Source organism: Actinopolymorpha sp. B9G3 (genome assembly GCF_040120725.1).
Lineage (GTDB): Bacteria > Actinomycetota > Actinomycetes > Propionibacteriales > Actinopolymorphaceae > Thermasporomyces.
Window position 1 is genome coordinate 173,015 of the sequence record NZ_JBEEAB010000012.1, and the last position, 45,464, is coordinate 218,478.

Here is a 45,464-nt window from a genome sequence, read left to right on the forward strand (position 1 = left end):
CGGTCTCGAGAAACTCTGCCGATTGCTCCATCACGGCATATCGTGCCGGACCCCGCGGTCTGTCGGGTGCGTTGTCAGCAGTTGTTCGTGCTCTTGATGATCGGCTCGTCGCCAGCGCTGAGGGAGTAACGAACCTCCTGGATGATCGGATTCACGATCTCTGCCGGGCTGCTGCCCCAGTCGTCGTTGTCGGCGTCGTAGATCTGCTCGTAGTGGAGGTGGGGAACACCGGTGTCCACCGAACCGGCCTTGCCGACCAGCTCACCCTGGGCGAGCTTCTGGCCGACCTCCACGAGGATCGGGTCCATGTGGTTGTACATCGTGTACCAGCGGTCGCCGTGATAGATCTTGATCGCGCCGATCTCGGGGAGGATCCGGTTCACCACTCCTGGTGCGGACGCCCGCACGTCACGGCCGCGCGTCTCTCCGTCCTGGTAGAAGAAGTCGATCTTCTTGTCCTCCGGATTGTGGTTGGCGTACGTCGTCCCTCTCCACCGCTCGCCACAGGTGAACGGCGACTGGAAGTTGGGACGTCCGTCGGCGAGCTTGACCGGTGACGGCTGCCCGGCGGGTTTCTCGGCCACCGCCTTCTTCGGTGCGGGCGCGGCTGCCGGCTTGGGGCTGGCCTTGGTCGGGCTCGGCTTGGGCTTCGTACTCGTCGCCTTGGCCGTGGGCTTGGCCCTCGTCGCCGACCTGTCGGCGAGTTTGGACCTGTCCGCCCGCGCGGTCTCCACACTCGACGTCGGGTCGACGGATGAGTGCAGGCCGCCGAGGTCCAGGTACCGCGAGTTGAGCGATCTCGGCTGGGCGTCCGGACTGGCCGACGCGCCGTTGGAGGTGATCATCGCCGCGAGTCGACCTGGGTACTCGAGAGTGAACCACAGCGCCGCCACACCCACCGTCGCCACGGTCACCCCGAGGACGGCGGCGACCACCGAGAGGGCTCGGGCCGATCTTCGAGATCGGTGGAAGAGAGAGCGGCGGGTTCCTCGATGCCTAGGTCCTGCTGACCCTACGTAGTGGGACTGTGAGTGCGGCCTCACGAGGTCTCCTTCGGTCGGGGGTGCGCGAGAAGGCACGGCCCGCCGATGACTGCCTCGACCAGGAAGACCCACGTGACGTGAGGTGACGATCGGTGCGATGGTTCGACGTGCGGCAAACAGGTTGCATACGCGAAATGCTCTCCGGGAGCCGTGCTGTGCAGGTGGTGCCGGTACGGCCCCCGTGGCCGACTTGAGGGATTCTGCGCTACATAGGGTGATCAGATCTGCCAAGAGTCCACAATGCGGAAAGTTCGGACCCGCCCCTCGGCTGGCGGAGGCCGCAATCGGCCATGGAGTCGAGGTTTCTTCGAGGCGTCGCCGACAACGAAAGCAGGTTGTCCGTTCGGCGGAGAACCTTCAGTATCCGCGCCTTCGCGGTCACTGGCCGAATCTGCGTGTGCGGAGTCCCAGGCCGGTACGGCTGCATCTCGGTCTTTTGCGTACCAGGCCTGCTCCGTTCGTTGCGTACCACGTGATACCGCGTATGACCACTGCAGAACTGTGCATACCACGTGATACCGTTCGGCGGTGACGCGGGCAGCTGCCTCGAAGGCCTCCCACCTCGCCGAGCCGATCAGCCGTGACGGCCCGGAACCTGCGTACGAGAAGGTTCGCCGACTCCTCGCCACCGAGATCACGACCGGCCGGATCCGCGCCGGCAGCAGGCTGGTCCCCGAACGCATCCTCTGCGAGCAACTCGGCGTCAGCCGGGTGACGTTGCGGCGAGCACTCCAGAACCTCGTCCAGCAAGGGCTTCTCACGCCGTCGGCCGGCCGTGGGTGGTACGCGACGCCGGGCCAGCTCAGCGAATCGCCTGGGGCGTTGCGAAGTTTCACCGCCCTGGCAACCAAGCAGGGCGTCAAGCCACGTGCACGCGTACTCAGCCGCCGCGTCCGGCGGTCGACCGCTGGCGAGGCCGAGCAACTCTCCGTCGACCGCGGCGAGCGCGTGCTCGCACTCGAACGCCTGCGCCTGTTCGACGATGCCCCGGTGGCGATCCAGCGCAGCGTCGTACCCCTCAGCCGGCTCGCGGCCGACATCGCCAAGGTCGACTTCGGCACCGCTTCGCTCTATGCCGCACTAGAGGAACGCGGCGCGACGCCCACCCATGCGGCGTACGCGATCGAGGCCGACGCCGCCGACCACCGGGTGGCGAACCTTCTCGACATCGCGGTCGGGGCACCGGTTCTCATCACCTCCCAGACGACCTACGACCAACTCGGCCGGCCGGTCGAATGCGGGCGGATCACCTACCGGGCCGACCGCTACCGGTTCCACGCGACCCTGGCCGCCGGCACCGGCTGAGTCGACTCAACCGCCGACAAGGAGTTCCCATGACCGAGACCACCTCGACGCCGCTGGCACCCCTCACTCCGGATGAGGTGGCGGCATTCCACCGCGACGGGTTCCTCGTCGTGACTGCCCTGACCTCGGCCGAGGAGATCATCCGCCTGCAGGCGATCTACGACCAGCTCTTCGCCGCCAGGAAGGACTTCGCCGCCGGAGACCGGCTCGAGCTCGCCGGCATCGACGACGACGGCCACGAGACCCTGCCGCAGGTCCTCAGCCCGGAGAAGTACGCACCGGAACTCCAGCACATCCAGGCGCGCGAGCGGGCGCTCGCCATCGCCCGGCAGCTGCTCGGACCCGACACCGAACGCATGGGCGACCACGCGATCCTCAAGCCTGGCCGGCACGGTGCCGCGACGCCGTGGCACCAGGACGAGGCGTACTGGGACCCGGCACTCGAATACGACGCCCTCAGCTTCTGGATGCCCCTGCAGGAGGCGACGGTCGAGAACGGCTGCATGCAGTTCGTCCCCGGGAGCCACCGAGACGACGTCCTGCCACACCGGCACATCAGCGACGACCCGAGTGTCGAGGCGCTGGAGTACGACGGCGACATCGCTGACCTGCCAGTGACCGCCTGCCCGTTGGCATTCGGTGGGGCGACGGTCCACGGGTCGCGGACGCTGCACTACACGGGGCCGAACCGGTCGGACTCGCCGCGTCGTGCGTACATCATGGGTTTCGGCCGCCCGGCAAGGCGCCGCGCCGAACCGCGCGACTTCTACTGGCAACGCCCTGGACCCCACGGGTCCTGACTCGCCGTCCGGGCGGGCGCTCCGCCCTCCGGCCAACGAGGGCGGCGTACACCTCCAGGCCGCCACGATCAGGGTCCACTTCCACCAGCCCGCTGGAATGACGGATGGTCACTCTGGATGTGTTGGGGCTGGTGCGGGCGGGGCGAGAATCGACTGCACGGACGTGGTGACGATGTGGGTGACGTCGGGGTTCTCGAGGCGTCCGGCCCGCTGTTCGACCGCCGCGCCGTGCAGCAGGTAGTGCACGACGCTGACCAGCCAGGCGATTGGGAGGTCGGTGCGGAATACGCCGTCTTCCTGGCCGCGGCGGATGAGTTGCTGGACCCGCTCGGCAGGCGCGTCGTGCAACTGGCGGAGCCGCCCGGCGGGCAGGACGTCTTGAGCCGCCTGGAGCAGTGCGGCTGATTCGGCGACGAGCGACCAGCTGGATTCGAGCAGGCGGGTCAGCGCGTCCCGCGGGTCGCCACCGAGGTCGATGGCGGCCAGCGTCTCCTCACCGGCCCGGAGTGCGTCGGCGAGTGCCGCCTCGACCAGCTGCGCCCGGGTGCGGAAGTGGCCGTAGAGCGTCATCCGCCCCACGCCCGCGGCCTTCGCGATGTCGTCGATGGTCGCGGACGGGTCCCGGCCGAGGCAGGTTCGGGCCGCCGCGACGACGGCGGCGATGCTGCGTTCGGCGTCGGCGCGCCTGCGCGGCCGTGCGGCAGCAGGAGCCATGCCACCACCCTATCTCGTACGGGAATATACGAGTTAAGCTCCCGGTTCAGAATTCGTACGCGAACGTACGACTTACGGCGGGAGGCCGGTCATGACACTCGACGAGACAGGCGTGGAACGTACGCTGCACCCACTGCGCTGGCGAATCCTGGGCTTCCTCGGAGTGGCCCAGCTGATGTTGATCCTCGACATCACGGTGGTGGCCATCGCGCTGCCGCACATCGAGACCGACCTGGGGGCGAGCCGCGAGGCCCTCGCCTGGACCATCAGCGCGTACGCGTTGACGTTCGGCGGGCTGATGCTGCTGGGCGGCCGGCTCGCGGACCTGCTCGGGGCGAAGCGGATCGTGCTCGCCGGTCTGCTGATCTTCACGGTGGCGTCGCTGGTGACCGGGCTTGCTGAGGCCTCGGGCATGTTGATCGGCGGGCGCGTCGCCCAGGGCGTCGGGGCGGCGCTGCTGTCGCCGTCGGCGCTGTCGCTGGTCGTCACGCTGTTCGATGGCAACGAGCGGAACAAGGCGCTCGGCGTGTGGTCCGCGCTCGGCGGCGGCGGCGCGGCGCTCGGGGTGCTGCTAGGAGGGGTCCTCACCGCCGGGCCAGGCTGGCCATGGGTGTTCTTCGTCAACGTTCCGATCGGCCTGGTGATCATCGTCGCGCTGGGCCGGATGCTGCCGCCGCAGACCCCGGCCGCGACCGGAGCCCGACTCGACGTCTTCGGGGCCTTCCTGGTCACCGCGTCATCCGGGGCGCTGATCTACGCGTTCATCAGCGCCGGTGATCGCGGCTGGCTTACTGTCACCACCGCCGTGCTCGTCCTGATCGCCGCGGTCGGCTACCTGGCGTTCGTGACCTGGCAGAAGCGGGCCCGCTCGCCGTTGATGGACGTCCGGCTGCTCGCTCGCCGCCCAGTGGCCGCCGGCACCTTCCTGATCCTGCTGGCGACGGCGTTGATGATCGCCGTGTTCTTCCTGGGCACGTTCTACTTCCAGCACGGGCAGGGATACGGCGCGATGCAGACGGGCCTGCTGTTCCTCCCGGTGGCACTGGCAACGATGGCCGGCGCCCACCTCACCGGCCGCTCCATCGGCCGGCTGGGAGCGCGGCCCCTCGCCGTCGCCGGCCTGATCGTCGCCGCAGCGGGGATGACCATCCCCGCCCTGTCGATGCGGCCGGCCACCGTTGTCATCGGCGTCGCGATCGCGGCCGCCGGGTCCGGCGCCCTCTTCGTCGTCGCGTCGGCCACCGCGCTCGGCCAGGTGGCCCCCCACGAGGCCGGCATCGCCTCGGGCATCGTCAGCACCTTCCATGAGTTCGGTGCTGCCAGCGGGGCGGCCGTTGTCTCGAGCGTGGCGGCAGCCAGCCTCGTCGGCGACACTCTCGCCGGCTTCACGGATGGTTTCGTCGTCGCAGCCGCGGCCGCCGGCGTCGCCGCCCTTGTCGCCGCAGCGCTGACACCGCCGAAGCCCGCCCCACAGACAGCACCCAGCAGCGCCTCGACCTGACGTCCCCACCGCAGAACGGAAGGGGGCGGCCCCAGGGCCGACCTGGAGCTGCCCCCTTCTCGGCAGCGAACGCGAGAGCCGTCAGCCGGAGTTGGCGAGTAGCTTCCGCATCTGGGCGATCTCGGCGGTCTGGGCCTTCTCGATGGTCGCGGCGAGCTTCTTGGCGGCGGTGTTCTCGCCGTCGCGTTGCTCGGTCTCGGCCATCTCGATCGCACCTTCGTGATGGTCGATCATCAGCTCCATGAACATCCGGTCGAAGGCGGCACCCTTCGCCGCCTCGAGGTCGGCCATCTGCTCGCCGGACATCATGCCGGGCATGTCCTCGCCCATGTCCATGCCGCCGTGGTCCATGCCGGTGTCACCGGTGTCCTCAGGCACCTCTTCGCCCCAGGACCTCAGCCAGCCGGACATGGTCTTGATCTCCGGATCTTGTGCCCGTTTGATCTGCGCGGCCAGCTCCTTGACCTGCGGGCTCTGCGCCCTGGTCGGTGCAAGCTCGGCCATCTCCACCGCCTGGCGGTGGTGCGGGATCATGCCCTGGGCGAATTCCACGTCAGCGTCGTCGAACGCCGCCTTGGCGGACGTGGTGTCGCCGGGCTTGTTCTTGGCGTCGTCGTTCTGTGTCGTACCGCTACCGCCGCAGCTGACGATCAGCACGGCTGCAGCGAACGACGCGAGCAGGAAAGCAACAGGTTTACGCACGAATCCTCCGTGTTCTGCTTGTCGGTTGATCTGTCCCGTACGCCGACCGGCCAAACGACCGTCGGCACGAGGCGGATCAGGTCCGCGACACGCAGAGCACGGAGAGGGTTCGTGCGAGGGAGCGGGGTCGTCGTCGCCTGGATCGTAGGTACGACAAGACAACTGCGGACACGGACATGGCGGAGGCCGAGCACACAGCCCAGCCCCGACCTACCCGGAACAGCAGGCCGAACAGAAACACACCCCCGCCGAGCACGGCGATGCACAACCCCATCACCGGTCCGACGTCTGTGGGCAGAGGCCTCGGCTCCGACCCGCGGGTGTGAACGCGCTTTGCTGGTCCGACTGTGGCCGTCACCGCGGAGCGGCCATGGACGGTGTCGGCCGCTGTATCAGGAGCTACCTGGCGCGGCGCCGTGACATCGGTTTTGGCGTGCGGACCAGATGCCGCGGCCTGTGTGTCGCGAGCCGACGGCACGGCTTCGCCGGGGGTGTGCCCTCCCATGTGACCGCACACGATCTGAACCCCGTGCATGGCGAAAATGCCAGCCAGGAGCATGAGGGCGAGCATCAACCGTCGCGGCTCGCGCGCACGCTGTACCGCGCCCTGTCGTGGCGTGCGCATCGCCGGCGCGGGAGCCGTCCAGGTCATCGACACGCCACCACCTTACGCAGTCAGTACTCCCCCGGCATGTACGCGAACCAGAAAAGATCAAGCCCGCGCCACATCAAGCGGACACCAGAAAAGGTCAACGGCCCTGCGGTTCATGCCCATGTCCCTGTCTCGTTGATCGCTTCTTTCTTCCGGAACGCTCTGGGCATCTCGCAGTACCGCCTAGCCCAGGCGATCGGAGTCTCACCGCGCCGGATCAACGAGATCGTGCACGGCAAGCGCCGGATCTCTCCCGAGACCGCAGTACGCATGTCCAAGGCACTTGGGCTCAGCGAGCGGTACTGGCTGAACGTCCAGGCCGACTACGACATCGAGATTGAGAAAGATCGGCATCGGGCCGAGATCGACGCCATCACGCCGCTCACTGCGTGAAGCGTGAGCGCCTCCGGTCACACGTTGAACTTGAACTCCACCCGATTGCGTGATCGTGCAACACTATCCTGATGGACGATGCACGCGGTACACGGTGCGCGATCTACCTCCGACAGTCGCTCGACGCTACCGGCGACCAACTCGCAGTGCGGCGCCAGCAGGAAGACTGCCATCGCCTGGCGGCGCAACGCGGTTGGTCCATCGTGGCCGAGTATGTCGATAACTCGATCTCGGCGTCGGACAAACGCCGGGAGCGCCCGGGGTACGACAAGCTCGTCGCCGCATACGATGCCGGCGAGTTCGATGCCCTGATCTGTTGGGACCTCGACCGCCTGACCCGGCAGCCACGCCAGCTCGAGGACTGGATCGACCGTGCGACCGATCGCGGTCTACTGCTTGTCACCGCCAACGGAGAGGCCGACCTCTCCACCGACGCTGGCCGACTGTTCGCGCGAATCAAGGCAAGTGTGGGTCGAAACGAGGTCGAGCGAAAGTCCGCCCGCCAGCGGCGCGCGGCGTTGCAACGGGCGGAAACTGGTCGCCCCGCTTGGTGTGCGACTGACCGGGTACGCCGTCGACGGCTCGCTGATCGACCATGAGGCGGCAATCGTCCGGCAGATGTTCGAGCGTTTTGCTGTCGGCGACTCGCTGCGCTCTATCGCCGCTTGGCTCACGGAGATGGGCGTACCGACCCGGCACGGCTCGCCAAGGTGGCATCCGTCGACCGTCCGAGGTGCATTGATGAACCCTCGTTATGCAGGCCGGGCGGTCTATCAAGGCAAGGAGAACGGCAAGCTCGGAGGTTGGGAAGCGATCGTCGACGACGAACTATACGTTGCCGTCCAGGCACGGCTGAACGATCCGCGCCGCAAGACGAACAGGTACGGACACGATCGCAAACACCTCGGCTCCGGCTTGTACGAGTGCGGTGTGTGCGGTCGTCGCATATACGCGTGGTCGGGCAACCGGTACAGGTGTCGTGAGGGATGCCTGACGCGCGCTCAGGCAGGCATCGACGATTTCGTACTGCGGGTTGTTCGCGAGAGGCTTGGCCGACCAGATCTGGCAAACCTAATTACGCCGGAAGCATCCGACGAACTTCGACGCGTCGGGGACGATGTGAATCGGCTTCGGAGTCGGCTCTCCCAGATCGGGGACGATTACGACGCAGGCCACATCGACGGACGCCGGTACGCCGTCGCGAGCGAGAAGGTCCACGCCGAGCTATCAAGCGCCGAGGCGGCGCAAGCCAGACTCGCGGTCGGTTCGGCCGCCGCGTCGACTCTGTTTGCTCCGAACCCCATCGCCGCATTCGACGCCGCGCCCCTGATGATTCGACGGAACGTCATCGACGCGCTCTGTACGGTCAAGCTCTACCCGACAGCCCGAGGACGGAAGACCTTCGATCCGACATCGGTAAGGATCACCCCGAAGAGCTGGCACGTACATAACGCGCTCCCGTTCGCCGCCGGAGCACTCGGGGCGGTCCCTCTTGGCCGGCGATGGCAGTGACCTCCGACCCCCAGCATGTGTGGTCGTGCCGACGGTTTTACAGAGTGCTCACCGGATAGCTTTGACTTGGGGGTTTCCTTGAAATCGCTGGTTGGGCCGCGGGTGGGCCGCCGGCTGGCCGATTTCTTCATGCAGCCTCGCTCCGACCATGTGTCGACGACAACTACATTCCAGTCCTGACGATCGTTGGTGACGCCATAGGTACGACGTATCGATACCCGGCTGAGGACGCTGTCCATAATCACCCGTAAGCACACCTGGCGGATCTGCCCTCAGGGCACTTCTCGCGATGCCCACTGCGTCGCTCACTTGGTCGTCAATGGTGCGGAAGCTGTGTAGCCCGTAGTCGCCGACAGGTTCGATTGGGCCCGGTAGTTCGTTGCCGTGCTCGTCAAAGTATCGCCCTTTGGCCGCGCCCAAGAAGCAGTGCCGCGGCAGGGGTTCTCCGGGTTCCATGGATAGTTGTCCAAGGGTCTCGTGGTACCGCGGAGACCACGGCAGCCGGTTGGTCATGATCGGGGATACCAGTAGGTGATCTGGTCGCAGCACCCGGCGCGGTCAGGCTTCGCCTTCCGCGACGACCGTCGTTGGTGGTTTTGGAAGTGGTTCGGTCGAGCGGGTCGTAGGTAGTCCTCGGGGCCGCGGATGTCGTATCCCAGGCGGCGTTGGAGCCCGTGATCATCCTGGGCGAGCTCGGGCTCGACGGCCGCGTCAAGCCGGTCCGGGGCACGCTGCCGTCCGTGATCGCCGCGTCGGCCGCGGGGTGGCGGCGGTTCGTCGTTCCGGAGCCCAACGTGGGCGAGGCGAAGCTCGTTGAAGGCGCGGAGGGCTTCGGCGTCCGGTCGCTCCGTCAGGTCGTCGCCCTGCTTCGAGGCGATGACATCCCCGGACGAGCCTGCGTACGTCTCGGCGGACGAGCCGGCGACGGCCGAGGACCAGGGCGGTCTTCGCCGTCCGGATCGCCTGGACGGGCAGGATCTCGCCGAGGTGCTCGGGCAGGCAGCCGCCCGACGCGCAGCCGAGGTAGCGGCGGCCGGCGGCCACCATCTGTTCATGTCGGGCCCGCGTGGTGCCGGCAAGACCATGCTCGCCGAACGCATGCCCGGCCTGCTGCCGGATCTGCCACCTGTCGCGGCGCTCGAGGTCAGGCGATCAACTCCGTAGCGGGCCTGCTACCGGCTGACGCGCCGCTCATCGTCCGACCGCCGTTCTGCGATCCGCACCACTGCGCGTCGCTGCCGGCGATCGTGGGCGAAGGCTCGCGGGTCGCGCGTCCGGGAGCCGTCTCGCTCGCTCATCGCGGAATCCTGTTCCTCGACAAGGCGCCAGAGTTCCGGGCCCAGCGTACTCGACGCGCTCCGACAGCCCTTGGAGCACAACGGTGAAGTGGTGATCGCCCGTTCGGCGGGGACGGCTCGGCTGCCGGCCCGGTTCCAGCTGGTGCTGGCGGCGAACCCGTGCCCCTGCGGCCGGGCGTACGGGAAGGGCGTCTACTGCACGAGCAGCTCGTCGAGTCGACTGAGGTCGTCGCGGCGCGAGTCGGCGCGGCGAGGGAGCGTCAGGCACATCGCTATGCCGGACTGCCCTGGTCACTCAACGCCCACGTGGCTGGCTACGAGCTCCGCCGGCGTTGGCCGCCTGAGCCGTCGGCCCTGCCCGTACTGGAGAGCCATCTGTCGAGCGGCTGGCTGACCGCTCGGGGAGCGGACCGCGTCCTTCGAATCGACTGGGCGTCTACCTTGCTGATGTTGCACTGACCACGACACAGCGCGCCAGAAGTTGTGCGATGATCCGGCCATCCCGACAGCAGGCTCTCCGGGGAGCCCGAGGCCTTCAGGCCGAACCGGTGGGAGTAAGAGGCGGTAGGCGGGAGGGCCGTACGCGTGCCGCGCGATCGGCGCCCTGTGCAGTCCCCACCGGACCCGTCGCGACGCCAGTTGTGGCGCCAACCGATCCGGCAAGCTACAGCCGTCACCCGCCCGAGCCTGACGCTCCTCACGCGCGGAGCCAGATGATCTCAGCCGAAGACATCGGCCGCCGTGATCCGACCTTCGGCGCGGAGTTCGTCGAAAGCCTCCATCCATGGCTCGAGCCAGCGTCTGAAGTGGGAGCAGACGGTCGGCGCAGCCTGTCGGTCCTCGGCCGACCTTGAGATTGCGCGGACTACCTGCGGCGGGCTTCGTCGTTTCCCCAAGCTTGACTCGCGCCGAGCGCGGCAATGCCGCGCATTGGTCACACTGTGGCGGGGATGGGCGGCGACATCGACGTCCTCGGAGCCGATGAAGTTCCTCTGGTCAGCCATCGCCGGCCCAGCTGTCGGCCCGAATCAGCAACGCCTACGCTCGGATATGCCTTACCCGCAGCCATAGTCTCGGAACAGAACGACACCGCGATCTTCTGCCGCATACATCCTAGCATCGCTAGTCGGGAATGCGGCCCAAGCTGTGCTGTATGAGCCCAAGATGCGCGACCACGGACACAGGTTCGCCTGCCATCGTGCGGCCGATCCAGATTGGATAGACACCATCGCCCAAGGGGCATTTGAAAACCACCGCGTTCACCCCTATTTCTGCGTCGAGAAGGACATTGATCCAGTCCCTTTGTGCGATGTCTTCGATTGCCCTTTTATGCCTTCTGGATCCCAGGCTGTCATTAGATGCGGCCAGCGCCGGACACGCGCCCGAGTCGACGAGGCATCCCTTCCCGCTGTCGACCTCGAGCCGAGCGAAAGATGCGGCAGCATGCGGTTGATCCTCAAGACGTGCCAGTTCCCACGTGGCCACAGGCAGCTCGCGGAAGGCGATCTTGACCGCCGCAATTTCTCGAGAAGGTCCAGGTGGGTCCTTGCAAGTTACCGCCAATCTCACTGGATAGGCTCCAGGCTCGACCACCAGCATGAGTGGTCTAACTCGTTCCGCGATACCTGAGCCCCATGTTGGATCGCAGGCCAATATACGGCCACTTGGAAGGTGCAGATAGCCCGCATTTTCAACTTGCTGCACGGACACTCGCGGATCGCCGCTCCACCGATAGCGGGCACCGGACCGGAACACACCTTCAAGATCAGGCTGGATTGGCGCCATAACCCTCTATCTCTAACCTCTACTTTCCATAGACAGGTGCTTCATCGGCTCTGGACTACGGACTGACGGCTATGAAGCGTGGCGAGCCAGACCAGGGCTTACGCGATCGGAAGAAGACCTTCTCGCCACCGGCGTACTTAGCAAGGAAGGCACTAAAGGACAAGTCCGGGTGATATCTTAGTCGGTTCTTCAGCGATACGATTACACCCCACCGATTCGGGTCTGGTTCAAGTGGAAGCCAGCAGCAGGTGACCCCATCCCAGGTTTCACCCCACGGCACCATGCCGCCAGGCTCGGGATACACCGGCGCCGACGGAGACCCTGGATGACGTTCGCTTATCAGGCGACGGTACGACCGGTCCAGAAAGCCAGACAGGTCGGTCTCACCACCAGCGTACGGGGCCGCGACTGTGATATCGCAGAAGGTGCCTGCGCCATAGGTATCGGCAAACTCTTTGTAGTCATCTGGCAATCTGCACTGCAGTTGGCGCTCGGCCAGAGGCCAATCGACCGGTGCTACGACGGACTGGGCCGGTCCTAGCATCTCGGAAAGCACGAGAAACTGGCTTGTCGGGCGTCCGCCTTTGGCATTCATGACCCTCTGCCAGAACCAAGGTCCCGGCAGAGGTTCCGTAACTTCTGATTTGGGCGGGCGTGGCTGAAGCGACACAAATTCTGCTTGAAGGGACGGTCGTCCGAGCAGACTCACGTCAAATCTACCTTGAACAACCTCCAGTAGGAACTCACTTGCCCCTCCATGAAAGCTCCGCCAGTTTGTGAACTCCCCGTCAGCAAGGACGACCGGCCACCTGTTTGGATCATCGTGATTCGTTACCCAAAAGAGGTACCCGCTCAACCGCGCAGCCCGTGCCCATGGCAACACCCCGCCGCGCTCCGGAAAGATCGGATACGGAAAGTTACCACTTCCCGTCTCACGCCATGAACGCATGTCGCCCAGCGGACTGTAGGCGTAGAAACCCAGGAATTCATTCGGAGGATAATCTTGATCCCCTGGCCGGTTCAATTGAATCAAGCCTTGGAACAATCCGTCCGGAAATGTTTCCACCATGTCCTTGTAGTCATCAGGTAACCGCAGTCCGACAGACCGTTCCACCGCCTCCCAGTCGGGGAAACTGCCTAGCCGATCCTCTATCCCGAGTAGTTGGCTCAACTGCTGTACGGAGTTCACTAGGTACAACTCCAAGGAGTACGAACGTCATGTGGAGAAACGCAACTATACTACCCCCCGCCATGCATGGCACATCGGAGCGAGGAGGGGGTCGGCGCCCGGCTTGTTCGACGAGGCACGCCGCTCCCGGAGCCGTCGCAGTCGGCGGTGATGCTTTGCAGCAGTGAGGCCGGTGGACAGGCAAGACCGGTCCTTCGCTATGTCCTCACGCACTTCGGCTTGACCTCCAGCGTGGGACGACAACAGTATTGCCAAAAAGACATGATCTCCGTGGAGCCACCGCTGCCGTGGCCTGGACTTGGTCAGCATTCGCCACAACTATGGCATGTTCGGCATGAATTCATTAACAATGTCATCACGCCCACTGCTTGCTATATAGATTTGTAGCCCGGCAGGTGGATCTGTCGGATAGTATCCCATACCTGCCGGCCGGCTATAGATCGGCACAGTTGAATAGTAGACGCGCTCCCCACTATTCAGCCGCTCTCTCACTTCATCTTCGTATTCCACCATCGCCTCCTGGTTCACGTTGGGCCAAAGTGGCACAACGTTGAGTCGGTCGCTCGTGCCGCCAAATTGACGGGCAATGAGATGACTTCTATCCATGCCTGGCTTCCAACCGACCGGAGTCTGCGGCTGTCTACCGTCTACCTTCCGAGCCCAGGGGGGCAAGCAGGCTAATGCGCCAGACGCCCGGCCGCCGCCGTCAGGGTTGAAGTATTGAATGTATCCGGCACTGGCTGATTGCTCTGAAAGGCAGTCGTCTCGGTTCGCGTCGTCGTCGATGTTTCGCCGACCATCACCGAGTTCCCAGGAGTCGAGGACGTCCTCAATAAGTATCGGTGCAGCAACTCCGATAACTCCTGGTCCAGCCCTTCCGGCGGTCGGTCCAGTACCCGAGCGGCCCGTGGTGATTCGCGGCGAAGTCGCAGGTCCCACTCTGCCGATAGGAGTGGTGACCCCGGCAATGACGGCGCCGTCCCGAGGGTCAGCGGTCGCAGTGCCTGTTTGGTCCTTTATTGTGCGGGCAGCTCCTTCGGGGTCGGGATACATGTAGAGGTAGTCGTCGGAGACTTCGTGGCCGTCGTAGTCGATGCCGGAGATGGGGTTGCCGGCGGCCATTCCGTAGCGGTTGCCGGTGAATGGGTTGGTGACTAGGTTCATATCGGCGAGGGCGCCGCTGTAGTTGTCGCGGGTAAGGAAGCGGTTGATGCCTGGGCTGTAGTCGCGGAAGCCGAGGTCGTAGCTGCCGGCGTTGGGGTCGAACCGTTTGGCGGTGTAGCGGTAGGGGTTGTACGGCTCTTTGGTGGGATCTTGCGCATCGGGCTTGTCGATGCCGGTGAACTGGGCTTCGTCGTTGTTGCCGTAGGCGGTGTAACCGTAGGTGGCTTTGGTGTCACCTGTGGATCCCGTGATGGTGTCAATGCTGCTGTGTGGGTCATACGAGTAGTAGCCGTCTTCGTCGGCTCCGCCGCCGGTGTCTTTCTTGGTTTGGTAGAGGCGCCGACCGTAGGCGTCGTAGTTGAAGGTCTTGGTGGCCTGACCGGCCTGGTTGAGTTCCTTGACGAGTTGCTCGGTCAGTCCGAGGTACTCGAAGTCGGTGGTCTTCTCGCCCGCACCGCCGGCGTCGGTGGTTTTGGTGGTGGTGCGGTCGAGGGCGTCGTATGTGTAGGTGGTGGTGCCGGCGCCGGTCTTGGTGTGCCGGGCGATGTGGTCGAAGCCGTCGTAGCGGTAGGACTCGATCAACGCGTCGCCGACGCGGTTGGTGACCGTGTCCAGCCGGCCGTACGGGTCGTAGTTGTAGTCGGCGGTCGCGGCGGTTCCGCCGTTGATGCTGATGGCGGTGGTCTGGAGTCGGTTGCGGTCGTAGGTGTAGTCGGTTTCGGTGGTGGTGCCGCTGGCGGTGATGGTTTGTGTGACGACGTTGTTGTTCGCGTCGTGGGTGTAGGACTCGCTTCCAGCACCGGTTCCGGTCTTGGTGAGGCTCTTGATGCGGTCGAGGGGGTCGTAGGTCCAGGAGGTGGTGGTGTTCAGGCTGGCGCCGGGGTTGTCGGCGTTCTGCTTGACGGCGATGTCTTGGATCTTGTTGCCGTTGGGGTCCCAGGCCTGGTCGTGGGAGGCGACGATAGTGCCGGAGGGCTTCTTTTCGGTCTGGGTGTCGAGCCGGCCATCGAGGAAGTAGGTGTAGTCGACGGTGTTCCCGTTCGGTTTGGTTTCTTGTAGCCGCTGTCCGCGGTCGGTGTAGGTGTAGCGGGTCACCTTCGGGTCAGTGACCTTGGATAGCAGGTCCCGCACGTCGTACTCGAACGTCGCGGTGGTTCCGTCGAGTTCGCGGCTGATCAGGTTGCCGTTCGGGCCGTAGCCGTAGCGGGTGGTGTGTGCAGCGGCGCCGCCGACCATCTCCTCGACCTTGGTCACCTGGTTCAGCTCGCTGTAGGTGACCGCGTAGGAGTCGACGGGTGCGCCCGACCTCTTGTCGTCGATGGTCTTCAGGTTGCCGTTGGGGTCGTAGAGGTAGCCGAAGTCGACCTTTTCGTTGTCGGTTTCGGTGGCGGTACGGACCAGTTTCACCGCATCGGCGGTCACCGTTCCCCCACCTGCGGCGTTTTGGGTGAGGACGATCTTTTGGTTGGTGGCCTGCTCGTCAAAGGTGAGCGGTGCGCCTACGGCCACCCAGGTCCCGGTGTTGTTGTTCTGGTTGATCGCCGACGGCGTGGCGGTGCCGGACGCGTGGGTGATCTTGTAGGAGGCTGAGCCGGCGCCGGGCACGGCCGGGTACTTGACATAGACCTGGTAGCTGCCGTCTTGCGGGATGCGTAGTTTCCAGGTGAACGTGTCCGTGCCGCCTGCGGTACGGGTGCGGTAGTCCGGACCGTGTTTGCCGGTGGCGGTGGTGCCGGTGGCCCAGGAGCCGGCGGGGGCAGCGACGGTGTTTTGGGTGTCGGAGTTGTCGACCAGCACCCGCTGCGCGCCGACCTTGATGCCTTCGTCGGCGCGGGCGGCGAGCTTTCCGCTGGGGTAGTAGCCCCAGGTCTGTACCCGGTCCGGGGCACTCGTGTCGCCACCACCGCCGGTCAGCTCACGTGTGGTTTGCTGGCCGAGGGTGTTGTACTCGTACTTGGTCTGGATGTCCCACGGGTCGGTCGCGGTCTTGGTCCAGGTGTTGTCGTAGTAGGTGTAGCTGGTGTCGTTGCTGCCAACGGCCTGGCCCTGTGACGGCGGCGCGGACACTGTGGCGAGTCGGCCTACGTCGTCGTAGCTGTAGGTGGTGATGTTCGCGGTGCGGTAGGCGGGATTGGCATCGGCAGGGTCGAACGGGGAGCGGACCTCCTCGACCCGGTTCATTTCGTCGTAGCGGGTCTCGGTGAGGAAGTCGGTCAGGTCGCCGGTGGCGACCCCGCGCGGGGAGATGACCTTGGTGCGGTTGCCTACCTGGTCGTACTCGTACTTGGTTGCGCGGTAGATAGCACTGACGCCGTCGCTGGTATGTGGCACCCGAACCTGCGACACCTTGCCACGGGCGTCAAGGGTGTACAGGGTTTGCGGCCCGTCGACCGGTGGTGTTGCCCAGTCCCTGAACGACGACACCAGCCCGTCTTTGTCGTAGCCGACCTTGAACACCTTGCCGGCAGCATCGGTGGTGGAGGCGCGCCAGTGGTTCCGGTTGTAGGTGTACTTGGTCGTGAAGTCGTTGGCGTCGGGGGTGGCACTCTTGCGCGGGTCGACCACCTTGATCAGATTCCCGACGTTGTCGTAGCTGTAGCTGGTGACACCGCTGTCGGCGTCGGTCACTTCCTCCAACTGGTTGACAACGTCATAGCTGTAGCTGGTTTTGAAGTCGTCCGGGTCGGTAGTGGTGAGGGTGCCCTTAGGCTCGGTGACGGTTTTGAGGTTGCCTACTTTGTCGTAGGTGTAGCTGGTCTTGCGGGCCGGGTCACCGGTCTGGTCGACTGGCTCGGTCGCCTCGATCAGCTTGTCCGTGGCGCTGTAGGCGCCGGTGTAGACGGCGTTGTCGGGGTTGGGGGTGAACGCCTTGGTGACGTTGTCGTTGTCGTCGTACTCCGGTGCCGGGGTGATGATTGGCTGGCCGGGGATGAACGGCTCGGTCCGCTTACCGGGCCGGCCGAACACGTCGTATTCCTGCAGCGTGTCCTTCTGGTTCGCGTCGGTGACCTTGGTGACCTGGCCGCGGGCGTCGTAGACGACGGTGGTGTTGGCGTTGTCCGGGTCGGCATCGTCGATCGTCTGCGGGAAGCCGGTGACGTCGTAGTCGCTGAAGCTGGTGGTGTGACCGTTCGCATCGGTGGCAGTCAGCAGCTGCCCAAAGCTGTCGTAGCTGTAGCTGGTTTTGAAGTCGTTCGGGTCCCCAGTGGTGGCGGTGCCGGCTGGGTCGGTCACCGTCAGCAGGTCACCGGTCGGGCTGGAGGTGAACGCCCACTTGCGGCCTTCCGGGCTGGTTTTGGCAGCCAGGTCAGCGACGTGCACGTCCGGGCCGAGGATCGGCGTGTAGTCGTACTTGGTGCCGGCGGTGCTGTTGAGGTTGGCCTCGGCGTCCTTGATCTCCTTCGGGTAGCCGGTGTTCGGGTCGTAGACCCAGGTGGTGACCGCCGCGTTGGGCTCCTCGAGCCGGATCAGGTTGTTGTCGTCGTCCCAGCCGAGCTTGGTGACTTCTTGTTTGGCGTTGGTGATCTGGGTTGGTCGGCCAAACCCGTCCAGCACGAAGTCGGTGGCATGGTTTTCGGCGTCGGTGACGACGGTCTGGATCTGCGAACCTCCAGATCCGTCCGGGTCGGAGTAGACGAAGCCGGTGGCGTTGGTGAGCCGGTCGGTGATGGTTTGGGCCCACCAGTGGAACTTCGGGTCTGCGGGCGGGTCGTAGTAGGCGATGCGGGTGTTGTTGGTGCGCGGGTCGGTGACCGTGACCAGTTTGACGTTCTTGTTGCCCTCGTCGGCGTCGTAGTCGAACTTGAACGTCTTCGCGTTCGCATCACCGGCACCGTCAACGAGCCGCCCGAGCAGGCCCTTGTCGGTGTAGGTGAAGGCCAGGTTCCGGCCGGAGATGTCGCTGACCTGCTCTACCTTGTCGATGATGTGCGGGTTGGTCAGATTCGCGCCGTTGATCACCGCCCCGGTGCCGTCGATGTAGCTGTAGGGCTGCCCTTTCTCGTAGTAGTCGAGGGTGAGGGTGTCAAGGTTGTTCGGGTCGGTGATGTATTTGAGGAACTTGGTGGGCTTGTTGTTGGAATTGCGCTGCTCGTAGCTGAAGACGAGCTCGTTGCCGTTGTTGTCGACCACGGCTGATACGTAGCCTTCGCAGTCGAAGTAGAACTTGGTGCGGTCCGGGCGGGTCATCACCCAGGCTCGGTCCTCTTCTGGCACTGGTGGGCCGCAGTCGGCGAGTTCTTGCAGGAGCATGTGCACCCCGGCCGGATGGAGCCACTTCCCGGTTGGGGCGTCCCATCGGAAAACGTGGCTGGTGCCGTCCCCGTCGGTCATGGTGACCTTGGTCGGGTTCGGGTTGGGGTGGAAGTCCAACGGTGTGCCCAACCTGGTAGGCGCCGCCGGCTGGAGTGACCAGCCGAACCCAGCCATCGTGTCGGAGGTGTCCAGGGAGTTGTAGGCCAGGCGCAGGAACGTGTTCAACCCGCGGGAGGGGTTGGAGAACGCGTCATAGGACCAGACCGCATTCCCAGCGGCGTTGTTCACCAGCATCGCAGACCCGGCGCCGGTGGCCTGGCCGCTGTAGGAGTAGAACCGCTCCAGCCCCAGCGGACTGGAGGTCGGATCCTCCACCGTGATGTTCTGGTTCAGACTGCCAATCGACGGACTGGTTTGGGACAGCCACTGGCTGGTGGTCTTGTTGAACAGCTCCCACCGCAGCACGTAGGCCAGCCGCTTGTTCCCCTCATCGGACTGGATCGGCGTCTTCACCTCCGCGTTCACCGTCACCGTGTCACCGGAGACCACCGTCTTCGGCAACGCGGTCTGCGACGAGCTGCCTGCGCCGGGAACGGGGCTACCATCCGGCAGCTCCCACCGGTACGAGACCACCCAATCTGCTACCGGCCAACTCGTCGTGGTCGCGTTCGACACCGTGACCGGCACCGTGTAGATGTCGCCGGGGATCATCCGCGCCGGCGTATCCGGCGCATAGTAGGTCGAGGCGGTCGTTTTCTCTAGGTAGGTGACGGTAAGCGCGGGCCGGTGATTTGGATCGGAGATGGTCGCGGTGCCCGCGAAGTGGGCCGGCAAGTGCTCTGGTTCGGGGGTGGGCTTCACCAGCAGTCCGTGATTGCTGGTGGGGGTTGTGATCCAGTTGGAAACAGCGCTGGTCACTTTCCAGGTGTGCCAGTCCGGCGTGTTCACGAGGAGGCCGGTCTTGTTCGCCGCCGCGGTCGGATTGTAGTCGCCGCCAGGGGTGGCCCAGTTTGTGGTGGCGTTGGCCTTGGTCCAGGTGGCCGTAGCCGGATCGAAGTCGCGGGTCAGGGCGTGCACGCTGAAGACGTCGTTCCCGCCAATTCCTGTTTCTCCGTCCAGGCCGGGCCGGTTACCCCACATGCTGAAGTCGGCGTCGGTCACCGTGGATCCGGTCGGGATCTGCGAGGTGTCGAAGTCCACGAGCGCACGGTGCTCGTCGACGGTTTCCTCAGGCGACCCGACCACCAGAACAGGAGATGCCGCACCTGTTGGTGTAGACGTTCCGTTCTCGATGTAGGTATCCGCCGCGACGCTTGCACCGTGCAGGACCCGGATGATCCGACCCGCCTTCGGCAGCTTGACCGGTTCAGGCTTGGAAACTGACAGACCGGCGTCTTTGGTTTTCACCGCCACCCGGTAGTAGTAGATCCGCCCATACGGGTTGGCGTCATCGGCCGCGGTCGGTGTCGCGGTAGTGTCAGTGTAGGTCGTGACCGTCTTCGAAACCGGCGCCACCAGCGTCGCCGCGGACGCTGTGAACGTTGGGCTGGTGGAGCGGTGGACCTGATACTCGACGATGTCGTTAAAGTCGGCTGGACTCGGGTCGATATACGGGTTCCAGGTCAGCTTCGGTCCGGTCGCATAGATGACGTCCGGAGTCTTCAGATCCACCATCGTCTGGTAATAGCCCTGGACGTCGATGACCAGCCCAGACGCTGCCGAGGAGTAGATGTTGATCTTCCCGCCGGTGCCTAGCGGCAGGATCGCCGTGCCTGTCACGTTGTTGTCGGGCTCGTTGTAGCTGAGCAGTGTCGCGTTCGGCTGTGTCTGGCCGGTTGGCCAGCCAACCATGATGCCTTTCGCAGCCGGTGCAGCAGAGGTCACTGAAAGGACCACTGCGTTCACGCCGGTCGATGGGACCACCACCGCCCCGCCGGCATCCTTCGCGCCCGCGACCTGTATCGATCTGGTCTCACCCGCGTCCAGGTCCGTGCTGCTGGTGTAGATGCGGCGGGGGCTGATCGGCACATAGAAGTCCCGCCCATTCTGCGCGGCGTCGAGGTAGTAGCCCTCCACGTCCACCATCAGCCGCGCCGGACCGGAACCTGCGTTGACCTTGACGCTGATCTTCCCACCCGTACCGATCTTCACCTGCGCGAATGCTGAACCTATCTGGCCGGCCTCGACGTGCAGTGTTGTTGCCGACCCGTCTGTGTCACCGGTGGGGTGGGCGAGCAGGCTCATCTTGGAGCTCGGGGAATCAACAGTCAGGTTCACCGCCACACCAGACACGCCCGACGCAGGCACACCACCGGCCCCGGTCACCTGAACGTCCCGGGTCTCACCAGCCTGCAGTGGCACCTCGCCGGCGTTGTTGGTGTCGTAGATACGCCGCGGCGACAAGGCAACGAACGTGCCGCCGGCCGTCGTCACCGTCGAGTCGGTGAAGTAGCCTTGGATGTCGATCACGACATCGACAGAGCCGAACCGGTTGTAGATGTCGACCTGACCGCCGGTGCCGAGCTTCGCGACCACAGTGTTCGCCTCGCTGACCCCACCTGTCACGCTCAGCTGCGACACCGTCGGACGCGGCTCACCCGTCGGATAGACCGCCAACCAAGTGCTGTTCGGCTGCGGCGGAACCGTCACCGTCATCACCACCGCAGACACACCTGTAGGCGGCACACCCCACGGCGGACTCTCGCCTCCTGGTTCGCCTACCTGTACATCAAACGACCGCGCCGTATCGGGCCCGATGGTTCCCGTGTAGCCACCCAACCCACTACGCGTATCGACGATCCGAAACGGCGTCAGCGGCACATACTCCCCACCCGCGGCCTCGGTCCCCGAATCCTCCGCCGCCAACGCCTGCACCGACCCCGACCGCACTGCCACCGACGCCGCGCCAGCCGAAACACCTGCCGCCGACCTCGAACCGGCTGCCACGGAAGCATCCGCAGCCGCAGCAGCTCGCAGCGGTGAAGTCGCTGCCCCCACCACCCCTGACGACGCGGGCGCCTTCGGAACCGCACCGCTCAACAACTGGCCCGCTATGGCAGGCGGTGCCACCAACCCCACCCAAAGCAGACACGCCGCGACCACCCCCAACACCCGAAACGCCAGAGCGCGGCGACGAACAGCCAGCAAGGACGACCTGCTCACGCCAGACAACCCAGACACACCCATGCACGACTCCCCACCCAAGACCCAAGGGCTTCCCCGAGGAGCGGCACGCCGGTCCAGCCCAAACTGGCGAATGTCTACACCACTCCGGACCATCCCGACTAGTGGGACGCCAAGAATTCACCGGCCGTGAGCAAACGGCGGGACAAATCATCAATCCCAAATGAGAAGATGATTACCATTAGAGGCTTATGGTCCAGCTAGGCACCTAGCATTACCTTTGAACCGGCGAACGAAGGGAACTTAACAGTCAAAACATGCCTAATGTGCCGAGGAGCGAAATGCTCCACTGATGCCAAAACGGCGAAAAACCCTTGCCGTCCGGAAACGGCCGGCCAGCAGGTCCCAACAAGTCAGCTCGCGCGAACAACCTTTCGGATTGAAGTTCGGCCTCATCTATCTCAGGATGAACCGGATAAAACTCTCTACATCGGATCAAATCCTCGGCCACGGACTTGATCAAAGGGGCGAGGGCGTGGTCGATCGTGCAGGGTTTCCCGGTCTTGGTAGTGGCGCCGCACCCGGCGGGTACCGATGGATGCCCCGTTGCGCGTGGAGGGGGTAGGTCGTCAAGCGCTCGGGCGTGTGATGTGGGCGCACCCGGTGAACGCGAGACCTGCCTCCGAGCTTGTGCAGCGACCAGTCGCGCGTGTCCTTGCAGCTTCGGCCTCCGGGGCGTTCGTCATGCGCCTTCACTCCCGCCCTGCTCACCACGGGACTCATCGGAACGTGGCGGCCCTCCGAGAGCACGTTCGATGCGTTCGTTCCACAGCGACTCCTCTCCGTCAATGCACCCCTCGTAGACCCGCAGCAGTACCTCCACGCTGTGGCCGGCGCGGCGTGCCACCTCCGTTATGGGTACACCCCGCGTTGAGTGCGAGGGACACGCCAGCGTGGCGTAGGTCGTATGGCCGAGCTGCCAGTTTCGAGCGGGCCTGCTCTCTTGTGAAAGCTTGGCGACGGGCTCTATCCCAGACTCGGGCGTACACGCTCTCAGAGAGGTGTCCTCCTCCCCTGCCGTAGAACAGACGGCCGTCGGCGGCGGGCCTGACCTGCTCCAGGTGATGACGAAGTAGTGCGACAAGCTCGGGAGGAATCGGCACGTCCCGCGTGGCGTGCTTAAGGCCGAGGACGCTCCCGGGATCGCGGACCAGATCGATAACAACGCCATGGACCAGTTCCTCGACTCACGGGATCTGCGGGAGTCGATCATTGACGCCGCATTCGACGTCGAGTCGGCGATCGGGAAGCTCTCCGGCGCCGCAATGGGCGATGACGCGCGGGCAGAGAGGCTGATCCGGATAATCGGTGAGTTCATGTGGGAGACAAGACGCGAGCAAAACGCCTGAGGGTTCACTCGCGCGGCGATTAGTTCAGACCGCTGGCGTCAAGCGTGGCCCTGCCGTACCAGCCGTCGGTTCTTTACCCACACCCAGCACGCCACCTTCGCATGGCAGCACAAGGCGAGGGCAATCATCATGCTCCCCCGTCACTACTCGACGCTGAGCCGAGATCACCAATCCTCTGTTCGTGGCGAGACTCGTGCGAGGCGGCCCTGACTCGGCTGGGTGTGCGAACCGAGCTCGCTCGTCAAGCTGGACGGCGTACCGTCGCGACCGGTTTGATCGACCTTAGGTAGCTGTCACGGTTCCTCTGCAGAGGCTCGGCGATCTGGGCGACTTTCCTCCGGAGCAGGTTCGCGTCTCGTCGAGTCAGCGATACCAACGGCCTCCGGAGCCAGATTGACCATGCATCCTTGCGGGGAAAGGCCTCCAAGCGCCGGACCAGTGGGGCGACTTCCACGCCGGTCAGGTATGGTGCGAGCGAGTCGATGTCAAGTCGACAGCCACGGGTGAACGTTCTGCCCACCAGCTCAACCGGCGGGTCGCGATGCAGCACATCGCTGACGACCGTGGCGTGGCCTATCACTCGGGTCCGGTCCCGGCCTGGGTTGTGGAAGCAGCCGCGCGTCGTCAGGACGAAGAGCTCGTCCCCGACCGCCAGGCGGATCCACCTCGGAACGCCGGGTCGCTGGAAACGCCATCCTGTTTTCCCGGAGCACCCAAGCGAGTGCCTCCCGCTCCCCGATCACGAGGAGATAGGACGACGGCGTACTCATACAGTCAGAGTAGTGACCTCGGCGGAGAGCTCAGCTACAAGGCAGCGAACTTGTACGAGGACAGTCTGCGGACATTGGCCGAGGTCCAGCTGGCAGCTCTCCAGCCATGCCACTCACGCTCGTCACGGGTGCGGGATCCCCCACCATGTCACGCATCGGACGGCTGGCCATCGGGTGATCTGGTCAGTAGATCCAGGACCCTCGAATCAGGCTTGATCTGTGCGGGCCGCTGATAGAGAGCGCCGGATCCGCGCGGTGGGGTGACGATCGTTCCGACGCGGACGAATCCAAGACGCTCGTAGTACGCCTGCAGGTCCGGATTATGGCGGTGCACATCGAGGCGAAGCCATGCGCGGCCGGATCGGGCAGCGCGATCCCCCGCCCATGCGAGCAGCCGCGCGCCGAGGCCACGCCCCGCCGCCCGGCGCATCGTTGCCATTCGGTACACATACAGCGCGTTGTCGGGACCGTCAGGCCAACCGTGGGCAAAGTCGGGATCGGCGTTCGGGCTGAGAGTGATCGTTCCGACGTAGCCCCGGTCATCAGAGGCGATGTACACGTAGCCGTCGACGACGTACTTCTCGATTCTTTGCGCCCGCCACTCGTTGTCCCGTTCGAATCGGGCAGGCCACTGGTCGATCCCCCGGGAGGCGAGCCACTCTGCTGCCTCGTTCAACAGAGCGAAAACGACGGGTAGATCATCAGGCGTTGCCTGCCGGAGCAGCGGCCGGTGGTCGGTTGTCGAGGTCATAGGTGATCACGAACCTGTCCGTTGGTAGCACGTCGACGGTGGTACGCATGGGAACGTTGTCGGCGTCGTAGCCGGTGCGGGTGTGTTCGAAGACCGGCGCGCCCGACGCCAGCTGCAAGATTGTCGCCTCATCGGAGGTCGGCATCCTGCCGACAATTCGGCCGTCGAGCCGAACTTGGTGACGTCCTCTCGCTGCCAGCCAGGCCAGCGGACCGGGCTGCATGTCACCTGGATCTTCGATCGGGGTACCAGCCGCAATGGATGTCGGCCAGAACGCCGACGAGATGGAGTACGGCCGATCGTCGACGAGCCGAACGCGTCGACGCAGGACGACCGCCTCATTCTCGGCGATCTCAAGGCAAGCTGCGATGTCGGCAGGCGGGACAACTCTCAGCACATCCAGACGCATACCCGGCGTACGACCTTGCGCCTTCACGTCAGTGATCCAGATGTCATGGGTCGCGCCGCTGCGTCGGTCCGGGCTCTCGGAGCCGGTCAGGTCGTATATGAGGGCTTCACGTTGCCGGACGAGGTATCCCCGACCTTGCATGACGTCCACGAGACCCTCGTTGACGAGGGCTTGGAGTGCTTGTCGCACTGTGCCCCGCGTTACGTCGTACTCGGCTCTGAGCGCCGCCTCTGACGGGAGCATGTCGCCCGGCTTGTAGTCGCCCGAGCCGATTCGACGCCGCAGGTCGTCGGTGATTCGGCGGTGTAGCGGGCGGCCATCTGCGGTTGCCATTCGTGGGCCTCTCTCAGTCGGAACATTGCCGGTCAGTCTCTCACATGAAGGTACCTGTTTGGACAAGTAGGGTCTGTGGTGTATCGTCCTGTACATACCTGTCTTACCTGTCCATACGAGTGAGGTCTGAATGTCCGATCGCTACGTACGTCGGTGCCGCGAGCTAGGGACGATCCTGCGCGAGCTTGGCGACCTGGCCCAGCCTGTCGAGATCGAAGCGACGCGTACCGACGTCCTCTGCTACGAGGTCCTCCGCAAGTCCGAGGCCGCGCACGCGGTCGCTGCCGAACTGCTGCGGATCTGCCAATGCCCATGAACCAGCCCAATCCCCACCGGCCGTCAACAAAATTGCCTAAGGAGCGAGAGCGCACCATGAACGCATCAGTCAGAACCGCCGCTGGGAATCGTTCGCAGGTTTGGTTTCGACCCGGCCGCTACGTACCGGTGGTCCGCATGCCGGTCGCGAGAGTCCACGGGATCGAGGTGTTGCCCGAGCCGCGTCGCGGTGTGCAGGTTGGTCGTACGACGATCCACGGCACCACGGGTGAGTTACGGGAGTTGGCGGCGCAGATTCTGCGTGCCGTCGGCGCTGTTGAGGCCGCTGAGTCCGAGACCGCGGCTTGAGCGTCGTCCTGGCGGTGCTGGTCCGGCCCACGTGTTGTGCCGCGGACCGGGCCAAGGCCTTCAGGGCCTGACCGGGGCCATCGGCCCTACCGGTTGGTTGAGAACTGAAGACGGAACTGCGGGGCCGGACGGCTTGCCCTTCAGAGGTTTGTCGGGGTTGACGTTCCACATGGTCCCCCGATGCCGGACTCCCGGCCCCGCGAATCGCTTCGGGTGGCTGCTTGTGCTGCCCACCTGCACACGAGCCTTGGTGGCTCGTGGCGGCTGGGGAACCCAAGACGCGAACATCCTTGCTGGAAAGGATATCGAGGCGATGAGACACAACCGCCGGCCCGTGCTACGGGCCAGCAATCTGAACCCGAACCTGATCTCGTTGCATCCGGGTGAGCGTCCGTCGGCTGCCTGCCCAGACTGCGGCAGGTGGCGGACCCTTCGCCGCGGGATGCTCTCGGCTCACCGCGCCGATGATGGCGCGACTCGCTGTCCTGGCAGTGGACAGCGCATCGCCGTAGACGTCACACCCACCCAGTGGCTGGTCCACCTCCAGGCTGCCGCCCGCCACGCCCGCCAGGTCCAGCCGCGCTACTCCAGGCTGCGTACCCGGCCCAAACCGCACCCACCGGTCCCGCTCCCACCGTTCCGCATGCCTGCCGCATAGACGCACTTCCTGCCCCACCGGCCGGCCCGCACGCCGAGCGAACTGCTCGGTGTGCGGGCCGGCCTTTCTCATGCCGACACCGTCCACAAGTGAGTTCACGATCACCAAGAGGAGAACGACTGATGCGTATCCGTTTGATGGGACTCCCGGTCGAGTGTCAAGCCGTTGTGGACACCCTCGTCGGTGTCTTCGACGTGGTGGACGTGTCCGATCCCTACCTGAATCATGGCCGGTCCGATCTCGTCCGGGTGTACGTCACGATCTCCACCGCCGAGCTTGCGGCCCATGCCGGTGCTGGGGGTGCGCGATGACCGCACCTGGCGACGCATACGCAGACCAGCGTTCCGGCCGTATCGACGACTACACGCACTATTTCGCCACCGCGGCTACGGCGCTGGCAGCCGCGATCCGCACCGAGGCAACTGACGGTGCCGAGATCGTCAGCCACCTGCTCGCCACCGTCGCTGCGAACTTGGGCGGCATGCACACGATCACGAGGAAACGGCCCGGATCGTGGGAGGCCGACTACGTGAACCGGTTCCTCGCATCGACTGTCGGGCCGGACAGCGACTACCTGCTGACCTACCGGACGGATCCGATCGAGGTCGTCGAGTGCGTGCCGGTCACCCTGGAGGACTTGGGGATCGATCACGTCTACGACGACGCGTTCCTTGTCATCGAGCAGGCGGAGGAGGCGACGCTCGGCGCCGACCCTGACGATGCGGCATTGGATGCCTCGGCGGAGCGAGTGGACCGTGCCGATGCGCTGATCGAGCAACTCCGCCTGGCCGATGAGGCCGCCTACCAGGCAGCGTTCAAGCAGCAGGTTCAGGCCGCCGCGCAGAAGCTGGTCTCCGACGAACACCTGCCCGCGACAGTGCCGATCAAGGTCCGGTTCGTCACCTCCGCTGCTGCCGCGAATAGCACCGGCGCCGGCGAGGACTGGTGCAGTGTCGAGTACCGGCTGTGGGAGACCGCTCGTACTAACACGCCGCCGCCCGGTTTCGACCGACCGCTGGCCCAGCTCGGGCCCGACGACTTCACCGTCGAGGCGATGCGACAAGCCCGTCGGCTACCGCTGCAGCGCATCGCCAACCTCGCGCACTACCAGGAAAGGTGACCCAATGACGAACCTTCACGGCGGATCGGCACAGGACGAGGCCGATCCGATCCTTGACGTCGGCGGCTACCTGCCGTGTGGCTGCCACGGCACCCAACGCGACCACACCTGTGATCTCGACGAAACCTATGACTACGACGTCTAGATGAGTGATTCCTTGAAGATCGCGGCGCGTCGTGGCCGGGATGTAGGCGGAGGGTGTTCAAGATCGATGTGTGAGCAAAGAACTGAACACCCTCCTGACCGCACTGTACGTGTTGATCGACCTCCATGTGGTCCCGCCACGGGTTGGTCGTGGCCGTCAACCGGAGTTGTCCGATGCCGAGTTGATCACCTTGGCGGTAGCCCAGGCGCTGCTCGGATTTGGTTCCGAGCGCCGCTGGATCAGGCACATTCGAGGCAGCGCGCAGTGGCGTGCCATGTTCCCGTACCTGCCCGAACAGCCCGGCTATCACAGGCGGCTGAAGGCGGCGGAGCCGTTGCTGTGCAAGGCGATCGCCGTGCTCGCGCAGCAGTGCCCGTCGTGGTTCGACGACGTGTGGATGACCGATGCCACCCCGGTGCCGTGTGCCGCCTCGCGAGAGACTGTGAAGCGTTCGGACCTGGCGGGTCACGCCGGCTATGGCTACTGCGCTTCCCACTCCCGCTACTACTGGGGACTCAAGCTCTACCTGGTCTGCGCCGGCGACGGGATGCCGGTCATGTGGTGCTTGGCACACCCAAAGCTCGGCGAACGCGAGGTGGTAGCCGCCCTGCTGGAGCACAACCACCACCTCATCAGGACTGGGCAGATCCTGCTCGCCGACAAAGGCTTCGCGGGCAAACAGTTCAAGGAACTCACCGACGCGATCGGCCTGAGGCTGCTGCGCCCGGACCGCAAGGACGAGACCTACCGCAACGGCAACCTCGGCCGCGTACGCCAGTGGATCGAATCGGTCAACCAGACCCTGAAAGGCCAACTCGACCTCGAGCACCACGGCGGACGAACCCCCGCAGGCGTGTTCACCCGAATCGCCCAGCGCCTGCTCGCCATGGCCGCTGCCATCTGGCACAACTGGACGAACGACGTCACCGCCAAACGATCACTCACCGCCTACGACCACTGAACAGCCACTTCAAGGAATCTTTCATCTAGGTCCGGCGCCTAGCTCTGCTGTTCACCGGCCGGTCGGTCCGGTCAAGCCACTGCTCGACTGACCGCCCGGCTTTGTCATGCCCACTCCCCCGCGCGGTGGTGTCGTCGCACCACGGCACGCCACGCGCTTCGCACCGTCGCTCTACAACTGCGAAGGAAGGAAGAACTCGTGTCTGTTGCTGCCATCGTGCTCGTGATCGGCTGCATCGCCTATGCGGTGTGGCATCGAGGACAGGACTGGTTCGGCATCACGCTCGGCGCGGCTCTCGGCGTGGCGATCGCCGGGACTGCTATCGGGCAGATGCTCACCGCGCTTCTGAACGCGCTCGGATCGGCTGGATCCGACGTCATGGCCTCGATCTTCTGACAGGCGTTGGCGCCGCGGCAGCACCATCAGCCCGCGGCGCCAACCCGTCCCCACTCTCACTCGCTGCACTTTCTCGCCGGCGCTCGCTGTCCTGCGCTGGTCTGTCCCTGCCCCTGCTTTGAGCCTGTTGGGAGCTTTGTCATGCCCACCGACCTCGATACCTGGACCGCTTTGTGGCGCTCCTACGGCTACCAACTCGTGCTGGTCGGCCTGGTCGTCACCGCCATCGTCCTTGCGTTCACTCTGGTGGTGGCTCACCGGCGGGGCCATACCAACCAGTGGGTGGCCCGGGTCGCCTCCATCGCGGTACTGGCCCTATCGGCCGAGGGCATGTGGGTAGTTGCCCGCGAGCGGCTGCACCTGCCGGTCGTCCTGGCCGCGGCGGTGTTCTTCGTCGCCGAGGCGCTGATGGTGTCGGCGGCGTTGCAGGCCCGCCGACACTACGAACGCACAACCGAACGCGACCCCGGTGGCCGGCTGATCCGACCCGGGCATCCCGGCCCGCACGGACGTGCGGTGTGGGTGATCGCCGCCGTCGCCGGCGGCATCGTCGCGCTCAACTCCAAGTCCGCTGTCGAGGTGCCGCTGCGACTCGCGCTGCCGCTGGCCGCCGCCTACATGTGGCAACTGGCGCTTACCGCCGACGGCACCACCCGGCCAGCCGGGGCGTGGCGGTGGACACCCCGCCGCCTGCTCGTCCGGCTCGGCGCGATCGACCCAACCGAGGCCGATCTGACCACAGCTGACCGGGAACGCCGCACCGCGACGATGACTGTGACCGCGCGTCGGGTCCACGCCAGCGCCTGGCCTGCCGGCTGGCACCTGATGCGGCTACAGCGCCTCGCCGCCAACGCCGACCCGGCGATGGTCACCGAAGTCGCCCGACGAGTCCGCCAAGCGCACCGGATCCGCGAACTCACCGATCCCACCGTTCACGAACCGTCCACGAACATCTCGGACGCCGTGTCCGCGAACACCACAGCTGCCCGCGACCAGTCCGCCAGCAACGCGTCCGACGCTCACGGGGCCAACCGCCCCGCACGGACTGCTGGACGCCGTACGACTGGCAGCGCCAAGCGGACGGAATCGCGGCGCACAACTGCCGAGGACTACCTCGCTGCGGCACGGGCCGCATGGGAACCCGGCGTCGAGGTCGACGTCGGTTGGATCCGCGACGTCACCGGATGTTCCCGGACGACCGCGTACGCGCTGCTGCCCCAGCTTCGAGAACACCTCGCGAACGACCCACACACTCCACCGGCAAGCGAGCAGGACGGTTCTGGGGTGAACGTGGTCGCGTTCGCGAACGGTCCGCGCACCGTCCACCGATAGCAGGCCGCGAAAAGACGTCCGTGGCCGCCGGATGCGCCTACCCGAGCCCCGGCGGCCACGGACCACCAACAAGGGAAGGAGTACCACACGTGGCGACACCACACGCGGTTCGTCGACGGCCGCGCGCGCCCGCGGTCCGGAGCCGGCCCGGTCGCACCCCGTCGCGTCCACGCAGGTCGTCTCGTCGACCGCCGGGAGTCCTGGCTGCCGTACGACGTGCCCGCACGTCGTGGCACCGGCCCAACACCCTGACCGGGTGGGCAACCAAACACGCCCTGCTGGCCACGCGGTGGACCCTCGTCCGGGCTGGCCGGGCCGGCTGGCGGGCGACCCAAGCAACTGGCCGCGCCAGCGTCAGGGTCGCCGGGAAGGTCCGCGTCGGGATCGTGCGTGCCGCCGACTGGGCCGCCGAACGGTCCGCAAGCGGGGGTCGCGATGGCGCCTCGCGGGGGTGGCGGTGGATCGCCAACGCAGTCGGCGCCCGCACCACCTACACCTGCTGCGGCCAGTCCTGGACCAACCAAGACGCCTACCGCGCCCACTGGAACACCCACTCAGAGCAGACGCCACAAACCCGCAGCCTGCCCACCGCCACGCCCGTCGTGCCGGCGGGTGTCGTCGAGGGTCCCCGACCGACCGGCGTTCCCGCCGGTGACCGGGGCCGCACCACCACCACGACCACGACTAGGACGACCGGCACTGTGACCCGGGCCGCCGGTCGGGCAGCCCGCTACTGGCAGAGGAGAACACACATGGCCGAAGGTGCCAAGCAGTACCTCGACTCCTTCAACGGCCTGCTCGACGGCCTCCAGGAGTTCGACAACCACGCCGATTTCGCCGCCAAGCTGGACGACCTGGCCGCGATCGAGCGGCAGCGTGCCGAGATCGTCGCCGATTTCGTCGCCGACCTGGGCTCCTGCATCAAACTCGACCACCGCGTCACCAACGCCCTGGTCACATCCGCCGAAGAAGGCGACCTGCTCGGCGCATTCGAGAACGCCGCGAAAACGTTCCGCTCCGTCTACGAGTCAATCCTCGAAGCCGAAGAGAACGGCGTCGCACCACTCAAGGCCGCTTCCTAACCCACACCATCCACCCCCTGCCCACAGAGGGCCGGCTCGTGTCCCGCAGGCCGGCCCCGCCCCCATCGACCCTGCCGAATGACCCAGCTGAAAGGAGACGTGATGGCGAGACGACGTCCCGCCCGCCGGCCGGCGCGGCGAGGTATGCGGCGACCGGACCGCCGGTTGGCACGTCGCCAGCAACCCCTCGAACCCCTTAACCGACCCTTCGACCGCCCGGGAGCCGGACGTTTCGACCGGCCCGGCCCGCGGAACCTGAGCGGTCCGCGGAATCTGGGCGGCTGCCCGGAGCCGCGTCCGTGGGCGACCTATGGGCGGCTGTCCGCCCGGTTCGGCCGCTGGTACTTCCGGTACCGGTGGGAACTCGCTCCCGTCACCTGGGCGCTCGTGACCGCCGTCGCCGGCGTGGTCGCGGTCGAGCTGCTCGCCACGTCGACGATTCTGCTGGTCGCCGGCGCGGTCTGGGCCGGCACCGCAATGGCCGTCCGGCGGTGGAAGAACGCCCGCTACCGGACCCACGCCCACGCCGCCGCGTTGGCGACCGGCGGCTGGGCGACCGCCGCCTCGGTGTGGGGCGCGAACAATCAGTGGGTTGCCGCGGCTCTTGTGGCGGCGACTGCTGCGGTCGGGATTCCGTGGTGGCTCAACCATGCCGTCCGCGACCACGTCGTTCAGTTGCGGGAGCGGGAACGCTGGTCGGATGTCGCCGGCCAGATCCAGCTGGCCGGGTCGAAGATGCTCCGCCGCAAGACGCTCACCGACACCACGACCGGACGCGAGATCGGCTGGGAAGCGCTCATCGAGCTGCCACCGGGCCAGACCGCGAACGCCCTCGCAGCCCAGAAAGCGCGGATCGAATCGCTGCTCGGACTACGGATCGGGTCGGTGCAGGTGGCCAAGGTGCTCAAGCACGCCCGCCGCGCCACCATGACCGTGGTCCGTGACGACGTGTTCTCCTCCACCGGCGAGATCCCCCACCCGGCCCTGGCCGAGGCGTGGGAAGCCGGCTCCCGGTCGATCGTCGACCCCGTGCCGGTCGGGGTGTGCGAGGACGGCACCACTGCGACCATCCAGCTCGTCGACCCCAACTCTGGTGCGAACCGTGGACTGACCATGGGCGCTGCCGGTGGCGGGAAGAGCAACTGGATCAACGTCAAACTCGCCGCTGCCGCGGCCAGCGCTGACTGTGTGATCTGGTACGGCGAGGTCGCCAAACGCGCCGCCAAAGCCCGTCCCTGGCTCGGCTGCCTGGACATGCCACCAGCCGACACCCCGGCCAAGGTGCTGGCCATGCTCAAAGCCGGTGAGGCGGTCATCGCCGAACGCGGCGTGTTCGCCGGGGAGACCTACGGCGACGACGCCATCCCACCCGGCAACGGCGTCCCGACGGTGTTGATCATGTTGGACGAGTTCGCGTCCATGGTCGCCGACCCCACCCACGGGGAGGCGATCCTGGCCTCGGCCACCAACGTCGCCCGCACCGGACGGTCGCTGCTGGTCTCGATCGACATCCACAGCCAGCACGGTTCCGCGGGCGCGTTCGGCTACGGCCAAGCCGCACAGCTCATCGCCCAGCTGAACATCCGGGCCTGCTTCCGGCTGGCCAAGAACGAGCACTCCCGGTTCGTGTTCCCGTCCCACTACGCCCAGATCGACGCCTCGGCGCTTCCGCATGACGGGTCGTTCTACCTGTCCACCCGCGGCGACGTACTCCCCACGCTGCACAGGGCGTACGCCTTGTACAAGCCGGAGGACGTCCGCAAAGTCGCGGACCGGCTATCCGCCGGCACCCGTCCCAGGCTGGACGAACGGTCCGCCACCGCCGCCGCGAACGTCCTCGGCAACCAGTACACGGACACCGCGAACGGAACGTCCAGCGACCTCGAGGAATCCGGAGGCCTCAAGGGATCCGCGGCACAGTCGCGGACTGGTCCGCGGACGCTGGCACCGGCACCGGTCCCGATGTCCGCAGACGAGGCAGAACGTGTCCGGGTCGACATCGAAACAACCCGCACCCGCATCCGCCAGGCCGCCGACGCCGCGTTCCGCCGCGCCGACGCCACCCGTACTGCCACTGGCGGAACTGGCTACCTGTCCGGCAACACCACCACCGTGCCCACGCCCCGGCAGGGGATCGACATCGACCGGCCGGACGACGACGAACCGGATGATGCGCAGGACGAGTTGGCGCGTCGCATCCTTAACGTCCTCGGCAAGGCCGCGGGCATCCCTGTCAGCGCTGGCTCGATCCAGGCCAACTTCGGGGTCGACGTGTCGAGGGCAACCGTTGTGCGTCGTCTCAACACGCTCCAGGACGCCGGCTTGGTCCGCATGGTCGGTGCCGGCCGCGGCGCTGGGTGGACTCTCACCCGTCACCTTGAGTAGCCGACTTTGGCTCACAAACGAATCAGCTCATGAGTCAATTCGCCCATCGCCCGCGCGTAGAGAAGGTTTTCGGTTTTCGGTTCACGTGAGCTGATTCGATTCCGCGCACACGCCCCGTAATCACACACGGCAATCGCCGGGGGGCGGCCGACCAGCCCGCGAAGCAGCTCGGCCGCCCCCCACATCGTTCCCTCCATCGAAAGGACGATCTCCAGTGTCTCGTACCAGTACTTTTGGCAGGCCCGGCTGGGTCCTCTCGGCCGCGGCCGCCGTCATCACCGGTCTGCTCCTGTCCGCACTCTCGCCCGTCCTGGCGATCGCCGCCGGTGTGCTCGCCCTGGTCGTCATCGCCGTCGACGTCGCACAGATCGTGGCAAGGCGGTGGTCCAGGTGACCCCATCCATCCCCGCCCAGCAGGCCGCCCGTCACCTCCGCGCCCTCATCCGTGTCGGCATGACCGTGCCGCAGATTTCTGTCGCGTCCGGCGTCGCCGTACGGGTCGTTCAAGACGTCGCGTCCGGCCGCCAAGACCGGGTGCTCCGGGCAACCGCCGAACGGCTCCTCGCCGTCACCAACCCCAGTCCAGGCCCGCCCGGGACCATGCCGTCCATCGGTGTCCTCCGACGAATCCAGGCACTGCTGGCGATGGGATGGCGTCACCGCGACCTGGACCTCCGTACAGGCCTGGACACCAGGACCGTGCTGGACCGCGGCCACGGCTGGGTACCGCCCTCGGTCCACGACGCCGTTTGCCGCGTCTACGACATCCTGTCCATGACACCAGGGCCGTGCCCCCGCACCCGCGACGAAGCACGCGCCGCCGGCTACGCCCCACCCCTGGCGTGGGATGACAACACCATCGACGACCCGGCCGTGCTGCCTAACCTGCACGGCGACGGTCAGGACGCGGGCGTCGACGAGGCCGCCGTACTGCGTCGCATCGCCGGCGACCGGGTGCCCGTCACACCGGCCGAAGCAGCGCAAGTGATCGCCAGGATGCGCCGCGCCGGGCTCCCCGACGCGGCCATCACCCGAATCACCCGGCTCCGCACCGACCGGTACGCACCGCTGCAGCGTGATCTGAGCCGGGCGGCGTGATGGGGCGCCGCTCGTACGGGTGGCGCGACGCGGTCATGATCCAGCTCTGGGACGGACGACAGGTGCCCGGCCGGTGGATCAGCGGACTCCCCGCCTTCCGCTACGGCTGGGCACCTGACGGACTCGCCACCCGCCGGCAGGTGCGCGCCAAGCGGCTGTGTCCCGGCGGGCACGAGCCCTACGCGCTGCTGGTGTGGCGACGTGACCGTGCCTTCGCCTGGCTGTACCGCCTCGACCTCGCCCAACCTTCCCGTATCCCCACCGCCGCGCAACAAGCCGCACTCACCCGCGCGATGGCGGCCCGCCGCTGGTGTGCCGGCTGCCAGCAACACGCCGATCACTGCGTCGCCCGGTCCACCGGCCTGTGCGGCGACTGCATGGCCAAGCAGACGGGCCTGGCCGCATAACCGCCCTGCGTACCCGCAACGCCTGCCTGCAGCACCACCCTCACATCCAGAAGGGAAGCACCGAGATGTCCGAGATCACCGTCGACGACGACCAGCTCGTCGAGCTCGCCAGAGAACGATTAGAGGACCTCGCCGACCGCGGCGGCTGCCTCGACTGCGGCCAGACCATGACCGAGCTCGCCTTCGGCGATGTTGTCTGCACTCCGTGCGGCAACACCTGGGACGACTGGGACGACTACCTGCGCGACGTCGAACGGCAGGCCGCCTGAATGCCGCGTCTGCAACGCGACCTCCGTCCCATCGTCAAAGCCGCGCTCAGGGCCGGTTGGCGCGTCCAGACCACCCGCCGTGGCCACCTCAAACTCCGATCCCCACGCGGCGCCATCGTCGTCCTCGGCGGCACACCGTCGGACCGCCGCGCCCACCGCAACGCCCGCGCCCACCTCCGCCGCGCCGGACTGAACTGCTGACCCACAACCAGCCCAACCCCTTCTCCGAAAGGAAACTCCATGCGCAATGGTGAGATCACCACGACCGTGGCCGGGAACCTGACCGGCGACCCCGAACTCCGCTTCACCCCAAACGGGGCGGCCGTCGTGTCGTTCACGGTCGCGGTTAACTCCCGGTCCTATGACCGGCAGACCGGCCAGTGGACCGACGGGGATACTTCGTTCGTCCGCTGCACGGCGTGGCGGCAGCTGGCCGAGAACGTCACCGAGTCGCTGCAGAAGGGCGACCGGGTGGTGGTGGCTGGCCGGTTCGCAGAAGACCACTGGACCGACGCCAAGACCGGGGAGAACAGGTCGTCGTGGAAGCTGACCGCCGACGCGGTAGGTGTCGAGCTGAGCTTCGCCACCGCAACCCCGAAACGGGCACGCCGGGCACCAGCCACAGCTCCGGATGACCCGTGGGCCAACGGCACGCCGACACGCCCCGAACCTGTCGGCGCCGGGGCCGATCCCGCCGGCGAACCACCCTTCTAACCACACATTCGACGACTGACACGGCGGCCAGGCACACCTCCTCCTCGGGGGTGTGCCTGGCCGCTATTTCTTGTGGCAATGTCCCACGTCCCCTGTGTGGAGAGAGGTTTCCGAGACTGTGGTGGCTCCCGATCACGACGACCTGCCCGACGACGCCGGTACCCACGAGGCTGCGGGGATGGCTGCCGAACCGTCCGCCGATGGGAAGGGGCCAACCCAGGCGCAGATCCTGATGCAGATGGCCGAAGACGCCTACCGGCTGATCCGGTCCACCGACGGCCGCACCTACGCCGTCCCCCGACTCGGCCCGAACATCGCCGTCCCCCTCGCCTCCAAATCAGGGGCCGGGATCCGCGCCAAACTTGCCGACTCCCTGTGGCGCCAGACTGGCAAAGTCGCCACCGGCTCGGCGCTGTCCGACTGCATCAACGTCTTGGAAGGCGAGGCCAGCGAACTCGACCCCACCCCGGTGTTCCTCCGCATGGGCCACACCGGCGACACCGGCGACTCCGACGACGGCGAGGCGTTGGTGGTGGACATGGGCACCGAAACCGGGCAGTGCATCCACATCACGCCCGACGGGTGGGACATCCGCCCGTCGTCGCCGGTGATCTTCCGCCGCTCCGAGCTCACCCACCCCCTCGTCGAGCCAGTCCGCGGCGGCACTTTGGCGCCGCTCCGGACACTGGTCAACCTGTCCGAGGACGACTTCCGACTGGTGATCGGCTGGGTGGTTGCGGCGTACTTCACCGACATCCCGCACCCGATCCTGCTCGTCCAAGGCGAGCAGGGCACCGCGAAGTCGAACCTGATCCGCTGCCTACTCGGCCTCATCGACCCCCAACCGGCCGAGGACCGGGAGAGCCCGGCCGACAAACGCGAGTGGGCGATCTTCGCCCGCGCCTCGTGGGCGTTCAGCTTCGACAACGTGACCGAGATCCCGGACTGGCTGTCCAACTCCCTCTGTAAAGGAGTGACCGGCGACGCGGTGCTGCAGCGGGTACTGCACTCCGACGAAGACATCGCCGTGTTCTCGTTCCAGCGGGTGATTGCGATGACCACCATCGCGATCAAGCACGACCTGGCCGGTGACCTGACCGACCGGATGCTGCTGGTCGAACCCGAAGTCATCGAACACCGCCGCGCCGAAGCCGACATCGCCGCCGCCCGTGCCGCCGCACTGCCCGATGCGCTCAGCGCAGTGTTGGACCTGGTGGCCGGGGTGCTCGCCCAACTGCCCACCGTGCAGCTGCCGGATCCGCCGAGGATGGCCGACTTCGCCGAAGTGCTCGCAGCCGTCGACACCGTGACCGGGTGGGCCACCCTGCCCACCTACCGCGCCCGGGTCGCCGCGCTGGGCATGGCGCTCATCGAGGGCAATACTTTCGCCCGGGCGCTGCACTGGCACGCCGCCACTCTCAAGCCCGGCCACGCAGGCGGGAGCTTCGAGCCGGGTGTGTGGGAAGGCACCGCCGAGGACCTGCTCACCGCCCTCCGAGCTATCTGTGAACGTCACGGGCTGCCCGTCGACGAGCTGCCCAAAGACGCGAGAGCGGTCGGGCGCAAGGTCCGCGAGATCGCCCCCTCGCTGCGCAAGGTCGGCGTCGACATCCGCCCCGATCGGACGAACAAGCGCCGCACCCTTCGGCTCCAGCGCATCACCGACCACAACCTGCTCTCCGGGCAGGGTAGAAGCACTCCTCCTTCTTAGATTTCAGAAGGAGGAGAACTGATGTCACTGATGTCACCCGCGAATCATCTGCGCAGGTCAGGGCCCGGTTTTCGGCGGTGACAACAAGCCGATGCTGTTGTCACCTTGTCGTCACTGATGTCACCGCCCCGGTGACAACAACCCGGTCCCAGAGACATCAGGTGACAAGAAGACCGTGCTCATGTCACCACCCGGAAAGGCCGCCTGACCTGCACGGACGCGCGCCCGGTGACATCAGTGACATCGATTCGGGCCTGTTCCAATCTGCGCGCCACCCACGTCGTCCGCACAACCCGCGCCGACACCGCCCGGCCGGGGCGGGGGATGCCTAACCCCACCCCGCACCGTCGGCTCGCGGCACACCGGCCCTGCACCCCCGCCGCGCCGCGCCGCCCGCTGACCGTGGCGCCCCGCCTGTGGCCGGCGATGTAGGCATCCCCCGCCCCGAGGAGATCCGTCTCATGTCCGAACCACGTTGTCGTCGCTGCCGTGGCCGCCTGACCCCGATCTACCCCGGCCAGACCGAACACCCCACCTGCTCACCCACCCCAACCGGATGGATCCCCAAAGTCACCGCCCAACAAGTCACCCTCGACCTGTCCGACGCCAAGGGCGGACCGGTGCGCCTCGCCCTGGAGCTGGCCGGCCTTGGCTGGCACGTGTTTCCGCTCTCACCGGTCAGCAAACGACCACTCGGCAACTGCCGCACCTGCCGAACCATCGCCCGCGGCACCCCGCACCCGGCGGAGGAATGCCCATGCCTGCCCGCCGGCAAGTGGTGCCACGGAGTCCGCGCCGCCACCACCAACCCGACCATAATCACCGGCTGGTGGCACGACGAACCACACGCCGTCCCCGGGATCGCCGCCGGACCATCCGACCGGGTTCTGATTGACATCGACACCCACGGCGACCCGCTTCCGGATGACCTGGCCACCGGACTCCTTCCCGGTATTAACCTCGCCGCTGAACCCATCGACGAGCACCAATGGCGAGACCCCGGCCGCTACCGCGACGGCAGGGACACGCTCCGCCTTCTCGCCCAGATTCGCGGCGGGACGCATCCTTGGCCGGGCGACCCTGGTCACCAACCGGTCAGTGTTGCCACCCCATCCGGCGGGCGACACCTGTGGTACCGGGCACCCGTCAAAGGGCTACGGCAAGCACTCAGCAACCACGGACTCGGCTGGCAGATCGACGTCAAAGCCGGCTGGTCCTACGGTGTCGCGCCTGGCGCCACCACAACCGCAGGCAAGTACGAAGTTGTCACCGGTGACATCGCCAACCCAGGCCGGCTGCCGGCCTGGCTCGCCCGCGAAGTCAGCCGCGTCACCACTCCCCGCCCACCGCGGCCCGTCCGGCCCGTGCCGCCACCACAACCAGGACTGAGTTCGTCCGGACGAGGCCCGGCCGCCTACCTCACCACCGTCATCAACCGCGGCACCAACCGACTCACTGGCATGCGCGACGGCCGCAAACGCGCCCTCGCAGCCCTCGCGTACCACGCCGGCGGCCTCCTCGACTGGTCCGGCCTCGACGAAGCCGACGTCACCAACCAGCTCGTCGCCGCCGGCACCGCCAGTGGCCTCTCAGCCAACCAAGCCCACCGCATCACCCACCGGGCCCTGGCCAGAGGTATCGCCACACCATTACCTGCTCCCACGAGCTCGCGACGATCTCCGCCCATCCGATCTCAGGAGGTGGCATCGGAGTGACTCAAGCCCGACGGAAGGATCGCGTGCGCCCCGTCGAACCCGACCTGCAACCCGAGACAATCACGGAGTATGTCCGCGGTCTAGTCGCAGGCTGGCCGCCCCTAACGGATGGGCAGCGCCACCGCCTCACGGTCCTGTTGCGTAGCTGTGGAACGGATGGCGAGGATCGGAGCGCAGCATAGGTGGGACCACGAAAGAAGCGAGGGGCGGATCGGCTCGTCGGCTGTCAAGGGGCCGGAGCCCGCTTCGGAGGAGCTTCACCGGGAACGCCGAATGTGTTGACGCAACGACTTCCTCCGAAGGCGCCCACTGAGAATCAGATCGCGGAATGTCGCCTGGCACCTGGAATTCGACATTCAGACGTATCCCTGATGTGAGCCCTTGACGCGCCGCCGCGACCTCGCCAGTCACACGCCTGATCGTGTCAGTCCAGGCACGACTCTCCAGGCCTTTCAACGCAGCCGGTGAAGGCCATGCAACATCGGGCTCGTTCGAACTCCTCACGAGGATTGCCTCGTGCCAGCTAGCGTACGGCCGGGGCAGCTTGTGCAGGTGAACAGGTACATCGATCCGACGTCGCCGAGCATGATCCCGTGGGGGCGCCCAGGCGTCACGATCCAGGATGCTGCGTGGTTTAGCAATCGATGGAGCGTCGCGGTCTTCGAGTGGGAGCCACCGCCCTTTAGAACCGAACTCGTCGCTAGCGATGGTCAACAAACGTTTCATTGGATGGCCACGCCCACACACCGGCCACTCTGGGTCCTGGATCCAGTGTGGATACCCACCCACCTTCGTTCCAGGGGCGGTAGATAGCGCGTACCGGTACTGTTCATCGTTTTGGTCGTCCCACTGTGCGACTCGTGCACGGAGCTCATCGTGAAGATCTTCAATCGACGGACACTCCACGACCCGCTCGGAGCTTAGCACGCACGGGATCGGCACATAGTCATAGGCGAACATCTCGTCGTCGAACCGTGACGCCGGTGGTGGACTGGATCGCGACTCACCGATGCCTGTCGCTTGCCGCCAAACAGTCAGCGGGCGCGGTCCCCACCAAGATGCGGAGTGGTGGTTCGGACACCACCGCAACTGGAATAGGTCGCACCGCTCCGGAAATGGCAACTCAGGCACGTCCCGAGCGAACAACTGCAGTACCGCGACCAGCGGGACCGGAACCTCCGACGGGCGATCCTGCCTCCGACGACCAACGAATGTCCCATCGTCTCGCTGTTCGACCTCCGCACCTGTCTTCATGCTCTATGCCATTGCCTGATCCATCGACGCGACCCACGACGGCGCCTCGACGTCCTCGTATTCCACATGGGGTTCCTGACACGGGGGCCATGCCTCATCAGCTGGCCAAAGCAAGGGCCCAGCGAGCGAGCTGTCGCCCCGGCCAGGGTCACCGATCCGGGGATGCAAACGAACTGTTTGCCCCCGGAACTGCGTCAACTCCGAAGAGATCTCACCAACGTCACGCGGGGCAGGCGGGGTTGTACGACTCACCAGGTCCAGCCCCCCAATGCAGGCTCTCACTGCGTTTTGCGGCAATGGGTTCAGTGGATCGCTGATCTCATCCGTCGGTGCCCGGTTCCACCGTGTGGTCGATGACATCAACGGGGCCAGTTCCGGGCTGAGCCCATGGAAGGCGGCCGGCCCTCTCCATCTCGCGGTTGGCGGCGAGCAGCGCCCGTTGCAGTTGATCGCCCTTCGCATCGATGGTCACGACGAACGGCACAGCCTGGCTTCGCCAGCGATCTACGACATTCGGTAGGATCGAGACGAACGACTCAGCGACCACAGACGACTCGGCCAGCCCGCGCGCGGCAACCAAGTACCCACTGGCGCTGCCAAACCATTCAAGGTCAGAGATCAGGTCGGTCGCCGCATCGAGGCCCGCCACTTCGTGAGGAAACATGAAGGCCTTGGACAGGTAGTCCACGAGCGAGGCGAGGTCGGATAGACCCGCGAGGTCGAGCCTAATGAGGCTCATCCCACGCGAGTGGGCCTGTTCCTCGAAGCGTGCCTGCAGGGCATCGTTAACGCCGAGATGAATGGTGAACGGCTGCGCGATGGGGGTCATGGCCCGATCCAAGTTGGCGCATTGACGTGGTCCCAGTAGTAGATGGCATTCGGGTTGGCGGGGTCCCCCTCGATGATTACGCGGTGGACGCCTCGCTTAGCTCCGGCCTCGGCTGCTGTCCACTCGGTGTAGTTACCTCCGCGCGGAAGCAACTCATCCGAGTTGCCGTAGACCTTGCCGTCGTGGCCAGGGAAGCGGATCTTCCCAGCTGCCGCGCGTTGGATTGCGTCGTCGACGTTGGACCGAACTGCCGGCGACAGTGCATCAAGGGCTGACGTGCCGGCCTTTGCGGCTGTTCGAGTCCTCCTGACCCCTTTCACTGCGAGTTTGACGCCGCCGATGACGGCTTTTCCAGCTATCGCGGCTAGTTTACCGACAGGAATGATGCTTGCTGCGGCGAGGCCGCAGGATGCGGAGATTCCTGGGCTGTTGGCGCAGTTGATGTAGTCCTCGGCGAGGAACATGCCACCTGCGGCGAGTACGTCCATTGGGCCGGCGGTTCCGCTGGTGTAGGTGCGGGGTGTGATGCCTGTGCCGCCGAGGCCGGCGCAGCCGCTTCCGTAGGCGCCTGTGCTATTCAGCGGGGACGTCGAGGAGCCGCAGTAGGTGCGAGTCCGATCTGTTTGCGGGGAGGTGGCAGGGCCGGAACCTCCAGTCGGGTCTGTCTGCAACTGAGGGGTCGGTGCGGTGCGCCTGGTTGGCAGGCCAATTGGCGTGCCGTCGGAGCCGAGTGGGGTGCCGTCTTCTTCGATGGCGTAGTGGCCGTCGTAGTCGAGGCGGGTAATTGGGTTGCCGGCGGCGTAGCCGTAGCGGTTGCCGTTGAAGGGGTCGGTGGCCAGGTTCATGTCGGCGAGTGCGCCGTTGTAGGTGTCGCGGGTGAGGAAGCGGTTGAGGCCTGGGCTGTAGTCGCGGAAGCCGAGGTCGTAGCTGTTGGTGGCTGGGTCGTAGCGTTTGGCGGTGTATCGGTAGGGGTTGTAGGGCTCCTGGTCGGGGTTTTGGGTGTCGGGTTTGTCGATGCCGGTGAACAGGTCCTCATCATCGTTGCCGTAGGCGGTGTAGCCGTAGGTGGCTTTCGTATCGCCGGCAGCGTCAGTGAGGGCGTCGACGTCGGTGTGGGGGCTGTAGGAGTAGTGGGCGTCCTCGCTGCCACCGCCGTCCAGCGCGGTGGTTTGGGTGAGCCGCTGGCCGTAGGCGTCGTAGGAGAAGCTCTTCTTTACCTGTCCGGCGACGAGCTCGGTCACGACCTTGTTGGAGTGTCCGAGGTATTCGTAGTCGGTGGTCTTCTCCCCCGCTCCACCAACATCAGTGGTTTTGGATGCGGTGCGGTCGAGCGGGTCGTAGGTGTAGGTGGTGGAGGTGCCGGTGTTCTTGGTGTGGCGTTTGATCCGGTCGAACCCGTCATATCGGTACGACTCGACCAGCTCATCGGCGGCGGTGACGGTGTCGAGGCGGCCGAACGGGTCGTAGTTGTAGTTCGCTGTGGTCCCGCTGGTGGTCGCGGACACGAGCCGGTTCCGGTTGTAGCTGTAGCTGGTGGCGACGCCACCGATCTGTTGGGAGATGACGTTGTTGTTCGCGTCGTGAACGTACGACTCGCTGCCGGCGCTCGTGCCGGTCTTCGTTAGTGATCTGATCCGGTCGAGCGGATCATAGACGTACGCCGAGGTGGTGGTGAGGGTGGCGGCGTGGTTGTCGGCGTTCATCCGCCGCGCCACGTCGGAGAGTTTGTTGCCGTTGGGGTCCCAGGTCAGGTCGTGGCCGGTGACCACGGTCCCACCGGGTTTGGTCTCTTCCTGGGATTTGAGCAGCCCGTCGAGGTAGTAGCCGTAGGTGACGGTGTTCTGGTTCGGCTTGGTCTCCTGGAGCCGCATCCCGCGGTCGTCGTAGGTGTAGCTGGTGATCTTCGGCGTGGTACCGGTGTTGTCGGTGACCTCCGACAGCAGGTCCCGCACCTCATAGGCGTAGTCGATCGCCTTGTTGTCGTGGGTGCGGCTGGCGAGGGTCCCGTTGGGGTGGTAGTCGAGGGTGGTGGTGTGCTTGGTCTGCGCACCAGCCTTCTCCAGCACCTCTTCGACCTGGTTGAGGTCGGTGTAAGTAACGTCGTAGCCGTTGATCGCCGCACCCGGACTCGCATCCGTGATCAGCTTCAGGTTGCCGTTCGGGTCGTACCGGTAGCTGAAATCGATCAGCTCGTTATCGGCCTCACCGGAGTTGTCACGGACCAGCTTGATCGCATCCGCCGAGACGATGCCGCCGGCGTTCTGCTTCAGGACGATCTTCTGACCGGTCGCCTGCTCGTCGAATGTGAAGGAGCCGAGCGATCTCCACTCCCCGGCGTTGGTCTGCTGGTTCAGTGTCTGGTTCGCGGTGCCGGTGGCGTGGGTGATGGTGTAGGCGGCGTTGGTCGCGGCACCGGACACGTCGGGGTGTTTGACGAAGACCTGGTAGGTGCCGTCGTCGGGGATCCGCAGCTTCCAAGTGAACTCATCGCTGCCTGTACCGGCGGCGTGGGTGCGGTAGTCGAACCCGTGATGCCCCGGCGCGGCGGTCCCGGTCGCCCAGTTGCCGGTAGGGCTGGCCGCGGTGTTCTGGGTGTCGGAGTTGTCGACCAGCACGGTCGCCGCACCTACCGGCACACCGTCGTCGGTGCGGGAAGCGAGGTTCCCGGACAGGTAGTAGCCCCAGCCTTGGGTCCGCGACGCCGACCCACCCGCACTGGACACGATCCGCTCGATCTGCTGGCCGAGGTCGTTGTAGTCGTAGGACGTGGTGATGTCCCACGGGTCGGCCGAGGTCTTGGTCCAGCCGTTGTCGAAGTAGCCGTAGGTCGTGTCGTTCCGTACCGACTGCCCGTCCGAGGGTGGTGCGGACACCTTCGACAACCGGCCCACCCCGTCATAGGAGAACAGGGTGGACACATGGCTCCGGTAGTCCGGGTTGGTATCGGCCGGGTCGAACGGGGTGCGCCGTTCGGTGATCCGGTTCATCTCGTCGTAGACGGTTTCGGAGGTGAAGTCCCCCGCTGCACCGGTGGCGACACCGCGGGGTGACTCGACCTTGGTGGTGTTGCCGTTCTCGTCGTAGGTGTATTTGGTGGTGTGGTAGACGATGCTGTCGGGGTTTCCTGGGTCTTGCAGCTTGTGCGGGACTGACGCCTGCCGAACCTTGCCGCGGGCGTCGAGGGTGAGCAGGGTCTGGTTGCCGTCCTGGTCGGTCTGCTTGTTGACCAGGCCGTCGAAGTCGTAGGTCACCGATGTGGTCTTGCCCGCGGCGTCGGTGGTTGTGGTGGGCCAGCCGGCGATGTTGTAGTCGTACTGGGTAGTGAAGTCGCCGGTGTCAGCTGTGGCGTTCTTGACCGGGTCGACGACCTTGGTCAGGTTGCCTACGTTGTCGTAGCTGTAGCTGGTGAGCCCGCCGTCGGCGTCGGTCATTGAGATCATCTGATCGACGGCGTTGTAGACGTAGCTGGTTTTGAAGTCGTCCGGCACGCTGGTGGTGAGTACACCTTTCGGCTCAGTCACCGAGTTGACTAGGCCGTGTCTCCTAAACCCTGGCGGTAGTTGAGGATGGCGGCAGCGAGGGTGAGTCCGCCGAGGTAGGTGATGGCGTACTTGTCGTAGCGGGTGGCGATGCCGCGCCATTGCTTGAGTCGGTTGA

37 protein-coding genes and 4 pseudogenes (1 of these 41 cut by a window edge) are annotated in these 45,464 nt (G+C 65.8%); 29 read left to right on the forward strand and 12 right to left on the reverse strand.

The features are described from left to right. Together ABNF93_RS21360 and ABNF93_RS21365 are read right to left on the reverse strand one after the other, a co-directional pair. Positions 1 to 31 carry the 5' end (the start) of a coiled-coil domain-containing protein gene (locus ABNF93_RS21360; RefSeq protein ID WP_349329897.1) on the reverse strand. Its footprint begins 929 nt before the window's first position, so 31 of the gene's 960 nt are visible here — the first part of the coding sequence; the start codon lies at positions 29 to 31; its stop codon lies beyond the left edge, outside the window. 43 nt (positions 32 to 74) lie between these two features. Continuing rightward, a complete protein-coding gene (locus ABNF93_RS21365; protein WP_349329898.1) occupies positions 75 to 914 on the reverse strand; it encodes a M23 family metallopeptidase in 840 nt (279 codons plus the stop codon). 657 nt (positions 915 to 1,571) lie between these two features. Between ABNF93_RS21365 and ABNF93_RS21370 the strand changes: the two genes are divergently transcribed. Both ABNF93_RS21370 and ABNF93_RS21375 read left to right on the forward strand, forming a co-directional pair. Next, a complete protein-coding gene (locus ABNF93_RS21370) occupies positions 1,572 to 2,348 on the forward strand; it encodes a GntR family transcriptional regulator (protein WP_349329899.1) in 777 nt (258 codons plus the stop codon). A 29-nt stretch (positions 2,349 to 2,377) separates the two neighbouring features. Continuing rightward, the gene (locus ABNF93_RS21375; RefSeq protein WP_349329900.1) at positions 2,378 to 3,148 is read left to right on the forward strand and encodes a phytanoyl-CoA dioxygenase family protein; all 771 of its coding nucleotides are present in this window, start codon (positions 2,378 to 2,380) and stop codon (positions 3,146 to 3,148) included. A gap of 108 nt (positions 3,149 to 3,256) precedes the next feature. Here ABNF93_RS21375 and ABNF93_RS21380 read toward each other — a convergent pair whose 3' ends face one another. Then, complete coding sequence (locus tag ABNF93_RS21380) at positions 3,257 to 3,862, reverse strand: TetR/AcrR family transcriptional regulator (RefSeq protein ID WP_349329901.1); 606 nt, start codon at positions 3,860 to 3,862, stop codon at positions 3,257 to 3,259. Between the two features lie 91 nt (positions 3,863 to 3,953). On the opposite strand from ABNF93_RS21380, the gene ABNF93_RS21385 reads away from it, so the two are divergent. After that, positions 3,954 to 5,363 carry an MFS transporter gene (locus ABNF93_RS21385; protein ID WP_349329902.1) on the forward strand — a complete coding sequence of 470 codons (1,410 nt, stop codon included), beginning with the start codon at positions 3,954 to 3,956 and terminating at the stop codon, positions 5,361 to 5,363. Between the two features lie 81 nt (positions 5,364 to 5,444). On the opposite strand, the gene ABNF93_RS21390 is transcribed toward ABNF93_RS21385, so the two are convergent. After that, positions 5,445 to 6,065: a DUF305 domain-containing protein gene (locus tag ABNF93_RS21390; RefSeq protein WP_349329903.1), complete on the reverse strand. Its 621-nt coding sequence runs from the start codon at positions 6,063 to 6,065 to the stop codon at positions 5,445 to 5,447. Positions 6,066 to 6,435: 370 nt separating this feature from the next. Between ABNF93_RS21390 and ABNF93_RS21395 the strand changes: the two genes are divergently transcribed. From ABNF93_RS21395 to ABNF93_RS21425, 7 genes and pseudogenes are all read left to right on the forward strand, one after another. Then, a complete protein-coding gene (locus ABNF93_RS21395; protein ID WP_349329904.1) occupies positions 6,436 to 7,110 on the forward strand; it encodes a HigA family addiction module antitoxin in 675 nt (224 codons plus the stop codon). Positions 7,111 to 7,181: 71 nt separating this feature from the next. Next, on the forward strand, positions 7,182 to 7,709 hold the full coding sequence (locus ABNF93_RS21400; RefSeq protein WP_349329905.1) for a recombinase family protein: 528 nt from the start codon (positions 7,182 to 7,184) through the stop codon (positions 7,707 to 7,709). After that, positions 7,663 to 8,622: a recombinase family protein gene (locus tag ABNF93_RS21405; protein ID WP_349329906.1), complete on the forward strand. Its 960-nt coding sequence runs from the start codon at positions 7,663 to 7,665 to the stop codon at positions 8,620 to 8,622. The genes ABNF93_RS21400 and ABNF93_RS21405 overlap by 47 nt, the downstream gene beginning before the upstream one ends. A gap of 674 nt (positions 8,623 to 9,296) precedes the next feature. Further along, positions 9,297 to 9,356: pseudogene (locus ABNF93_RS34975) on the forward strand (hypothetical protein); the annotation flags it as partial. Between the two features lie 142 nt (positions 9,357 to 9,498). Further along, positions 9,499 to 10,007 (forward strand): annotated as a pseudogene (locus tag ABNF93_RS21415) (ATP-binding protein). Between the two features lie 4 nt (positions 10,008 to 10,011). Continuing rightward, positions 10,012 to 10,086, forward strand: a pseudogene (locus ABNF93_RS21420) (ATP-binding protein); the annotation flags it as partial. Beyond that, positions 10,086 to 10,379, forward strand: coding sequence for a magnesium chelatase subunit ChlI family protein (locus tag ABNF93_RS21425; protein WP_349329938.1), 294 nt, complete (start codon positions 10,086 to 10,088; stop codon positions 10,377 to 10,379). The pseudogene ABNF93_RS21420 and the gene ABNF93_RS21425, both read left to right, overlap by 1 nt. Before the next feature lie 663 nt (positions 10,380 to 11,042). Here the strand turns inward: ABNF93_RS21425 and ABNF93_RS21430 are convergent. From ABNF93_RS21430 to ABNF93_RS21435, 3 genes are all read right to left on the reverse strand, one after another. Next, positions 11,043 to 11,705: a DUF4241 domain-containing protein gene (locus ABNF93_RS21430; protein ID WP_349329907.1), complete on the reverse strand. Its 663-nt coding sequence runs from the start codon at positions 11,703 to 11,705 to the stop codon at positions 11,043 to 11,045. A 55-nt stretch (positions 11,706 to 11,760) separates the two neighbouring features. Next, positions 11,761 to 12,774 carry an SMI1/KNR4 family protein gene (locus tag ABNF93_RS34980; RefSeq protein ID WP_502877601.1) on the reverse strand — a complete coding sequence of 338 codons (1,014 nt, stop codon included), beginning with the start codon at positions 12,772 to 12,774 and terminating at the stop codon, positions 11,761 to 11,763. 438 nt (positions 12,775 to 13,212) lie between these two features. After that, a complete protein-coding gene (locus tag ABNF93_RS21435; RefSeq protein WP_349329908.1) occupies positions 13,213 to 20,961 on the reverse strand; it encodes a golvesin C-terminal-like domain-containing protein in 7,749 nt (2,582 codons plus the stop codon). Positions 20,962 to 22,664: 1,703 nt separating this feature from the next. On the opposite strand from ABNF93_RS21435, the gene ABNF93_RS21440 reads away from it, so the two are divergent. Next, positions 22,665 to 22,844: a hypothetical protein gene (locus tag ABNF93_RS21440; RefSeq protein ID WP_349329909.1), complete on the forward strand. Its 180-nt coding sequence runs from the start codon at positions 22,665 to 22,667 to the stop codon at positions 22,842 to 22,844. Positions 22,845 to 23,762: 918 nt separating this feature from the next. Here ABNF93_RS21440 and ABNF93_RS21445 read toward each other — a convergent pair. Together ABNF93_RS21445 and ABNF93_RS21450 are read right to left on the reverse strand one after the other, a co-directional pair. Then, complete coding sequence (locus tag ABNF93_RS21445) at positions 23,763 to 24,365, reverse strand: GNAT family N-acetyltransferase (protein ID WP_349329910.1); 603 nt, start codon at positions 24,363 to 24,365, stop codon at positions 23,763 to 23,765. Continuing rightward, a complete protein-coding gene (locus ABNF93_RS21450; protein WP_349329911.1) occupies positions 24,316 to 25,107 on the reverse strand; it encodes a GntR family transcriptional regulator in 792 nt (263 codons plus the stop codon). The genes ABNF93_RS21445 and ABNF93_RS21450 overlap by 50 nt, the downstream gene beginning before the upstream one ends. A gap of 130 nt (positions 25,108 to 25,237) precedes the next feature. On the opposite strand from ABNF93_RS21450, the gene ABNF93_RS21455 reads away from it, so the two are divergent. The 18 genes from ABNF93_RS21455 to ABNF93_RS21540 all read left to right on the forward strand — a co-directional run bounded on the left by ABNF93_RS21455 (position 25,238) and on the right by ABNF93_RS21540 (position 39,724). Beyond that, on the forward strand, positions 25,238 to 25,423 hold the full coding sequence (locus ABNF93_RS21455) for a hypothetical protein (protein WP_349329912.1): 186 nt from the start codon (positions 25,238 to 25,240) through the stop codon (positions 25,421 to 25,423). A gap of 137 nt (positions 25,424 to 25,560) precedes the next feature. After that, on the forward strand, positions 25,561 to 25,731 hold the full coding sequence (locus ABNF93_RS21460; RefSeq protein WP_349329913.1) for a hypothetical protein: 171 nt from the start codon (positions 25,561 to 25,563) through the stop codon (positions 25,729 to 25,731). Between the two features lie 780 nt (positions 25,732 to 26,511). After that, a complete protein-coding gene (locus ABNF93_RS21465; RefSeq protein ID WP_349329914.1) occupies positions 26,512 to 26,700 on the forward strand; it encodes a hypothetical protein in 189 nt (62 codons plus the stop codon). Continuing rightward, the gene (locus ABNF93_RS21470) at positions 26,697 to 27,509 is read left to right on the forward strand and encodes a hypothetical protein (RefSeq protein ID WP_349329915.1); all 813 of its coding nucleotides are present in this window, start codon (positions 26,697 to 26,699) and stop codon (positions 27,507 to 27,509) included. The genes ABNF93_RS21465 and ABNF93_RS21470 overlap by 4 nt, the downstream gene beginning before the upstream one ends. 4 nt (positions 27,510 to 27,513) lie before the next feature. Next, positions 27,514 to 27,654 carry a hypothetical protein gene (locus ABNF93_RS21475; protein ID WP_349329916.1) on the forward strand — a complete coding sequence of 47 codons (141 nt, stop codon included), beginning with the start codon at positions 27,514 to 27,516 and terminating at the stop codon, positions 27,652 to 27,654. 70 nt (positions 27,655 to 27,724) lie between these two features. Further along, the gene (locus tag ABNF93_RS21480) at positions 27,725 to 28,615 is read left to right on the forward strand and encodes an IS982 family transposase (protein WP_349329917.1); all 891 of its coding nucleotides are present in this window, start codon (positions 27,725 to 27,727) and stop codon (positions 28,613 to 28,615) included. 198 nt (positions 28,616 to 28,813) lie between these two features. After that, a complete protein-coding gene (locus ABNF93_RS21485) occupies positions 28,814 to 29,011 on the forward strand; it encodes a hypothetical protein (protein WP_349329918.1) in 198 nt (65 codons plus the stop codon). 141 nt (positions 29,012 to 29,152) lie between these two features. Further along, on the forward strand, positions 29,153 to 30,343 hold the full coding sequence (locus ABNF93_RS21490; protein ID WP_349329919.1) for a hypothetical protein: 1,191 nt from the start codon (positions 29,153 to 29,155) through the stop codon (positions 30,341 to 30,343). Positions 30,344 to 31,095: 752 nt separating this feature from the next. After that, positions 31,096 to 31,425: a hypothetical protein gene (locus ABNF93_RS21495; RefSeq protein ID WP_349329920.1), complete on the forward strand. Its 330-nt coding sequence runs from the start codon at positions 31,096 to 31,098 to the stop codon at positions 31,423 to 31,425. Between the two features lie 102 nt (positions 31,426 to 31,527). Further along, positions 31,528 to 33,810, forward strand: coding sequence for a winged helix-turn-helix domain-containing protein (locus tag ABNF93_RS21500; protein ID WP_349329921.1), 2,283 nt, complete (start codon positions 31,528 to 31,530; stop codon positions 33,808 to 33,810). 214 nt (positions 33,811 to 34,024) lie between these two features. Continuing rightward, a complete protein-coding gene (locus ABNF93_RS21505) occupies positions 34,025 to 34,204 on the forward strand; it encodes a hypothetical protein (RefSeq protein WP_349329922.1) in 180 nt (59 codons plus the stop codon). Next, complete coding sequence (locus ABNF93_RS21510; protein ID WP_349329923.1) at positions 34,201 to 34,908, forward strand: hypothetical protein; 708 nt, start codon at positions 34,201 to 34,203, stop codon at positions 34,906 to 34,908. The genes ABNF93_RS21505 and ABNF93_RS21510 overlap by 4 nt, the downstream gene beginning before the upstream one ends. Further along, positions 34,908 to 35,315: an RRQRL motif-containing zinc-binding protein gene (locus tag ABNF93_RS21515; RefSeq protein WP_349329924.1), complete on the forward strand. Its 408-nt coding sequence runs from the start codon at positions 34,908 to 34,910 to the stop codon at positions 35,313 to 35,315. Before ABNF93_RS21510 ends, ABNF93_RS21515 begins: the two co-directional genes overlap by 1 nt. Positions 35,316 to 35,380: 65 nt before the next feature. Continuing rightward, positions 35,381 to 35,584, forward strand: a complete 204-nt coding sequence (locus tag ABNF93_RS21520; protein ID WP_349329925.1) for a hypothetical protein — start codon at positions 35,381 to 35,383, stop codon at positions 35,582 to 35,584. After that, positions 35,585 to 35,785 (forward strand): type II toxin-antitoxin system HicA family toxin, encoded by a 201-nt coding sequence (locus ABNF93_RS21525; protein WP_349329926.1) that lies wholly within the window; start codon positions 35,585 to 35,587, stop codon positions 35,783 to 35,785. Between the two features lie 39 nt (positions 35,786 to 35,824). After that, complete coding sequence (gene ssb, locus ABNF93_RS21530) at positions 35,825 to 36,298, forward strand: single-stranded DNA-binding protein (protein WP_349329927.1); 474 nt, start codon at positions 35,825 to 35,827, stop codon at positions 36,296 to 36,298. A gap of 118 nt (positions 36,299 to 36,416) precedes the next feature. Further along, the gene (locus ABNF93_RS21535; protein WP_349329928.1) at positions 36,417 to 38,009 is read left to right on the forward strand and encodes an AICE element replication initiation protein; all 1,593 of its coding nucleotides are present in this window, start codon (positions 36,417 to 36,419) and stop codon (positions 38,007 to 38,009) included. Positions 38,010 to 38,470: 461 nt separating this feature from the next. Next, positions 38,471 to 39,724, forward strand: a complete 1,254-nt coding sequence (locus ABNF93_RS21540) for a bifunctional DNA primase/polymerase (RefSeq protein ID WP_349329929.1) — start codon at positions 38,471 to 38,473, stop codon at positions 39,722 to 39,724. A 1,573-nt stretch (positions 39,725 to 41,297) separates the two neighbouring features. On the opposite strand, the gene ABNF93_RS21545 is transcribed toward ABNF93_RS21540, so the two are convergent. The 3 genes and pseudogenes from ABNF93_RS21545 to ABNF93_RS21555 all read right to left on the reverse strand — a co-directional run. Next, positions 41,298 to 41,807, reverse strand: coding sequence for a barstar family protein (locus ABNF93_RS21545; RefSeq protein ID WP_349329930.1), 510 nt, complete (start codon positions 41,805 to 41,807; stop codon positions 41,298 to 41,300). Then, positions 41,804 to 45,328 carry a golvesin C-terminal-like domain-containing protein gene (locus ABNF93_RS21550; RefSeq protein WP_349329931.1) on the reverse strand — a complete coding sequence of 1,175 codons (3,525 nt, stop codon included), beginning with the start codon at positions 45,326 to 45,328 and terminating at the stop codon, positions 41,804 to 41,806. The genes ABNF93_RS21545 and ABNF93_RS21550 overlap by 4 nt, the downstream gene beginning before the upstream one ends. A gap of 8 nt (positions 45,329 to 45,336) precedes the next feature. After that, positions 45,337 to 45,464 (reverse strand): annotated as a pseudogene (locus tag ABNF93_RS21555) (IS5-like element ISMt1 family transposase); the annotation flags it as partial.

Coding starts and splice junctions, on each gene's coding strand:
- ABNF93_RS21375 (WP_349329900.1), top strand. CDS start 2,378: ATGACCGAGACCACCTCGACGCCGCTGGCACCCCTCACTCCGGATGAG.
- ABNF93_RS21380 (WP_349329901.1), bottom strand. CDS start 3,862: ATGGCTCCTGCTGCCGCACGGCCGCGCAGGCGCGCCGACGCCGAACGC.
- ABNF93_RS21385 (WP_349329902.1), top strand. CDS start 3,954: ATGACACTCGACGAGACAGGCGTGGAACGTACGCTGCACCCACTGCGC.
- ABNF93_RS21395 (WP_349329904.1), top strand. CDS start 6,436: ATGGACGGTGTCGGCCGCTGTATCAGGAGCTACCTGGCGCGGCGCCGT.
- ABNF93_RS21400 (WP_349329905.1), top strand. CDS start 7,182: ATGGACGATGCACGCGGTACACGGTGCGCGATCTACCTCCGACAGTCG.
- ABNF93_RS21430 (WP_349329907.1), bottom strand. CDS start 11,705: ATGGCGCCAATCCAGCCTGATCTTGAAGGTGTGTTCCGGTCCGGTGCC.
- ABNF93_RS34980 (WP_502877601.1), bottom strand. CDS start 12,774: ATGGTGGAAACATTTCCGGACGGATTGTTCCAAGGCTTGATTCAATTG.
- ABNF93_RS21440 (WP_349329909.1), top strand. CDS start 22,665: ATGGACCAGTTCCTCGACTCACGGGATCTGCGGGAGTCGATCATTGAC.
- ABNF93_RS21445 (WP_349329910.1), bottom strand. CDS start 24,365: ATGACCTCGACAACCGACCACCGGCCGCTGCTCCGGCAGGCAACGCCT.
- ABNF93_RS21450 (WP_349329911.1), bottom strand. CDS start 25,107: ATGGCAACCGCAGATGGCCGCCCGCTACACCGCCGAATCACCGACGAC.
- ABNF93_RS21455 (WP_349329912.1), top strand. CDS start 25,238: ATGTCCGATCGCTACGTACGTCGGTGCCGCGAGCTAGGGACGATCCTG.
- ABNF93_RS21460 (WP_349329913.1), top strand. CDS start 25,561: ATGCCGGTCGCGAGAGTCCACGGGATCGAGGTGTTGCCCGAGCCGCGT.
- ABNF93_RS21465 (WP_349329914.1), top strand. CDS start 26,512: ATGCGTATCCGTTTGATGGGACTCCCGGTCGAGTGTCAAGCCGTTGTG.
- ABNF93_RS21470 (WP_349329915.1), top strand. CDS start 26,697: ATGACCGCACCTGGCGACGCATACGCAGACCAGCGTTCCGGCCGTATC.
- ABNF93_RS21475 (WP_349329916.1), top strand. CDS start 27,514: ATGACGAACCTTCACGGCGGATCGGCACAGGACGAGGCCGATCCGATC.
- ABNF93_RS21490 (WP_349329919.1), top strand. CDS start 29,153: ATGCCCACCGACCTCGATACCTGGACCGCTTTGTGGCGCTCCTACGGC.
- ABNF93_RS21495 (WP_349329920.1), top strand. CDS start 31,096: ATGGCCGAAGGTGCCAAGCAGTACCTCGACTCCTTCAACGGCCTGCTC.
- ABNF93_RS21500 (WP_349329921.1), top strand. CDS start 31,528: ATGGCGAGACGACGTCCCGCCCGCCGGCCGGCGCGGCGAGGTATGCGG.
- ABNF93_RS21515 (WP_349329924.1), top strand. CDS start 34,908: ATGGGGCGCCGCTCGTACGGGTGGCGCGACGCGGTCATGATCCAGCTC.
- ABNF93_RS21520 (WP_349329925.1), top strand. CDS start 35,381: ATGTCCGAGATCACCGTCGACGACGACCAGCTCGTCGAGCTCGCCAGA.
- ABNF93_RS21525 (WP_349329926.1), top strand. CDS start 35,585: ATGCCGCGTCTGCAACGCGACCTCCGTCCCATCGTCAAAGCCGCGCTC.
- ssb (WP_349329927.1), top strand. CDS start 35,825: ATGCGCAATGGTGAGATCACCACGACCGTGGCCGGGAACCTGACCGGC.
- ABNF93_RS21540 (WP_349329929.1), top strand. CDS start 38,471: ATGTCCGAACCACGTTGTCGTCGCTGCCGTGGCCGCCTGACCCCGATC.
- ABNF93_RS21545 (WP_349329930.1), bottom strand. CDS start 41,807: ATGACCCCCATCGCGCAGCCGTTCACCATTCATCTCGGCGTTAACGAT.